Consider the following 57,671-nt stretch of genomic DNA (forward strand, 5'->3'; position numbering starts at 1 on the left):
GAAAGCGAAGAAGAGTTCAAAAAGGAACTCGAACAGTACATCTACTACTACAACAACCTAAGACCGCATCAAGCCCTAGGGGGGAAAACTCCCCTAGAATTCCTCGAGTCTTGTCCACGAATTACTTGACACGTACAGCAAGGACAACAGTCGGGAATGTTGTATTTTTTATGGCGAATCGCTATCAGGACTCGCACCAGGATTTTGGCATTCCCTGAATTGCAGTCCAAATCCCTGAACCCTCAAGACACCAATCGCATCAAATATTACAGAAACCAAGCTGGGGCAAACGGGAGAGTTGTCGGTTTGTCCCCTTACAAGTCCGTCTTGAGACTATACAGATTCTTGAAGGAGTTACGCCATGAACAGCCTATATATGTTTTCGATCGTCGCCCTTGCGATGGGCTTGCTACTGTCCGGGATGGTGGGGCCGTCTGTCGCACAACCTCCGGTTCTTCTTGCTCAATATGGGAGCAGCGGAGCCTTTGATCGGGATTCCTGTATACAAAACTGCCGGGACTGGATCGGTCTGTACCAATGGGGAGGCGGCAGAGGCTATGATCGGTCTTACTTGTACGCAAGATGTATACAGGACTGCGATTCACGGTTTTGGAACGAGTTTGACAGAAAAATGGATGACCTGAAACGAGAGTGAGTTGATTCGGGGGTTTCGGCAAGGATTCTCAGCGAGTATAGCACTTCTCGAAAGTCATGGCGGATTGAATCGTGGGTGTCCCGCCAACGCGGGACTGGCTTATCCAGCACTGCGGCTCGGTTCGGAAAAACTTTTGAGGATCACTATAAACAATGAAACCGGGCTCTGTCAGAGACGGGCGCGTGATCCTGCCGAGTGCCCGACGGCTCTTGACGAAATCCCCGATTATCGCGTTTTCAAACCTTGCTTGGCGATGTGGCTTCAGTTTTCCAGGACAACCATTGCCGCGGCTGATTGTGGAGTATGAGTTAGCGACAAATGGATTGCGGACACCCGCATCGTCTGGGCTTGCCTCAGTGCAGAGCCCGCGAGCCTGATGGTGGGGCGAGTGCGCTCTCCGCCGACGACCGCAATTTGTCCGGGGGTAATGCCTCGAGAAAAGCCGGTGCCTAGAGCTTTCACGACGGCTTCCTTTGCTGCGAAACGGGCCGAATAGGCCTGCGCAGGATGGGGAGCGGTCGTGCAGGTGACAATTTCTTCTTCGGTAAAGACCCTGTCAATGAACCTTTTCGCGGATCGGCCCTGGAGGACCCGTTCCATGCGCGAGACATCAACCAAGTCTATTCCTACCCCAAAAATCAACTAGCAACCCTCTCTCTGACTACGGCATCCGCAACCTTGCATGCCTGCACTGCCGGAGGAACGTCATGTACGCGAACTATGGAAGCCCCTCGGAGCACCGCCGCAGTGATCGCAGCAAGCGTCCCGACAACGCGGGCCTCAGGATTCGGCTCGTCCAGGATTTTGCCGATAAATGACTTGCGGGACGGCCCCACGAGAATCGGTTTTCCCAAAGGCCGAAATATATCCAATCTATTTATTAGGACGAGATTGTGGTCGAATGTCTTGCCGAATCCTATGCCCGGGTCCAAGACGATATTCTCGGGAGGAATTCCGCTGTCTTCCAAGGTCCTGATGCGCTCTTGGAAGAAATCGAAAATGTCGCCGGGAAATGAATCATAGTGTATGTCCTGCTGCATGGTTTTCGGCTTTCCCAGCATGTGCATTACGACGAGACCGGCCCGGACCTCCCGGGCCAGATCCACAAGGGACGGATCGTCGCGGAATCCCGTAACGTCATTGATAATTCGAGCACCGTGTTGCACAGCGGCTTTCGCGACGTTCCTGCGCCTCGTATCAATGGAAACCCACGCGTCGGCCCTCTGTCGGCAGATTCCACGAATCACCGGTATGGCCCTGCGGAGTTCCTCTTCCTCGTTAACCGGAGCAGATCCCGGTCGAGTAGATTCCCCTCCCACATCCACGATATCCGCTCCGGCCTCCAACATCTCCAGAGCCGCAGCTATTGCAATTTCCGCATCAAGATGCTTTCCGCCATCGGAAAAAGAATCGGGCGTGGTGTTGATTACCCCCATAACAAGGGTTCGGGGTTGCGAGACTAGTTCAGCGAAAGTCATGGGTTCGGTTGCCGTCATTGCCTTTGCTCAGTTGCCTTTTTGTTGCTGGGCGCGGCTTTCTCGAAAGCTCTTCAAAAGTGCTTGCGCGCACTTGTCGCAACAGGCCTTCATGTGGTCTGAATCGCCGTGACGATTCGCTTTTCTGAGGGCCTCTTCGCAGGTGGATCTGCAGTACTTTGGAATCTCTGCCTCACTCTTTATCTGCGCGATCCTCTTGCACGATTCCACGCATGTGGCGATCATCTCCTGGGACGGAACGGTTCCCATTTTGCTCTTAATGTCCTGGGCCGTCGCGTTGCATTTTGATCTGCACTGGTCATCGAGTTGATCAGCAGACGCCAGCCCTTGCCCCCCAACGGTCCAGAGCAAGAGTGCTCCTAAAAGGACTGAAAAGCCCATTAGCAACTGCCTGTTTCTAGATTCCATGAACCAACCTTCATTTTTGCCGATTGCCGGAATTTGGGTCCTATTTGCCGCAGCCATCTCCTGTCATTCCTGCGTACGCTAGGAATCCAGTCCCGCGTCTCGCGGGAACGACATCTGTGAGGAGCACGCGTTGCAGGAGATGCATTGCAGCGAACCACCTACACACCGGTCACCCGGCAGCAGAACCGAAATTAGTTTGGCAATCGTTGTGGTCTTCTGCGCTTGAAGCAATACTCCAACATCGCGCCCGTCGCCTCTTCTTCACTACGGAGGCGGCGAGCGGCAATATTGAGATATCTTTGAAGTTAATGCAAGGACATTTTGCGGTAGACGCTAACTCTTCAGTCTTGCGGGGGAGACAACTTGCGCGAAACATGTCATTGCGACCCCGCTGAAAAGCGGGGGAAGCAATCTCAATTGGTGGGACAGGCGTCTCGCCTGTCTATCTGAATGACCGGCAAGATGCCGGTCCTACCGAAAACAAGATTGCTTCGTCGCTTCACTCCTCGCAATGACAGAAAACCGACAATTCCCCACCGAAAGTGAAGGTTTGCGGTAGACGGCGGAACTCATATCTTTTTGGGATCCGGGGTCGCCGGAGGGGGTCCCATTATGACTTGGCCGTCGTCCAAGGGCCTCAAATCCACCGGCTCCGGCTCGGGTGGGGTGAGAGGCTGTTCAGCGAGCTCGGGCAGTTCTCGGCCCTCTATCAGAGCCTCGATTTCAGCGGCATCCAGAGTTTCCCGTTCCAGCAGGGCTTCGGCTATTCTTGCCACCGTCTCCTTATTCTCTTCAATTATCCGCTTGGCCTGGTTGTAGTTTTCCGTGACAATTCTGCGAACCTCTGAATCAATACTGATGGCCGTTTGCTCGGAGTAGTCTCTGTGGCGGGCAAACTCTTTCCCGAGGAAAATCTGTTCTTCTTTCTGCCCGAACATCAGCGGGCCCATCTCTTCACTCATACCCCACTCACAGACCATCTTTCGGGCCAATTCGGTTGCGCGCTCGATGTCATTGCCCGCACCGGTGGTCATATGATTCAGGAATACCTCTTCCGCGGCTCTCCCTCCCATCAGGACGGCAATCTGAGCCAGGAGATAATCTTTGGCGTAAGTGTGCCTGTCGTCCACCGGCAGCTGCTGCGTGACTCCAAGGGCCCGGCCACGCGGAATAATGGTAACCTTATGGATTGGATCGGTGCCGGGTACCTTGCGAGCCACAAAAGTATGTCCAGCTTCATGAAACGCAGTGTTTCGCCTCTCCTCGAGGCTTATGACCATGCTGCGACGCTCTCCTCCCATGAGGACCTTGTCCTTGGCAAACTCAAAATCCCGCATCGCTATCTGGGTGGCGTTCCTCCTGGCCGCGTTGAGCGCGGCTTCATTAACCAGATTCGCAAGATCTGCTCCCGAAAACCCCGGCGTGCCGCGACTTATGGTCTCCAGGTCCACGTCTTTCGTCACGGGAGTCTTGCGAGTGTGAACGCCCAGAATGGCTGTCCTGCCCCGAATATCCGGCTGAGGCACCACCACCTGCCGGTCAAAACGTCCGGGTCTCAACAGAGCCGGGTCCAGAACGTCGGGCCGGTTTGTGGCGCTTATGAGGATGACGCCTTCATTTGTTTCAAAGCCGTCCATCTCGACGAGGAGTTGATTGAGGGTCTGCTCCCTTTCGTCGTGGCCGCCTCCCAGCCCCGCGCCGCGATGGCGCCCGACGGCATCTATCTCGTCAATGAATATTATGCACGGAGCGTGCTTCTTTCCCTGTATGAAAAGGTCCCTGACCCGGGACGCGCCCACGCCGACAAACATCTCCACGAAATCCGACCCGGAAATGGAAAAGAACGGGACGCTTGCCTCACCTGCCACCGCTTTGGCAAGAAGCGTCTTTCCTGTGCCCGGAGCCCCCATCAGCAGGACACCCTTGGGGATCTTCCCTCCCAGTCTTGTGAACTTCTTCGGTTCCCTCAGAAAGTCTATGATTTCGCTGAGTTCTTCCTTGGCCTCTTCGACCCCTGCCACGTCCTGGAAGGTGATCTTGTTCTGGGCTTCACTTATCAGCCGGGCGCGGCTCTTGCCGAAGCTCATGGCTTTCCCGCCACCGGCTTGCATCTGCCGCATGAAGAAGACAAAGATTGCGATCAGAAAGATCATGGGCAGCCACGAAATCAGGGCAGTCAAGTACCAGGGGTTGTCATCGTCAGGGAGAACTTGAACATCGATGTTTTTCTTTAACAGGGTAGGCACCAACTCGTTGTCATGGGGGGGAGCCAGTGTCCTAAAGCTGCCACTACCATCTACGTAACGGCCTTTTAGGCGGTTACCTTGCATGTCAACCGATTTGATCGCCTTTTGGTCCACTTCCTGGCGGAACGTACTGTACGGTATGGTCTTATCAGCGGTCTTTTGTTGGTTGAACAGGTGAAAAAGGAAGATCATCACAAGGCAGATGACCAACCAAAGACCCAGGTTCTTATAGATGTTGTTCAAGAAAAGCTCCCATTGCTAAGGCTTTATAGTTAATACAAATATACCACGAAACGCCAGTACACGCAATTATGCGGTCTCTACTTCTTTATGATGTGGTATCACCTATTTGTTGTCAAGTTGCCAAAGCGCAGGGAGCAGTCCCGTGGAGCCGTTGCCAAATTCCGTGCGCCGGCATTCTCATGATGGATTATGCCCTTAGATCCATTTGAGGTTACGGGATGCCATGACCCCGTCAGGGCTGGGACTGAAACGACCAAGCAATCCCATTTTCGGTAGGACCGGCATCCTGTCGGTCCTACCGAAAATGAGATCGCTTTCCATCGGACTTCACTCCTCGCAATTGTAGATGCTGGATAATTCAGGCAATCGCTACAAGCTTGAAGGTTGCGCCACAAAATTTCGCATTTTAGCCTCAAAAGACTTCTCCGGTTCGGCCGAATGTCATATAAGGTCACACGGTGACCAAGGAGTCTCGACGTACTGGGCCTACGGGGAAAGACAATGAAAGCTCTCACGGCAAATTTCAGTCTGGGCAGAGAGGTCTGGGACAAATTCAGGTCAAAGGTACTCAGGCAAAGCGAGGGATCTCACGCGCTGAACCTGCAACTATCCGAGGTCCCCGAGCCGGAGCTTCCCGGGCCCCAGTGGGTCAAGATCAGGTCTATCATGTCAGGCATCTCCGGAATGGACGAAGGCATGATTATCGATCACGACCCGTCCGCTTTCGGGGCCTTCCTTTCGTTTCCCTTCATCCCCGGCAACGAAAACATGGGAATCGTCACTGAAATAGGCGGCCAGGTCGAAGGGATAGAACCGGGCGAAAGGGCCATCGTTAACCCGCTGCTGTCATGCAAGCCCAGGGAAGTGACACCCCTGTGTCCATCGTGCTCCAGAGGGCAACCTTCCAGTTGCCGAAGCTTTGCCAAGGGTGCCATCGGTCCGGGAATAATAATCGGAGGGTGTAAAGACACCGGAGGCGGCTGGGGTGACTCGTTTATTGCGCACAAGAGTCAGGTGAGAACAATCCCCCAGAACATCGAGAGCGATCAGGCTGTGCTTGTTCCGGAGTTTACAAGGGCTGTGAGGGCGGTTTTGCAGTATCCCCCGAGGTCCGGAGACCGCGTGATAATCGTGGGCGCTGGTTCGCCGGGCCTGATGACCTTACACGCCATACAAGCGCTCGGACATCACGTGGAGATTCTCGTGGTCGCGGATCACTCCTTTGAAGCTGAGTTGGTCGGCGATGTTTCTGAGGCCGGAGTTGCGCTGGCCCATAGTCCAAACTCGCTGTACGAAGAGGTGGCCTCATTCGTGAAAGCCACTGTGCAATATCCCGAAGTGGGGCGTCTGAGCCTCGAGGGCGGAGCTGATTTGGTTTATGAAACGACAGGTCGCGGGGAGCGCATAGACGACGCACTCCGTTTTGCCGGGGAAGGCATGCAGGTCGTGCTTATGAACATAAACCGTCCTTCAGGCTTCGACCTCACTCCCATATGGTTCAAGGGTGTGCGGATCAATGGAACAGCATTCTCCGGGCCTGAGTCTTATAAAGGGGAAACACGAGAAACCTTTGACATCGCCATGGATCTGGTTGCGGAACACAGACTCGCGCCCGAGAAGCTGGTGACCCACAGATTCACATTGGAAGAGCACCGGCAGGCATTTGACACTCTCGCGAATCGAGCGCAGAGCAAAGCCGTCAAGGTGATCTTCAAGCATGTGGTATGATGAATCATGGCTCAGAAAAAAATCCAACTGATAATTCGCGACGCGGGCCTTGGGTCCAGGAGACAAGCAGATGAGATGATTCTCGAAGGCAGGGTCAGGCTCAACGGCCAGGTCGTTGAAAATCCTGCCATGACAGCCGACCCGGAGAAAGATCACATCAAGGTAGACGGCAAACTCCTGCGCCCTCCTGACCTGGCAAAGATTTATTACCTGTTTAACAAGCCGCGAAACGTGGTTTCCACCATGAGTGACCCTGAAGGACGCCCTTGCATTGGCGAACTCCTCAAGCGGCTTAAGAAGAACCTGTTCACGGTGGGGCGTCTCGATTTTGACGCGGAAGGTCTCATGATCCTGACCAACGACGGAACTTTGGCTCAGAAGCTGACCCATCCCTCGCGAAAGGTCCCCCGAACCTATCTGGTGAAAGTCCGGGGAATGCCTGATGACAAGATCCTCTCCACCATTCGAAAGGGCATGAGTATCGGAGAGGGCGAACGGGTAGGCGACATTGAACTTACCGTGGTCAGGCGACAGAAGACAACCACATGGGTAAAAGTGGTCCTTTTCGAGGGCAAAAAGAACGAAATAAAGCGGATCTTCTTCCGAATCCGGCATCCCGTGCGCAAGCTGCGAAGAATAGCATTCGGTCCGTTTCGGTTGGGAAATTTGCCCGTCGGTGAATGGCGACCTTTTGATGCCGAGGAAGAGGCGAAACTCGCGACAATCCTGGGGTGAGCCGCCCTGACAACCGATATTCCACAACTAAGATTGTGACTTGCAGAATGCCACTTCACTGTAGAGAACGCAGTGAGAGGTTTCTTTGTGGGGCAGGCTTTCCAGCCTGCCTGTCCCAAGAAACCGCAGGATGGCAGGCTGGAAAGCCTGCCCCACAAAGAAAGAGTCTCCACCCGAAAGGCTGAATGATCAAAAGGCCACCTGAAAAACCGTTGACAGACTCTCCCGAGTTCCGTATCCTCATCCACGGAGAATAAGAAATGGTCAACACGATCCGCGGGTTTTTTTGCTTTTTTAGCTTTAGAAGGAGTACCTGCGTGACCTGAGTGTGACCATTCCACGATAAAGCAAAGAAAGCGGAGTTCACACTCCGCTTTTTTTGTTGGCTACAGCTTTGGATAAGGTCATTAACCAAGAAACGGAGGACAACATGGCGGGACCGCTCGACGGTATTCGTGTTATCGAAATCTCTATGTTCCAGCAGGGTCCGGTAGCGGGCATGCGTCTGGGTGATCTGGGCGCGGATGTAATCAAGATCGAACCCAAAACCGGAGACCCCGGCCGCGGGTTCATGAGGATCATCGGGGCTATGGTCGGCCTGAAGGGCCGCAATTACTACTTTGAACACTGCAACCGCAATAAGCGGAGCATTGTCCTGGACCTCAAGAAACCGCAGGCTATGGAGGTCCTGCTCAAGCTCATTGATACCGCGGACGTATTCCTCAACAACATGAGCATACAGGCTCCCGATCGAATGGGCATAGGCCCGGAGGCTCTCCTGGCCAGAAATCCCGGATTGATATATGCCCACGCTTCGGGTTGGGGGCGCAAAGGACCCGATGCGGACGAATACTCTTTCGATTACACGGGAATTGCCCGATCCGGGCTGATGATGTCATGCGGAGAAAAAGATGCGCCACCTACCCAAATCCTGCCCGGAATCGGTGACGAAGTCGGGGCACTGCTTTGCGCATGGGGCGTCACTGCCGCGCTCTATGCCCGGGAAAAGACCGGCAGAGGACAGGTCGTGGACACTTCCCTTATGGGCAGCGTCATTGCCACTCTCGGATTCATTATGGCAGCGCCGTCAATCATGGGCGCAGAGTTTCCGAGGGAAGTCCGGGCACAGGCAGGCAACCCCATATATAACCACTATCGTTGTCAGGACGGCCGATGGATAGCCATCGCCCATTTACAGCCCGAGCGGTATTGGCCCAAGGTATGCAAAGCCCTTGATTTGGAGCGCCTGGAACATGACCCTAGTTTCGCCACCATAGAGGCACGCAGCGAGAACGCGGCACAGCTTGTAGCAATCTTCGATGAGAGGTTTGCCACCAGACCGCGAGATGAATGGTTGAATATCTTGACTCAGGGAGGATGCATTTGCACCCCCGTACAGACGCCGACAGAGGTGTCGAACGATCCGCAGGCACTGGCCAACGACTACTTTACTTATCTGGACCACCCGGTACACGGTAAGACGAAAATGGTGGGTTTTCCCTGGGATTTCAGCGACACCCCGGCCACGTGCCGGCGTGAGCCCCCCGAACTCGGCCAACATACGATAGAGATCCTGACCGAGCTTGGATATACTGCAACCGAAGTGGAAGCACTGAGGCAAGATGAAGTTATATAGGGATCTCGTCAATTGTGAATTTGTTCATACTGATTGCCAAAAGGGATGTTCGAAAACGCTGTACGGTTAAGGGTGTCAGAAGGATCACGAGCGGCGGGTATTGCCCGATCGTAGGGCGGGCTGTGCCCGTCGCGGCAAGGCCTTCCCCACTTTCCGGCAGCGTCTCGCTAACAATCTTTGTAATGGTTCACCGGGCTTGAGACGGCTCTGCGCCCGGTGAGGATGGAGGGGGAGACCATCTCCCCCTCCAAACCTCCCCCATCGTGGATTCAAGGCGTCAGGGCTGTCCCGGTGAACGGTTACCAATCTTTCTTCATTCCCGGCCATTTGCTTGCCCAGTGCCGGGAAGAAAAGTTGACAAAAGACGCGCAGACCTTCTATCTTGTTTATTGTGAGGCAACCCATCTAGGGAGGGAGGCACCATGGTAGAAGGAAGAGTAGCCCGAGTCACGGAAGTCATAGCGGGTTCCCCCAACAGTTTCGAAGAAGCAGTCAAACTGGCTTTCGACCGCGCCAACAAAACATTGCGTAACATTACAGGCATGAAAATCGTAGAACACAGGGTAATGATCGAAGCCGGACAGATTCAGGAATATCGCGTCAGAGCGGAAGTGATATTCGTTCTGGAATAATTTCAAACCTGAGATTAATTGCTCTTATGTTGGCGTTGCCTCACTTTTCAGCTTCTCGCGGTCACAAATCTTCATAGCAACCTCACAGGGCCTCGGGTAATGTGACCCTTGCCTGAAGTCTTTCCTTTGCATCAGTTCGTTCAGACGAGTTCTCACGCCTCGGCGATCAAGCATCCAAAGCGGTGCCACAAGCTCTTCCTCATGGGGATCAGAGGTCATCCTGTGAATCACCATCTCCTGCGGGAGGGCCTCCATCACGGCCAGGGTCGCTTCTGCTGCGGATTCCTCGGTCATAGGAAGGTAGTTTCCTTCCCGATACATGGCTTCCAGGGCAGTTCCCCGGATTATATACAAAGGATGCAGCTTCACACCCTGCACTCCGGCATCTGCAACGGCTCCGGCTGTCTGCACCATGTCTTCGATGGATTCACCCGGAAGCCCCAGTATAAGATGCGCCACGATCGGGATGCCCCTTTGGCCGGTCCTGGCCACAGCGTCGAAAAAGGCCTCCGGCCCGTGCCCGCGATTGATCAGGTCCAGAGTTTTCTTGTGGGCCGACTGCAAACCGTACTCAATCCATATCAGACGCTCCCGGCTCATTTCCTCCAGGATATCCAGTACCCCGTCGGACACGCAGTCCGGCCGCGTGCCGATGGCCATGCCGACGACCTCGGGCTGGTGGCAAGCATCGCTGTAGAGCCGAAAAAGCTGGTCCGGTTCTCCGTAGGTATTGGTAAAAGACTGAAAATATGCAATGAACTTCCTGACACCATAACGCCGGGAAAGGAACTCTATGCCTCGGTCCATCTGTTCGGCAACGGAAAGGCCTTGCACGCTCGCGCCTGTGCCGGAGCCTCTCGGGTTGCAGTAAATGCACCCGCCGGAATTGAGACTGCCGTCGCGGTTAGGGCACCCCAAACCAGCGTCAATGGTTATCTTGCGGACCGGTTCGTGGAAACGTTCCTTGAGCCACCCTGACAGAGAACGATATCTTTGGACCATTTGAGCCATAGGTGTACTCTAACACTGTAAACTGCCGTCGGCAAACCCTGGCAAACATTAGGTTACGCGGAAAGGCATCGCTTGCGGCGACCTCGGTAGGGGCGGTTCGTGAACCGCCCGAAATCAGGGCGCTTCTCGAAGCGCCCCTACAAGAGAACCCCCTTAATTTTCAGGTTTTGGGACAGTTTCGGAGGGACTGCCCCACAAAAACAGCCCACACCTCGAAAGGCTGAATGCCCACAAGCAACGGAAATTTGTTGTAGGAACTGGGCTCAAAGTTTAAAAAAGACGAGAGGCCTTCAAGGTCAGGGTGACAATCGGACGGGGATCAAGGCCAATTGCCAAGTGAGGTCAATTTGAAAGGCGATGTAGTCTTTGTTTGTACGGAATGTGGCAAGCAACTTGCCAAATGGATGGGCCGTTGCCCAGGTTGCGGTGAATGGAATTGCGTAAACGAGAGAGAAGTTAGGCATACCAAAGGCCCGGGAGGGAAACTTGTGCTTTCCGCCGAGGAACCGCAGGGGGTCGTTCCCTTGACGGAAATTCACGGCGATCAGCGCCCCAGAATCAATACCGGAATCGGGGAACTGGACAGGGTCCTTGGCGGAGGGCTTATTAGATCCAGCGTGATCATGCTGGGCGGCGATCCTGGAATCGGCAAGAGCACCTTGCTAATGCAGGCTTTCGGCAAAATGGCCATTCGCGGAGAGACCGTCCTGTACGTTTCCGGAGAGGAATCCGCTGAACAGATCAAAATCAGGGCCGACCGGCTCGGGCTCCAAAGCCCCGGGTTCCTCGTTCTGGCAGAAAATCAACTGGAAACGATCATACAAAAGATTTCGCAATCGGACGCTTCGGTGGTGGTGCTAGATTCCGTTCAATCGTGTTTCAGCAGCTCTTTCGAAAGCCATGCCGGGAGCATATCTCAAGTCCGACACGTTGCGGCAACCGTCCTGGATTGCATCAAGAGAGGCTCCGCGGCGTGCTTTATCGTTGGCCATGTGACCAAAGACGGCAGCTTGGCCGGTCCAAAGGTATTGGAGCACATGGTGGACACAGTGCTGTATTTTGAAGGGGAACGAGGACACCCCTATCGGATTCTCAGGTCCGTGAAAAATCGCTTCGGGTCGGTAAGTGAAATCGGCGTATTCGAGATGGGCGACCTGGGCCTGGTGGAGGTGGACAATCCTTCGGAATTGTTCCTGTCGGAAAGACCGGAGGGCGTCTCGGGGTCTACAGTGACGGCCCTGGTGGAGGGGTCTCGGCCTATTCTGGCCGAAATCCAGGCATTGGTGGCAGGGCCCGTTCCCGGCCAGGGACGCAGGACATGCCTCGGGATTGACTCTCAGCGCTTGGCCCTTATGATAGCCGTCATGGAGAAAAAGCTCGGACTGACACTCACCGACCAGGACATCTTCCTCAACGCGGTGGGCGGAGTTCGAGCCACCGAGCCCGCTGCAGACCTGTCGCTGATTGCCGCGCTGCTGTCATCTCACCTGGACCGAACAGTTAGGCCTGGGACATTGGTGTTCGGCGAGGTAGGACTTGCCGGGGAAGTCCGCCGTGTGTCCAGGGCCGCAGCCAGGATCAACGAAGCATCAAGATTGGGCTTCAATCGGATAATCGCGCCCGCGGGCAACGCGGAACTTTCCGCAGCGAAGGGTATAACCGCGGTCGGGGTAACCCATGTCAAAGAGTTGGCTCAAGCGCTCTTCGAGTGAACGGTTATATACGGATTGCCAAAAGTAATGTCCGTTTGGCCACGATACGATCAGTCTGGTTTTCAGACCGCATCGACGGGGCCTACTCTGTCAGAGGGTTATAAAGCCCGTCGTTCCCGCGAAAGCGGGAACCCAGGAAATCCCGCGAGACGCGGGGACTGGATTCCTGCTTGCGCAGGAATGACGAAACGGAGTGCCTGCAAATCGGACAAAAATTATGGCAACTGCTATAGATCGAGGGCCGCTCAAACCATTGTTAGAAATTCCGGAAACCGTTGCAGAGGTCGATGATGAACCATTCATTCGTAGATGTGGGCGCAAAAATAAGAGCCTGTCGCAAGAGAAAGCAGCTTTCCCTGATCGACCTCTCCCGGATAACCGGCATAGCTGCATCGAACCTGAGTTCCATAGAGCTGAACAAGTCGTCGCCAACTTTGAACACATTAATGAAGATCGCTTCCGCCTTCGGCATGAAAGCCGGTGCGTTTCTCGATGAAGTTCTATACCAAAAGGCCGTTCACTGCCCTGCCGGAGAAGGAGAAAACATTCCGACGAGTTCGCCCGCGGTTTCTGTGCGCCCGGTTACGGCAGGGATTTTTCTGAGCCGGATGGAGGCCAGTATCATCACTATTGAAATGGCCGCCGACTCGTATGACCTGGAAGCTGCGGGGACCGACCGATTCGTCTACTGCCTCGAAGGTCGGGTCAGTGCCCGAGTGGATGACGAAACCTTTTCGCTCTCAAAAGGGGACAGCCTGTACATGCTTCCCGGGACCAGTGTGTCGTTTAAGTTACGCGGCGCCGGTAACCGTAAGTCGTCTTTTCTTCTTGTGAGCGCCGCAACCCCAAGTTAAAGGCATTGGGACGCTGAAACCAATACGCTTTCCTATTTCTTCGTAAATCCGTGGGCCGCGAGCTGTGCGAGGAACTTCTGGCGGGTCCCTTTCGGGATGTGGATTGTGTGTTCAATGGAGGTCTTACCGGACTTGGCAGGAAAAATACCCTTGTCCGGCGGGACTTGGGTATTTAGCCCCCATACCTCTCGCGGAGTTGTGTTCAGTAGCTTAGCCATTGCCACAAAGGAGAGGTCCTTGTGAAGCTTCACCTTGTTGACCGTCTCGAAGGCCAGACTGGGGCGCTGATGAATCTGAATTCGATAGAAGTCTCTGTACTTACTTATGAGCGCGAGAGCTATCAAACGTGGGACGTATTTTTCAGTCTCTATCGGTAAAGGCACATCCCAGTACGAGGATGCCCCGAACTGACACAGCCGTTGAACGACTCTGGAAGGCCCCGCGTTGTACGCCGCGGCTGTGAGAAGCCAATCCTTGAAGCCCTCCCGTTCGACCTTGTCGCTGAGGCTGACCTTCTTGACTCCGTTCATCCAGGCCAGATACTTGGCTGCCGAATGAGTGGAGTTCACCAAATCGGCCCGCTCATCCTTCCAATGGTTAATATTCATTTTCCAGTTGTACTGCTCGCAGCCGTGTGGGCCACACTGCGCGGTGGCCTTGATGAATTGCCAGTAGCCGTACGCGCCCGCTGAAGATAAAGCCCTGCTGTCATAGCTGGATTCAATTGCCGCGAGGTATAGGAACTCCGGCGGCACATCGTATTTTTTTAGAATCGGCAAGATTACAGGTCTCAAGGTGTCCGCCCGAGCCAGCCACAACAACACTCTCGAACGCCGATCCAGAAGCAGGTAGTTAATTTCCTTGACTATTCTCTCTTGAACGTCCCGGCGAGAGATAGGAACCGTCGTCCCGGTAAACACCAGTCCTGACTTTTCGACATGTGGAGGTAGTCCAAACCGAGACGAGTCAGGCGTGGCTTCCAGGTGCGGAGCGGAACAGATCTCCGCACTTACGCTGTTTGGGGCGTCAAGCCCTCCTATAGCCAGGATGACAAGTGCGGTTATTATAGTTGCGGATTTCAAACGCTTCTTCCTGAAGAGGGTTGTCAATGCAGGTGAAAGCTCCTATGCCCGCTCAAGGCCAAGCATTGCTCTAATGGTGAAGCCAACTCGGGAGTCCGCCACATGGCGGTCCCTGTGGCTCACCTCCAAGCCCCTATAACACGATGGCCATGACTCTCTCAAGCAGCATCAATTCCCGCTTGGCCAGGACGATGTTTTTGTACATAGGGTTCATGGATTTGAGAAGTAGGCTTTCGCCCACAAATTCCACTTTCTTCACGAAAGCTCGACCGTCGGAGCGATTCTTGAAAATTACCAGGTCCCCGTCTTTAACTTCTTCCCAGGATTCGGGCTTGATGAACAGAAGTGTCCCGTCACCGAAGAATTCCTGCAAGGAATCACCTCTGACTCTTACACAATAGAGTCGTTGAGCAAAGGACGGGTCCACTCCAGGAGGTATTTCGACCTGCTCGAAGCCCTCGCCTGCTGCGAACCCTCCGTCGGTAAACTCAAATCCCATTCCTGCGCTGACATGGCCTACCATTGGGATTGTTCGAGCATATGTGAATCCCGGCGTGTCAGACAGGATTTTGGCCAACGTCTCCATTGCTTCACGAATTGTGCTCGCTTCGGCAAAGACCCGGACATCGTCGACCTCCGAGTCCCAAGCCCATGAGAAAGGTTTGTCCTGAAGGAATCGGACCAGTTCTTCATCGATGAACTCTCGATTGGACCTCGCGCGGTTACAGAATTCTTTGAACCTCGTCGGAGAGTACGCACGTCCTTCGTCCGGCTCTTCTTGCAGGATCATGTAGATCTGCACCATGGCTTGTATGACTCGGTTTTCCGCAGGGTGCAGCTCCATGGAGCGCACTTCGTCCATGAGGCCTTTATCGCGAGCATTCAGGCGCTTCAGGAGCAACTCCCGTATCTTCGGGAATTTTGCGCTGGGACGAGGCGGAACTCTGTGGAGTTCGAAGCGCACAAGATCCAGGATTTCATCCTCCGAGGCTGCCAGGAACTCGGCCCAGGTTCTCAACTGCGCCCGATTTCGCGGCCTTCCCAGGTCAGGAGGGTTCTTTTTTCCCGTAAATATCTGAGAAACGTAGGCAGGAGAAACCCCAAGCTGTTCAGCCAGGGTTTTCTGGTTTCTTCCCAGCCGCCTGCTTCTCTCTTTGGCGAAAGATCCGAATGTTTTCATATCTCGTGGACACCAGGTATTATCGCTTTTGTTGGATGCGCGGCGAATCAGTGGATAAGTTTACCATAATATTTAACAAAAATTCTAGACTATTGAAATTAACTGTCAAGGGAAATTTTCCAGCCGCAGCTTGCCTCGAATGCCCCGGCGCTGGCTGGCTAGGTCTGGTTCTCAGGCTCTGCCCGGAAACACATGTCATTTCAACCAAGCCAGGGAGGCGGAGCCTTGGAGCCGGGAAAAAATGTGCCGGCACGGAGGCGGCACCTACCAATTTCTAAGAGGCGCTCTCCGTAATCGGACACTGTTTTTGACACCTGCTATAACGTAACAATCGGTTCAAAAAAAACACCCGCGGGGACGAACCCCACGGGCGTCTGTGTGAAAGAGATGAGGGAGACCTAAAACTGAAGAGCGAAATCGAGATAAGGGCCCTCAACTCCTACGTCTGCAAAGAGCCGCCCCCTATTTCCGTCGATTTTCCACTGTTTGTAGCCGATCTTGAATCCCGCGTCGACGTTCCTGCTCACGGGTGGGGCTACACCTGCTGCCAAGTCCCACGTGGATAGCCCGAGACCGCCAAAATTCATCCAGCTGAAGCGTCCCTCGAGGTACGGCTTGAACCATGAGAAATAGCCCGTGTTCTGTGGGTCGTACCTCAAATGGGCCCCTATTGCCGGCTGTAGAATGGTTTGAGAGAAATCAGCCGACTCTCCGCTGCCTTTAACCACTCGCTGGGTCCATCTTATGATGTGAAGGTCTGCATTCGGTCCGAAGGTAAGTTCCCTGCCGAAGGAGACATCATAGTCCCCTCCGATCAACAAAGTCGTGATGTTCAGGTCCGACTGAATCGCATCATCCCTTTTCAAGAGCAGGCCGGCGAAATTACCGTCCCCGGGCACGTGGCCAGGCCCGTCCCAGATCCAGGGCGCATACTCCAACCTGAGCCCGATCCGGTCCCACACCCGCAAATACGAGTAGAACTCCCACAACGTCCTTTCGGGTGGGAGTCGCAAGTGTCCGACAAGGTTCAGGTAAGTTCCCTCACCTCCCCTGCTGACAACCTTGCTCGACCCGGCTATCGTGCTGAAGAAGGGACGCATCCCAAGGGCAAAGGCGTATCCTCTCTTGGGACAAAGGACTTCGCGCCGTGCCTGCCCCGCCGCCACTTCCCAATCGGAGGGACCGAAACGTGACGCTCTGCCAACACCGCCTGAGGTCACATCGGGTTGATCGGTCCCTGAAACTCTGATCTTAACCGGATACCGGTATTGCTGCTCCCACGCATCCGCCACGCTCGTTGCCATCAACATGACGGCGAGGACGAGAAGAGCACAGGGAATTCTGGTCAGGCCCCTTGCCTGCATTAGCGTACCTCCAAACGGTGTTGAACCGGAGTGTCGAAGATCTCATTGGAACTGGTTACGGAAATTTCTAGCAATGGATTTGACCTTCCCCGGAGTGTCACCGGATTTTCCCCGCTGGGTAGAGGACCCGCGAGAGCGGGCCTTCGCATGATGTTTCTGATGCCTATCCCAAACGTGGAAGAATGTCAAGATTTTTCTGATTATTATATGATTTTATTCTAAGGTGTTATGAGCTAATATTAAAGTAAATCTTTATCTATGGCAATGAATCGGTGCCGGCTCAAAAAAATTATCGAACACTAAAAGCCGGCTACTTCCCTACGCAAAAACGTTCGAAGATCCGGTCGAGGATCCCTTCGTCCACACGCTCACCAGTGATCTCTTCCAGAAAATCGAGCGCTTTTCTGATTTCCAGCGACACGATTTCCGGCTTAACTGTTCCCGCTCTGTCAAACGCTTCGATCAAATCTTTCATTGGCATCAGGGCCGCGTGCACCAGCAGCAAACCTCGGTCGGTCAAGGACCCGGAAAGGCCTGCCGTGGCCCGAGAAGTCAGTCTGTGGCCCTGGTCCGCGATGGCCTTTTCAAGAGTGCTGAGGTTTTGTCCCGTCCTTGCACTGATCGCCACCCTGGGCCAGTGGTCGGGACCGGGGATCTTGTTCTCATCCAGCGCAAGCCCGAGGTCCTGCTTGTTCAGAATTAGGATGGTATTCTTTTCTCGGCAGGCATCGAGGACCATAGCATCGGCGTCATCCATCGGCTGGGCCCCATCGAGGACAGCCAGTACAAGGTCCGCGGTCTTGATCCTCTCGTGGGTGCGCCGAATCCCCTCTTCTTCTACCGGCTCGGGATCATGTCGAATCCCTGCGGTATCGCACAGTAGATAAGCCGTTTCATCCAGGAGGAGGAAGTCGTCCACCAGATCACGGGTAGTGCCCGGATAGGGCGTCACAATAACGCGGTCACTGCGCAAGAGCGCATTAAACAGAGTGGACTTGCCCACATTCGGCTTGCCCACGATTACCGTGTTTATCCCCTGCCTCCGAATTTTTCCCGCCTCCGAATTCTCCAGCAGACCCTGCATCTGATCTGCTACACCTCTGATTATCCCCTCCAGGTCCGGCGCAGGTTCTTGATCGTCGTCATCAAAGTCAATGTGCGCTTCCAGGGTGGCGAGGCCGTCTTTCAGCGCGTCGGAAATCTGGGCCATCTCTTTGGAGACCGAGCTTTCCAGCGTTGCACGGGCTTCTTCCGCGGCAGCCATACTGCGGGCCTCAATTAGGTCGATAACCGCTTCCGCTTGAATCAGATCGAGCCTGCCGGACAGGAACGCTCGCCGGGTGAATTCCCCGCGCGTAGCAGGACGAGCGCCCAGATTCGTTATCAGACGCTCCACGGCATCCAGAACAACAGGACTGCCGTGCAAGCTCAACTCCACCATATCCTCCCCGGTATAAGAGGCCGGACTGCGCATTACTAGAGCGATCCCGTCATCAAGGGTCCTCCCGTCATGAGGATGAACGACCCTTCCGTAAACCGCGGCCCGATCCGAGAACTCTCCGCTTTTTCCCCGGGGATGGAAGATTTTCCGCAGTATGCCCAGCGCGTCGGGACCACTGATGCGAATGACTCCGATGCCCGAATAGCCGCGGGGTGTGGAAAGAGCTACGATAGTGTCACTGGATATGCTCGGTCTCGTGGTCATGGCAGGACAATTCTTGCAGGTGCATGCGAAAATAAAACTGTGGGGAAGCTCTTTTTTGTTAACACTGGTGAGCGCGGCGCGACGATTAGTCTTCGGGCTCGCCTCGCCTCAGCCCAAACCCGGCTGACTAAAAGGAAGACGTAGCCGCCTGCTTTTGCCTCCGGATGCCGCTTGGAACTGTCATTGCGAGGAGTGGAACGAGGAAGCAGTCTCATCTTCGGTGGGACGGGCATCTTGCCCGTCATTCCAATGGACAGGCGGGACGCCTGTCCCACCATTGGAGATTGCTTCGGGCTGCGCCCTCGAAATGACAGGTTCATGGAATCCCGTCACCTCAAGCGGATCTAAGGTCATAGTCCATTTACAAAAAGTTGCTTCCCGCAATTTCCTGGTTTCAATTTCTTATCGTCTTCGGCGTTTGCTCACCGGCCCTCGCCGGGGGTATACGACGATCCTTCGGAGGGCCCCCTCACCGTAACTCTTTGTATACACCTCGCGATCTTCGGCCAGGAAGAGGTGAATTAAACGTCTTTCGTACGGCGGCATCGGGTTTAAGGCAACCGGTTTCAAGGTTTTCTTGGCCTTCTGGCTGGATTTCAAGGCCGTCTCACGAAGACTTTCCCTTTTTCGGAGTCTGTAGCTCTCGGTGTCCACAACTATTTCGATCTTTTCACCCGGCGCGTTTTCCTTGTTGACGATTTTGTTCACCAAAAACTGGAGCGCGTCCAGGGTCTGACCCTTTTTCCCGATCAGCAAGCCCGATCCGTCCCCTTTGATATCAAGGTACACGGCTCCTTCCACTATGGAGGCATCGACTTGAGCATCCACAGGGATCCGTTTGAGGATCTCCTGCAGGACTGTCGAAGCTTCCTGCATGTACGACGACTGTTCGGGGGTAGGCTCGGTAGGTTCGGGCCGTGTGAGCACAGGCACAAAGTCAGGAGTCGCCTGCAAGTCTTCGGTTGCCGATTCGAAGTACTCCTCCTCGGCTACCTCGCGGGCGGGAGGTGGTTCTATTTCCATGGCGTCTTCTTCCGCGGCCGCGGCAGGTTCAGCTTGCATCACTTCCTGAAATATGTTGCGTTTGCGAACCCTTATGCGGGCGTCTCTTTGGCCCACGATTCCCAGGAATCCCCGTGTACTCTCTTCCAACACGTCGATTTCCAGAAGGGCTTCGTCCACATCAAGCTCTTCGCACGCTTTAGCAACGGCCTCTTTGACGGACTTTCCGGTAAATTCGTAAAACGACATGACTCTATTCCTCTTACTTGGCCATTTTGTTGGTGATAACCTGCTGACCTATCGAAAGCACGTTACTTATCAACCAATAAAGAACCAGGCCCGAAGGAAAACTCAGAAACAGGTAAGTGAAAACCACCGGCATTATCAGCATCATCTTTTTCTGAGTGGGGTCTCCTCCGGAGGGAGTCATCCACTGTTGCAGCACCATGGTCCCACCCATGAGAACAGGTGTCACGTAATAGGGATCCGGCGCAGAAAGATCGTTGATGCACAGATAGATTGAGGGAAGGCATACAAACGGCGCATTCCTCAGCTCGATGGCATAGGACAAGGCCTGGTACAGCGCGATGAAAACCGGCATTTGTAGAAACATGGGCCAACATCCGCCGAGAGGGTTGACCTTTTGCTCTCGAAACAGGTCCATGGTTGCCTTATTAAGGCCGGCCTTGTCGTCCTTGTATTTCTCCTTCAGTTTCGCTAACTGAGGCTGTAGGTCCTGCATCCGTTTCATGGATTTCATGCTCTTGTGAGTTAGAGGGATGAACAGGATTTTTATCAGTATGGTCAACAGGATGATATCTATCCCGTAGTTATGGGTCCCTGGAATCCTGATCCCCGCGATCTCGAAACCGGAATTGCAGAACCTCAGAAATTTCATCAAGTATTCGGACGTGATGTCCAATATTTTATAATTGCTATAGAAAAGGGCCCTGGAAAGATCGTAGCCCGCGGCGGTCAGGGCTTCCCTCTCCTTGGGTCCCAGGTACAGAGACAGATCCGTTGTCACTGCCTGACCCTGCGGTATGTCTACCCCTCCGTACCTTACCTCGATCTCGGCCACATTTTCTTTGGTGGGTTTGTAAAGCGTGACCTTTCCTGCAGGGTTTTTGCCGAATATCAGCGCCTTGAAAAAGTAGACGTCCCCCAGCCCGGCCCATTCAATCTTACCCGAGGGTTCTTCATTGCCTTTGATATCTTTGAAGTAGTAGTCCTTGAGTTCACCGTTTAACAGTATCTCCACGCTGTTCCAACTGAACCTATTCGACGACTCATCCTCGAAAGCTTTGCGCCAAGGAAGGGTGATCAAGTAGTTGCGGTTCTCATTGGAATTGTTGGTAAGAGTAAACGAGAAGCCGACATCGTAATTGTCCGAATTAAAAACGAACGTCTTGGCTATCCCTATTCCGGCCGCGGTGGCGGCTTTGAAGGTGATCGATTTTTTCGCACCTTTTTCGGTGAGAGAAACCGCCGTCTCCGGGGAATCGTAGTTATACGACAAGGACGCGTCGTTGAAGGTCTCGTCCCGTCCGGTAAACATGATGGACGGCCCGGAAGAATCCAACTCTTCGGGAGCAAAGAGATTGACAAGCTCTTTACCGGTCAAAGATGTGGCGTAATCCTTGAGCTTGAAGGAAATGATACGCGCGCCTTTGGATGAGATTACTGCTTCGTATTTGGGCGTGTCGACCTTAACCAGCATGTCTTTGGCTGCGGGAGGAGCTGTTCCCTCGGGAGCCGGCCTAACCACTGACGGTGCCGGTTTGGTTTCGGACGGGGCCGCAGGAGTAGACAGAGGAGATGGAGCGGTAGGAGCAGTCGTCTCGGTAACCGGCGGCACTTTCTTGGCAGGAGGCGGTGGAGGGGAAAAGGCCTGAAAGAAGTATTGGAATACTACGATTATTACAACTGATAAGACTATTGCCAGAATAAGGTTGCGGTCCATGCTTTTCTCCCCCAGCAAGGGGTCTCTGTCTTAGGAGATCTAAAAGATCCCTTGAGCGTATTCATCCCCCTGGCGTGCGCCGTTGTTTACGGAACAGGGTCGAACCCTCCCGGTCCAAAGGGCCGGCACTTGATCAAGCGCCTCAGCGCCAACCAGAGGCCTTTGAAGACACCGTGGGTCAGCACGGCTTCACGGGCATATTCGGAACAGGTGGGATGAAAGCGGCATGCGGAAGGAAAGAGTGGTGAAAGGAAAACCTGGTACAGCCGTATCACCGCTCCGAAGACGTATCTGCTCGCGTACAGAATCTCTTTTCGAAAAATCGGTCCAACTCGTCCTGGAGTTGATGCATGCTCAAAGTAGCAGCTCCGTCCTGAGCGACAAATACTATATCCGTCTCGGGTGGCATTTTTTCCCGATTCAGCCTGAAGTATTCTCGGAGCCTCCTCTTGACCCGATTTCGAGCGCAAGCGTTCCCAGCTTTCCTGCCGACCGCTATTCCCAGCCGAGTTATGCCCACCGGGTTCTTGAGCATTCGGATATGAAAATGGGGCGTGTTAGAGCGGACACCTCTTCGCATGATTCTCCGATAGTCGGAGGAGTTGCGAATTCTAGCTTCTTTGTCAAGCTTAAAACGCCTCGGTTTAGACCGACAGGCGTTTGCGTCCTTTTGCCCTTCTCCGCTTGAGGACAATTCTTCCACTTTGAGTCCTCATCCGAATGCGGAAACCGTGAGTCCTCTTACGTGAGGTATTGCTCGGTTGAAACGTTCTTTTCACTTGGCTTCCCTAACCTTCTAGTCGAACCTCTAAACTGTTCATGTAACCAAATACCGCTGAGGAAGTCAAGAGTCTTTTGACAATGTGCGCGTGCATTCACTGACGCGGGGATGCCTCAGCCGCCACAGAAGAATTTATTCACCGCCGAGATCGCTGAGCGCACGGCCGTGCGCCCATGCGTCTTCTCTGCGCCCTCCGCGGTAAAACGATATTGTTCCACTTCCGCGCTTAACTGAATGATTGCCAATCGGCGCAATCATCGAGTTGTGTGAGAAAAATGTCGCTTCTCGGTCATTGCAAGGAGTGACATCCCCACGAAAAATAGCTTGAAGGTGCGAAAGAAATAGCCGCCTGGCAACCATTCGGTCAATTATTTCGCAGGCTCGCTCTTTCATACCACCGGCCGCGCGGCTCGGTCCATTTCACCGCCCGACCATAAGATCTTGAAAACCGGGGATAAATGCCGGGCAAAAAAAAAGCCCTTGGTTCAGGGCTAAAGGGTAATGGCTTTATTTCTTCTTGAGTTACCAGATAAAGGAGCAACTTACGTGCCAAATTATCAACATTTTGGACCGCGGAGGACCTTTTATTTTTCATGCCGATTCTCAAAAGTAATTTCCGATTGCCCGGAGTGGCCGATGGCCTGCTCAATGCGCCAAAATTAAGCGGTTTCCTCGGACGGGTGCCACTGCCGGCTTGTCCGGGGCGGATCGCTTCACCTGCTCTGCCACCGAGACGCCAAGCCGCAAGCCTCCGGGCCCTATTTCTTGAACGGAGGCACTTTCAAGAACCTGCACAACTCCTCAATAGGCCCGTAGTCGAGCGCATCCACGAATTTCTCCAGCTTGCGAGCCTGTTCCAGCGCGGGGTGACCCGGTGGAATGTTTAGCAGAGCTTGCTGCAACTTTCTCGAGGTGTCCTCCGGAGTGTCTTTCAAAGTCGCTACGGGCCAGTCGGGATACAATGGAGTGCTGCAGAGTTCCGGGAAGCCGGGGTGATTCATCCTATTGATGATAATAAAATCGCCGATGCTTATCTTGCCTTCTCGTTGCATAGTCTCAAGGATATTGTTTCTTACAGTGCCCACATCGGCTTTTCCGTCTTTCACTGCATAGACGACCTGGTCATGAGATTCTTTCTCTGTTTCCAAGAGGAGTTTGAAATCCCGTTCCGGAGATATCCCATTCCGTACAATCTCACCTTTTTGAAAGAGCCATCCCCCTGGTGAGGAGAGTTTCGGAACCATCACCGTTTTGCCCCGCATGTCTTCAATTTTCGCGATTCCGCTGTCCTTACGAGCAAATATCACGCCGCCCATAGTCTCACCGGAGCCTTTGTACTTAACGGTAACAAGAGCTTTGGCGCCCTTGAGAACTTTCGCTCTCACATAGAACCACGGATTCGTGAAAATAAACCCGGAGCGCTCCACATCGCAGAAGTCCATGAACTCGCTGAACTTGAGAGGCACTATGGTCACTTTGTCGTCGAGCTTTTCGCTCAAGTAGGCGGCGATGCCCCCCCATTCTTCCAAGGCCTTTTCAGGTCCACGTTGAGCGAGCATGCCGATCTTGATCTCGCTGACCGCTATAGATGGGCACACAGCCAGCGTAATGAACGCCAAAACTGCAATGAAGCGTGTTTTCATCTTGAAGTTCCTCCCCACAGTTCTCAGGGCTTTAATATTGGATTTCAAATCGTTGGATTTGAGCGCAGCAGAAATCCGAAGCCACCGGATTGCGTGCTAAAGTTCATTCTAGTGGATTGGCGCTCCTGTGGCAAGCACCACGTTTGTCTATAAAAAAATGAGTTATTACAAAGTTGAACATGTTATATATCAAGTATTATATCTTATAATATTGCAATTCTTCGTAATTAATGATAAACTCGACCAGTTGCATTCAACAGGAGGACCTCCTTCATGATCGTTCACTTCATCGTCATTTCCATTCAATGCGCAGCCCTGGCCGCATTCCTCATAATCTGGTACTCCTGGGCCAGGAAAAAAATTGAAATCCCCGTGACCGGCGATGACAATGATAAAATCCTTTTCCCTTTCCGCCATTTTTCCTGGATGCTCATGGGCTTGGTCTTCGTCACTTGTCTGCTGCAAATTCACTTCATACGGGTCTCCGCCAGTGTTCATGAGAAGCTGGCAGCGATGAGCAATTTTTACACGAATCATGAGCAGAGCATTCGTTCGCTTGACGAACTCAAGGACATGCTCGAAAAACTGCGCAGAGACATCGATGCCAACTCCAGAAGCTTGCGCGCACACGCAATTGCCAGGGACTCGAATTCCAAGCTTTCCGAAAAGGTTGCCGACCTTGCCGTAACGAATGTCGACCAGGTGAAGACCGAGGCCCTGGCCAGTCTCCGGGTATTGCGAGACGTTCAAACCAACAACGCCTTTGCCAAGGAAGCCAAAGCTTCCTCTCCAACTCCTCAGCCTGTTCATCCCTCTGCGCGTGGGAACGAGACCCCGCGACAAGCGGATGCCAAGGCGTACTCGATGCGGCTCAGCCGTCTGGGACGTGTGGCGGAGGACCGTTTGTCCGTCAAGAAGCGGCCGGCAGCGAACTCGCCGGTTGTGGAGCAGTTGGCCTGGGGGCAAGAGGTGAAGGTAACGGAAAAGCGTCAATCAAATGAAGAGATGTGGTTTAGAATAGTCACCCCTTCAGGTCGCTCCGGGTGGGTTGATTACCGGCAAGTTAAATTGGACGGGAATTCTTAGACGGCCGCCATTCGGACCGCTCAGATCATTTTAGCGTCTCGGAAACCCGGCTTGGGTCCTTCCCGCGCCTTCTTGGGCAGATTCCCCGCTTTCTCGGTATCTGTTTTTCATATACTATAACGTTTTCATATATTATAAGTTTCTCCAGACATGCTTAACCTCCTCATGGCAAGCTGAAGAAGTGGGGGACTCTCAGAGCGTCTTGGCGTGGAGAAGTCGCGTGAGCACGAGAGTTCCAATTTTCCTACGCCGCAAACCCGTGTCTGAAACCGGAGGCCAATCTCGGGTCAAAGACCACAATGAGGAAGAGGTGCAAAAGCCATGGCCAAAGCACGAATCCTTGTGGTGGAGGATGAAGGCATAATCGCCGAAGACCTTCAAATGAGCCTGCGTGACCATGGTTACAACGTTTTCGCTGTGGTCACTACCGGCGAGGAAGCGGTGCGGATCGCTGGGGAGAGCCGTCCCGATTTGGTGATTATGGATGTGGTGCTACACGGAGAGATGGACGGAATAGAGGCCGCCAACAGGATCCGATCGCGCTTGGGGGTGCCCGTAATATATCTGACTGCCTACGCTGACGACAAGATGATTGAACGGGCCAAGATAACGGAACCCTTCGGATATCTTATTAAGCCGTTTCGTGACAGGGAATTGTATTCAACCATTGAGTTGGCCCTTTTCAAACACCAACTGGACACAAGGCTAAGAGAGAGCCAGGAGTGGCTTTCGGTGACGCTCAACAGTATCGGTGACGCGTTGATAGCGACGGACAGACAGGGCTTAGTCAAATACGCGAACCCTGTGGCGCAAACGCTGACAGGGTGGCGGGAATATGAGGCGAAGGGGCGTCCCCTGAAGGAGGTCTTTAACAGCACCATCGATCCCGGCCTGCAAGTTCACTGTTCGGCCCGGAATGACGATCCGGCCGTTCAGCCGGAAGACTTCCCTCTGAATAATCAAACTGGAATATTGATAAGCAAGGACGGCTCCAAGATGGCCATCGACGCCGGAGCTGCACCCATCTGCGATGCCCGAGGGGCCATCGTGGGTGTCGTCATTGTTTTCAGGGACATAACAGAGCGCAAACGCGTGGAAGAACGCCTGCGCCTTCTCTCCGAGACCGTGGAGCAAAGTTCCGAAGGCTTGGCCGTCATCTCGCCCGAGGCGAGAGTAGTGTTTGTCAACAAGGCTTTCGCAGCCATGCATGGTCGAGTTCCGGAGGATTTGATAGGGAAAAACATCTCAGTATTCCACAACCCTGACCAGATACCGGATGTCCGGGAGGCCAACCGCAAACTGCTTACCGAGGGCTATTTCAGCGGCGAAATGTGGCACGCGCGTGAAGACGGAACAGTGTTCCCTGGACTGATGCACAACTCTGTTCTGAGAGACAATGGCGGCAAAATGATAGGCCTGATAGCAACGCTGCGGGACATCACGGATCTGAAGGAGACCCAAGAAGCCCTTCTTAAGAGTCATCAGGAGCTTGAAACCTATTCCTCTTCTTTGGAAGCCAAGGTCGAAGAAAGGACCAAGGACCTTGAGCGCTCACGAATAGAACTCAAGAAATACTCCGAAAGTCTGGAGAAAACCAACGAGGCACTTAGAATCATTATTGAAGGGATCGAAGAGCAGAAAAAGGAGGTTGAAAAAAGGATCGTCCATAATATCAACCTGACCGTCAGACCGATATTGGATCAATTGAAATCGCAGGACATTTCCGAGACGGTGGGATTTCTCCTACAGTCACTGGAATTCAACTTGACCAATATCTTCTCGTCTTTCGGGTTCAACATTATGCAGGGGGGGCATTTGTTGACTCCCCGCGAAATCAGGATTTGCGAGATGATCCGTTCCGGGCTCTCATCGAAACAGATCGCCAAGGTCATGGGCATTTCTCCCCAAACAGTCCTTGTGCATCGCAAGAACGTAAGGAAAAAGCTCGCGTTAGGCAAATCCAGGCGCAATCTGGCGTCATTCTTGAAAGCGAACCTCTAATACCAACTCCCAGTCTGAAAATTGCCACGACGAATAATGAAAATTCTCAACAGATTTGGTGCCACGGACATGCCTCGCACCCGTGGCCCCATGCAAAAGCCGCCCCTTCTTTTACGGATGGGTTATTCCATAGGAAGCTGTTTCATGCTGAGTCCAAATTATTCGTCCGAATGCAATTATTCTGCGTACGGCGCAGGCCCCCGTGCCTGCCCTGGGACCAACGAAACCCTAGGGCAAGGGCGGACGCGGGGGTCCGTGCCGTACGAGGCCGAGGCTTCTCTTTGAACCTGAGAAATGTCGTCGCACACGGTTTCGGGAGACAAATCGGACAGTAATTTTGCCAGTTCCTATGAAAACGCCTCGAAGACAACCGGCAAGATGCCGGCGCCACCGGCGTTTTCATAATTCGTTGTGGCGCTTCCCGCCATGGCAGTTGCTATAGAATTCATTCGGAACTTACCGGGCCGTGGTTGCCGGCAACCAAAAGATACCCGCGCATCAATATTCGGGATTGTGGGTCCAGTCACAGATGTAGATGTATCCGTTCCAGTCGCACGTTGAATTAGAGGTGCCGTAGTATCCCTCGCTATCGTAATAATACGGCAGGAAATCTCTGTGGTAAGGACTCAGCCCGAAGTACCTGCCGTTACCGTTGACGCCATCCCGGGAACGACCTACGTATGCGTCCGACCCTCCTCGCCGAACACCGGGGCTGTAACCCTGGGCCGTCAAAAAAACCGCCCGTTCCGCCGTGGCGGACAGCAGAGTGAACGTGCCGGCGGTAGGTTGCTCCGCATATGCGAGACCGGCCCCCAACAATCCAAGTGCTGCAACGGCAGTTATTGTCAACCCCAACAAAGCTATTCCGGCCTTCATGTGATTGTCCTCCCTGCTTACTCACCTCGGTGCTATTAATTTGGATGCGCATCGAGATGGTGAAGATTCAGCCGGGGAGGACAATTTCATGAAGGCGTGAGCCGCCTCATTTCTTTCCTGTTCCGAACAGGTCTTTCAGACGCATAAGGAGCACCTGGTCACCGGAGGTATTGTACTTCCCCTGCACGAACGTCCGTTGACCATCATCTTGAACGCAAGCACGCACTAATCCACCACTATTTTTGTTCCTCGGTTTGCTGCCCGCTTAAAATACCAATCCATAAGGTGATCGGGAGGGGCTTCGTGGGCACTTTCTGGCTTGCGGACCAGGGTTATGGACTCGGTCGCGCACGTGGGGACACATACCCCGCACCCTATGCATCGATCCTGCTGGACTTCATATCCCCCGTCTTCTTCGGAAATAGCCTTTACAGGGCACCGTTCATCCGCGCATACGCCGCAGGCCGCGCATGTTTCCTGATTTATGGCGGCGTGATAGTTGCTCCTAGCCATAGCATGCGGCGCGTTATAATCCGTCATTGCCTTGATCACTCCACAGCAGCAAGAGCAGCAGTTACAGACAAACATCTGGTCGTTCTGCACATTGTATGTCATATGGACGAGCCCTTCCTGGTCGCACTTCTCCACTACCACCAGGGCTTCCTCTCTAGATATGACCTTTCCCAGAGGAAACTTGTCGAACGCTCCCTCGTGATTGGAAAATGCCATGCATACCTCCATCGGGTGCTTGCACGGCTCGCCCATCAGTCCCCTCTCCTTCTTGCAAATACAGTCCATGAGTTGAAACGACTTAGCCTTCTCAAGAGTGCTCCGGAGGTCCTCGTAAGGCCTCACCTGGTGCTGGCCATCGATCTGGATATTAACCGGGACCACTCTCATTAATGCCGGAGCGTAATGTCCCAAGGTACCCATAAGGGAGGGTTCGTACTCCGCCATCAGCTCGGCTAGTTCCCGGTCCAATCTGGGTTGCTGAAACTCCCAAATCCCAAATACAAAGGGAAAGAAAAGGTAAAACTGTTGATCATTCACCCTGGCGGACCCGATCTGGCCTTTTTCTACCATGTTACGAAGAATGATCTCCATTTCGTCCACGGGTTTTCCCAGGCGCCCACCGATTTGAGTTGCTGTCTCCGGAATGGGCCTTATTTTAAGAGCCAAGTCCGCTTCTTCCGCGGTGAATATCTTTTGAAGGATTTTGAGTTCCACCCCACTTTCGGTGGAAGGAAAGCCATTCGGCAATTCGTCCAGTTTTTTAGCTAATCTCTTGTAAACATCCGGCATGACAGCGCTCCTTTCGCGTAGAAGGCACATGGAAGAGATTTCACAGGATCACCGGGACAGGATCCGTTTCGCATAGGCATTCAGGCTCGAGTGGGAAACGATTCGTCGGAGCCCCCACTTATTTCTTTGCTTTCCCGAAAAGGTCTTTCAACCGCATAAGGAGCATCAAATCGCCGGAGGTCTTGTACTTCTGTTGCATGAACATCTGCTGTCCGTCGGCTTTGCCGGTCATGATGTCCATCCAGACATCAAAGGGAGAGTCGATGGTCAAATCCGGTTTCTCTGCGGGTCCCGCTTTGGCCTCTATCTTCCCGTCCTCGATCTTAAAGTAACAGACCCCGTCAACCGAGCCGGAAAAGTTGAATTGGATGACGGCCCTGGTGTCGCCCGCGCCTTCAGGATTAAATCCGCTCGGCATAATGACCATGAAGGTCTCTAGAGAATCCGGACGCGGCGTCAAACCTTTCTGATTGAATTCCGCGGGAGTCAATCCTTCCTGGATACAGGTTTTCCAGAATGCATTCCCCATCTTTGCAAACGAGTCAAAGTCGGTCACGATTGGCTGGGCGATCCGTTCCATTGTCGCCTGAGAGATCTTCGTGGATGCAACCAGTTCCTTGCCGGCTTGCATCGTAGCTTCGAGGACTTGTCCTGCCGTCTCAGCCACTCCCGGCAAGGTCAGCATTTCGGCCGCGGGCCGGTAGATCTCGGCCACGAGCCCTTCACGGAATAGGAAGGTCACGTAAGAAGACAGTTGTGCAAAGACCGACGCTTCCGGAAAACCAGCCACGGACAGGACGACAGATCGAGGAGGCGTTTGGCGTAGCGGATGGGAGGTCTTGTCGTTGCTTCGCTGAAAAAATGGCTCCACAACGGGCAGGGTTCGTTCGATGAAAGCCTTCATGGTCGCGTTTACGGTGTAATGATACAAAGGTGTGGCGTAGATGACGAGGTCCGCGGCGAGCCACTTGGGGAACAGCTCATTGGCCATATCGTCTTTATGGATGCAAACTCCTGGGGTTTTGGTCCAACACGTGAAGCAACCAATGCAATTTTTGACCTTCTTGTGACGCAGCTGGACGGTTTCCACCTCCGCGCCCGCGTCGCTCATCCCTTTGACCAGGGCGTCCAGCATAATCCCTGTCTTACTGGTCCCGTCGCCTCTCGGGCTGGAGTTAAGAGCAATGACTTTCATAGGAGCCTCCTCTTGACGTTGTGTAAAATTCGACGATTCCTTATCTCTTGATGTGCCGGCAGGCGCTGGTTTAGCCGCGGGGAGTTCAACTCCGGCACGTATCGCGTTTGAAACGGCACCTGTGCCCGAAACGATTGCTGCGCCGCCCGAAGAGGACTGGGCAAGTTTTCGCATCCCGGCCAGGCCCGGCAAACCCATGCGTTTGAGGTAATAGTCCGGGAACCGGATGTTGAACGGCATACCAACGGCGAGAATCACGGTGATGGGAATCAAGGCGCGTGTCACCACGGACGGATAAAGGCTCAGGACGACGCAAACCGCAAAGATCCCTGCCCAGACAAGGGTCATGATCCGATTAATGTTAGCGAAGATTGGGGTGCCCCAAACCATCTGGGGCGCGGTTTTCTTGGCATAATGATATGTGAACGGCTCGAAACCGAGGATGAGAGGGAAGAAAGCCACGGAAAACATGCAGAGGTAGATCCCGGTTACTGCGTACTCGGTCAGGATAGCTCCGGCTGTTCCGGGCCACAAAGCGAGAGATGCGGTAATCACAAGGAAATACGCGGAAACGGCCCAGTCAAAGTAGGTCGGCTTGTCCCAGCGACTCGCCAGCACCAAGACGATGACGCAATAGATGAGCATGGCGCCGGCTGCTGCCAATAAGCTGCCCGGATCCCTCCCCACAGAGGCCCAGATCTTGAAGAACGCCAGAGGCGGAAAAGGGGCGCTGTAAAGAAGGATCTGTTGTGCCTTGGTTGGGTTTGGCAGTGCTCTTTCCTTTGCAAGAGATTCATTCTTCATGTTTCCACAATCCTCACACGAGCGCACCGTGGAATCGCACGCCCACAAAAGGGAAGCGATCGTAAGGAGGCCGTCCGCATATTTGTACGGCGATGACGATCGGCTGCGGGCGGCTCCGTCCCATCACGCCCAGTCCTCCATGAGCATTCCGAAAGCCCTCTTTCCTCCGATAAGCACGCCCGTGTACCCTCCTCCGGGATCGCCCCACGCGCTGGAGAGGTAGAGTCCTTTTATGGGCGTTCGATTGAGAATACGCGTCATGAAGGAATTATCCATACTCTGTTCCAAGCCGTATATCGCGCCGGCCGTGTTCAAGGTGTAACGGACGTTCGTCAGGGGCGTGGCTGATTCCTGCACCGCGATCATGGTTCTAAGGCCGGGAATCAGTTGCTCTTCAACGCGTCGAATCAGGGTCTCGGTAATTTCCTTCTTTCTCGCGTTGTATTCCGTCTTCTTGCCGGCGAAATAATCCTGCTCGAATCGCTTCCAGGGCTCGTACCCGGTAATGAAGGTTATGGACAGGGTAGTGGTTCCGGGCGGCGAGAGTTCTTTGGCGATGTTGTTATAAATGCATACCCCGATATTGCTCTTGTCGGCCCGAGCTTCGAGACAATACTGATGGGCTTTTTCAGGATCTTGTTCGGCCTGCAGGAAGACGTGGGAATCCTTGACCGTGTCGGTAATGTCTTTATTCAACCCAAGCCACACCTGAAAGGACGAAACGCTTGGTTTGAGCGCACGCAGCCTCTGCAGGTAGTCCGAAGGCACGGGCGCCCCGGGAAGCATATCCGAAAAGAGGCTGACGATGCTGCAGTTGGCAGCCACAGCCTTGGCCGTCAGAGACTCGCCTCCGGACGTCTTCACTCCCATTGCCCGGCCGTCCTTGGTGAGCACCTGCGCGACCCTTGTGCCCAATCGAACCTGGCCGCCCTTGGACTCGATCAGTTCAGTGATCGCGTTGCTGATGGCCTGGGAACCCCCGGCAGGATAAGAACCGCCGTACCGGAAATAGCCTCCGGTTGCGGTCATGTAAAGGAAGCCTGAAAGTTTGCTCGGAGGAAGGCCGTAGTATCCGCAGAGGACTGACATCACGGATTTCAACGACGGGTTGGTTGTATATTCATTCAGGTAATCGGCCAGGGTCTTCTTTCTCGCCGCCCACAATCGCGGGAAGCGTAACGGGAACAAGGCCTTCTTGAGCGTGGTCAACTCGCCTTCCTCAAAGAGCTTCTCAGTTTCCTCGCTCACTCCCGTCGCGTCAGCCATGAAACCCTGTATGCCCTTCTTTTCTTGTGGAAATTTCTCCAAGAGGACCTGCTCAAAAGCCTTCGGATCACCTCCGGGACAGGTGACGTCCACCCCTGTGCCAAGGACCCTAAAAAGTTCACTCGCTCTGTAGAAGCGAACCTTATCGAGGACCCCCAGGTCGGTCAGGATTGCCTTCCCTGCGCCTCCCAGCGCGGTCTGGTGTAGTGAGACATCGAATGTGAAACGGCCCCGATCGCGGGTGAAGGTGGTGGCGTATCCCCCTGGAACGTCATGGTGCTCCAGCACAAGGACCTTGAAACCCTGTTTTGCCATGTATCCGGCAAAGGTCAGCCCTCCCAGACCCGCGCCGATGACGATGGCGTCGTATTCGCCTTCCTTGGGACGTTGAGCAGAGGCAGGGGTTACCACAGGCACGTGAAGCGCCGCAGCGGTGGCCCACAATGCGGAGGCCCGGAGGAAAACCCTCCTGTTGATCATACTGAAGTTAAACAGAGACATCGCGAACCTCCTTCGTGGGATTCAGACAATCGTTGTAAATTCATTGCTCATTTTGAGACTCATCGTTCTCCAACGCCTGGACCACCTCGCTTAGGTTGCGGGCCAGGTCCCGGAAAAAGCGAAGGCCAAACTCAAAGCACAGGTACTGAAAACGGTCGGCTCGCTCTTTGACTTCAGGACCGACCGACTCCAACTGCCGGTGAAATTGTTCGATGGAATTCAGGTAGTTACCGGCAATGGTCTTGCGCTCTTCCGGAGAGAGGTGGGCGAAAAAGAACAGCTTCATGAGAAAAATGTTTTTGGGCTGTTCAAAGGCAAAGGGTGATCGCAAGGATTCCAGTAAGACTTCCTTTCCGTCCTCCGTTATGGAGTAGACCTTGCGGTTTGGCGCGCCGTCCTGGATCTCCATCCGTTTGGAGATCAACCCGCGGCTTTCCATCTTCTTCAGAGCGGGATAGATGGATCCATAGCTCAGGCCTGAGAAGAACGAGAAGGAGATAGAGAAGGCCTTTTTAAGGTCATACCCTGTCATGCTTTTTCGCATGAGGAATCCGAGAATTACAGACTGGACATCCATGGCGCCTCCATAGGAGTACATGATATATATCGTGCCGATATATGTCAACAGAATTTTTTGCGGCAATATCCCCTAACGGTAGGTAACAACAAGGGAGTTGATTTATGACCGCCAGACCGGGTAAATTGTGGGTAGATTATCGGCTTGGCGGACCACCGCGGTATTACCTCTCATCAAGTGAGGAATCTTTTATGAAAATTCCCGAGGAAATCCGGAAATGCGCCGCCTATATTGGTTATTGGGATGGCCAGAAACATGTGCTTCTTGGTACGTGTTTTTGGGTAGGTGTGCCAGTTTCCGATTTAATGGCACACATCGTTTATGTCGTTACAGCCAAGCATCTTATTGAAAAAATTAGGGAGAAAACCGCAGATGATAGTGCGTACTTGCGAGTCAACTTTGTGAAATCGGGAGCGCAGTGGATTAGAAATAATTTACATGATTGGCGGTTTCATCCTACAGAAGACAATGTTGATGCTGCTGTTTTATCTATGCAATTAACAAATGAGATGGATCATAGATTTTTTCCGCAAGAGTCTTTCATTACTGACGAAATTATAGAAACGTACAATGTAGGGATTGGCGATGAAGTTTTTCTTGCGGGTTTATTTGGTAAGCACACTGGAGAAAGCCGCAATATACCAATAATACGAGTCGGAAATATTGCAGCAATGCCAGAGGAGCCAGTCAAAACACTAAAGTGGACTTCTGAAATGGAAGCGTATCTAATAGAATCGCGATCTCTCGGAGGAATGAGCGGATCTCCGGTTTTTGTCCATTTGGGAATAACCAGGACATTACAAGATAGACCTCATTTTATAAATCAACCCTTCTATCTCTTGGGTTTGATACATGGACATTGGGATGAAAAAGGTGTCAACGTAGGCATTGCCATCGTTGTGCCGTCAAAAAAAATCCTCGAAGTGATAAACCAACCGGAGCTCCAGCAAATGCGAGAAGTTACCAAGGCGCTTGCAAGAATTCAGCTCGGCGCTACGCCAGACTCTTCTACAAAAGAGAGCGACGAAAAGCCCTTTACCAAACAAGATTTCGAGAATGCTCTTCAAAAGGTAAGCCGACCTAAATCTGATGAAGAAACGACTTGAACCTAGGGGGAGGGGTCACCCTTTGACTCATCTCTGAGCCACGTTAAATTGGACGAACAGCTCAACACGAGCCAAAGGCAGACCTTGCCCCCACTTTTTTCTCGATGGCATCCTGTATGACATGGCGGCCAAGGGCCGCCCTACCCTACTTTCCCTGGGCTGTGGACCCAATGAACGAGAAGTCTGCAATTTGGGCGAAGAAGTCCGCGATTTGTCGGAGCATTCCCAGTCGATTGTTGCGCAATTTTTCGTCTTCCACCATTACCATTACTTTGTCGAAGAGGGTGTCGATGGGTGACTTGAGTTCGGCAATTATCTCCAGGGCCTGTGCGTAATTACCTTCGAGAATGAGCGGTTCGGACCTTGCGGTTACATCCTGGAATGCCGTGAAAAGCGCTTTCTCTGCTTCTTCTTCGAGCAACTCGGGAGCGAATGCGGTGGGCTCGGTATCCTTGAGAATGTTCACCACCCGCTTGAATCCGATCATAATCGCGTCGAAGTCCGACCTCTGCTTCCATTCATTGAGCGCGTCCACCCTTCGTCGCGCGTCCACGATGTCATCGAACCGGGCCCTCACCGCGGCTTCGACCACATCAAGCGGAAAATCGCGCGAGGTGTGGAAATTGACGAATCGGGTCCGAATGAACTCGGTCACGTCCGCGACGACCTGGTCTTCGTCGCGGGTCCGCTTCTGGGCGAGCAGCGACACTGCCAATCGTACCAGCCAGCTCAAATCAAGCGCCTTATCCAGTTGAATCAGGATCTGGATGACGGCAAGAGCGTGGCGGCGCAGGGCATAGGGGTCCGCGGCGCCCGTTGGTATCAGTCCGACGCTGAAGCACCCTGCGATGGTGTCCATGCGATCGGCAACAGAAACCAGGGAGCCTAGAATTCCCTGGGGAAGATTGTCCCCTGCGTATGCCGGGAGATAGTGCTCTCTGATGGCGGTCGAGACTTCCTCCGTTTCACCATCCATCTTGGCGTAATAACTGCCGATTATGCCTTGCAGTTCGGGGAATTCATAGACGATACCGGTCTCGAGGTCGCATTTGCACAATAGCGCGGCCCTCTCGACATCGGCTGTTTTTTCAGGAGCGAGGCGCTCAGCCAGTTTTTTGGCCAGGTAGGTGAAGCGTTCCACTTTCTCGTGAGCTGTGCCCAATTTGGAATGAAAAACCACCCCCTCCAGGGCCTGAAGACGATCCATCAACGGGATCTTCCGGTCTTCCCGGAAATAAAAGCGGGCATCTTCCAAACGGGCCTTCAGGACCCTTTGATGCCCCTTCACGGACACAGCCGGGTCCTTCACGGGAGTGTTGTTTACCGCGATGAAACGGTTGGTAATTCTCCCTGCATCGTCTTGGACGGAGAAATACCGCTGGTGCTTTTTCATGCAAGTTATCAGGATGGACGCGGGGAGTTCGAGAAAGTCCGATGAGAATCGGCCCATTATAGGATGAGGGCTCTCAACAATGTGTGTCACTTCATCGAGCAGTTCCGTGTCTTCAAAGACCTGGAGTTTCTCGCCCGCGGCAAGTTCCTTTGTACGCCGCTCAATTAGCTCGCGACGCTGAACCGGATCGATGGTGACATCACGGGCCTGCAAGGACTCCTGTAGGTCTTTCAGCGATTTAACGGGAAACGGCTCTGCATGGGTAAACCGATGACCGCGGCTCCGATCTCCGCTGGCCACACTGCCGAACGTGAAAGGGATCACTTTGCCGTCGAAGAGGGCCACAATCCAATGAACCGGCCTGGCGAATCTGGCGTCCAGGTCCATCCAGCGCATGGTCTTCGGAAACGGAATCTTTTCCAGCAGTCCGGGAATGATGGCTGCCAGCGCCTCTCCCGTGGGCTGTCCGGTTTCGGTCTTACGAACCGCGACCTGATCTCCTTTGGCACCCGAAACAACGACCAATTCCGAAACATCAACCCCTTGGCTGCGAGCAAACCCGATCGCGGCTTTGGTGGGATTACCCTGAGCGTCATAAGCCGCGGTGACAGCAGGACCCGTCTTTTCAATTTCTCTCGTGGCCTGAACCGAATCAACATCAATGGCGTGCAATATCATTCGCCTGGGTGTGGCGTAAGTTCTTACCTGGCCGTGGCCTACGCGTGCATTTTCCAGCACCGCGGTGAAAAGATCTGAAAATGCTTGGAGCGCGGGAGGTATAAAGCCTGCCGGGATCTCTTCAGTCCCTATTTCGAGAAGAAACTCGCCTTTCATCGCTCGGACCTGCTTTCGGAGAATTTATTGAGGAGCGGAAATCCCATAGCTTCGCGCTGGGCCAGGTAAGCGGCAGCCGCTTTCCTCGCCAGATTACGCACTCTGTGTATGTATGCGGTCCGTTCCGCGACACTGATGGCCCCGCGAGCGTCCAACATATTGAAAATGTGGGAACATTTCAGGCAATAATCGTATCCCGGAAGGACGAGGGGTTCATCCGAATCCAGCAGAGCGTCACCTTCAGCCTCGTACATGTCAAAAAGTTTGAACATCATTGCTGCGTCGGACCTGTTGAAATTGTAGATAGAGCCTTCAACTTCCGAACGATGATGAATGTCTCCGTAGGTGATATCCCCGGTCCACTTCAGATCGTAAACACTCTCCACACCCTGCAAATACATGCAGATTCTTTCGATGCCGTATGTGAGTTCAACTGAAACCGGCTTCAGATCTATTCCACCGGCCTGCTGGAAGTAGGTGAACTGCGTGATCTCCATGCCGTCGAGCCAGACTTCCCAACCGACTCCCCAAGCGCCCAGAGTGGGCGATTCCCAGTCGTCCTCGACAAACCGTATGTCATGGGCCAGAGGGTCAATCCCGAATGCAGCCAGCGATTCGATGTAAATGTCCTGCACTTCCAGAGGAGAAGGCTTGAGAATGACCTGATACTGATAGTAATGCTGAAGCCTGTTGGGATTCTCGCCGTAGCGCCCGTCCGTGGGCCTTCTGGACGGCTCGACGTAAGCGACGTTCCACGGCTCCGGCCCCAGCACCCTCAAGAACGTAGCAGGGTTCATTGTCCCGGCGCCTTTTTCCATGTCATAGGGCTGCTGAATCACGCAACCTCTGTCGGCCCAGAATTTCTCAAGAGCGAGTATCAATCCTTGAAAGGTAAGCATGGCAGGCCTCTTTGCGGTATTCTCCATCATGAGTCGATGGAAACAGATATATAATCGGACTTTTGTAACACCGGGCGAGGCCCGGAGTCAAGGTTAAGCGCTGGAATAAGGAAAAGCCATGTTCCGGAGTCGTGGGGCAGGCCCGCGAGCCGCGGGATTCCAGCCTGCCTACTCCAAAATGGCCATCATGACAGGCTGGAAAGCCTGTCCCACAAAACTTCCCCCGGCCATTTGTGTTCGCGTTTGATTTTTCCGATCTCCACGACCTATAATGGGGTTTGTTTTTTTCGGAGATCGGTCAGGAGGGAGATTGGTTGATGTTCCAGTACGCGGCTATAGTCCTATTTTGTTTAAGCTTGATTATGGGGCAGGGAGCCGCGGCTGCCCTCGCCCAAGGGGACGACATACAGTCGCAGACCGATAGAGCAAAGGCAGCTCTGCAAGGCGGCCGGCTCGACGAAGCCATAGAAATATTTTCAAACCTCATCCGAAAAGAATCTCAAGCCGATTGCTATTTTCAAAGGGCCCTCGCATATGACAGGGCACACAAATATGGACCGGCGATCCAAGATCTTGATACAGCCGTCTCTATGGAGCCGAACCAAGCAAATTACTATCTGAAAAGAGGAATTCTTCTGCGTCGAACCGGAGAGCATGAGGCAGCTCTCACGGATTTCACGAAGGTCCTGGAGCTTGATCCGACCAATGTGAGTGCTTTGGGGAATAGGGGCAGGGTTTTGTTCGCCATCGGCGACACGGCCAAAGCCCTCGAAGACGTTCAGCGGGCCATCGGGTACAACTCTGAATCAGCTGCCTTGTACCTCCTGAGAGGAGACATTTACACTGCCGCGGGGAATTACCAGAATGCGGTGAGGGACTACGATAGAGCGATCCAGCTGAAAGCCGACGCTTTTGCGGCCTACAACAACCGAGGTATTGCCCTGGCCAATTTGGGAAAGACCAGGGAGGCAGTCGAGGATCTCAACAGAGCCATGGAAATTGCCTCTTCGTTCTCGTCAATGGGACAGGTACCGGGCATGTCCGGCAACTCCTGGTAAAATAGCCGAAGGTTGCCCAAAATCTTTGATTGATGACGACTTCTAAAGCGGCCCCGTTAACGCCTGCCAAGTTGTTCTCTCCCGTCATCCGTTTGGAACAAAAAGGTTGATTGCTCTTCGGACGAGGGTTCCGGACCCCAATGAGTGCGAGGAAAGAACGGGGATTTCATTGGTCCTCGCATAGCACCAATTTTCACATCAAGGATAACTAGAAATATGACCCCACGCGACTTAAAAACCAAAGAAGAATGGCAAGAAATCTTGAACCGATTCGCTACAGAAACCAAGATGACGGCCACCCTGACCGACAGTACGGGCAAGCAATTGATTGGCACGAACAGCAGGGGCCCTTTGTGCGCAGCCGTCAGAGAAAACGAGAAAGCGCTAACATTCATCTGCAGCCAGACCAACACGGCGATGCTGGCTGTCATAAGGAAGATCCTTCGGCCGGAGTTAGATCTCTGTGAAGCAGGTCTGATCCGTGTCGTTGTCCCCATTGTCAAGGATGGCTCATTGATAGGCCAAGTGACGGCGTGCGGACTGGCTTCCGATGAGGAGGAACCTAACTCTTTTCTCGTGAGTAAGGAGCTTGGTATTTCGGAGGAGAAGGCAATTGAACTTTCGCAATCGATCCCGTTAGGTTCTGAGGAGGAACTCCGGGAAATATGCTCACGTCTATTCAATGAACTAAATACCAAATGAATTTCTTCGAAGACCGGCAGCCCTAAATAAGGAATGACCATCGGACGATGCCGCTGTCATTCCGCTCGCGCCCGCAACTACTTGCGGAATCGATGGAAGGTCAGTAATGATAGGGGCGTCGCTCGCGTCCGCAAGCCGTCGGTCGCACCTCTCTCCTGAGACGAACACACTTTCGGAGCTTCGACCATGACAGATAAGATCTGGTACGTCGTGATGGTTCCCATGGTGTACCTGGCCTTTGCCTGGTCCATCATATGGATTGCGATCAAAATAGTCGGCATTCTGAGAGCCCCCAAACTGCCGGCCACTCTGAGGATTTTCCCCGAAGGCCTAGATTGCGAGGACACTTCGACCACCGGTTTGTCGGGCGCGATATGGGACGCGTTCACCATGCCTTCAGTCCGCAAGTACAAGCCTCTGTTGTGGGCTTTTCTCGTGATATTTCATGTAGCTGTCGTTGCCCTCATTCTGGCGCACCTCGATCTCCTCCCGCAGATCAACATTATGCCCGCGCAATCGGAGCACATGCTGGGAAACGGAGCGGTGGGCGTCATTATCACCGTATCGCTTCTATACCTGCTCTTCCGGAGGTTCCGCAGTCCTGTCCGGGAGGTATCCATCCCCGCGGACTACCTGCTGTTGGTCCTTCTCTTGGCCATCGCCGTAAGTGGTGACATCATCAGTTGGGGCAACTCGTGGACCGACAGCGGATTCGTGATGACCAAGAAAGACTTCGGCCTGTATTTGGAAAGCTTGTTCAAATTCGACTTTGCCGATCCGCGTCAATTCCTGAGCGGATCTCACTATTCGGTCATAGGTGCTCACGTGCTGCTGGTGAATCTTCTTCTGATTTATCTTCCCTTCAGCAAGATCATGCACGTCTTCTTTGCCGTGCCGCTCAACAAACTGAGGAGAGGATGACCATGGAAGACGCCCAGAAACAAAGCTTGCTGGCACTCATGGCAGAGAAACTCAATCAATCCGTACAGATGTACCTGGACAACTGCACTCGTTGCGGCACTTGCATTGACGCGTGCCACGCGTACGCGTCCACGGGTGATATCCGTTATTCAGCAGTGGGCAGGGCCCAGAATATCCGTAGGCTGTTTGAGAATTACCACAAAATTACGGGCAAGATCGCTCCGTGGCTCAATGAGGCTGTTGAACTTGACGAAAGATGGATGGACAGGGTCTACGAGACTGCGTTCACCTGTACCGGCTGCCGCCGGTGCATGACGTACTGCCCCTTCGGGATAGATACACAGCAGATCCAGTCCATTGCCAAGGCCCTGCTCATCGGCGCGGACATGGACCCCAAGCCGCTGACCATGAAGGCCAAAGCCGAAATCGCCAAGGGCGAGAACTTCGAGGCCACCAAGCAGAAATTTCAGAAAGAACTGGACAAAATACGCGGAGAGGTCTCCCAAAGATGGCCGGGTTCAGCCAAAGGCGACGTCGTTCCCATAGACGTTAAGGGAGCAAATGTGCTCTTCGTATCAATGGCCGAGAAGCCCTCCATAGTCCCTGCTGCGGGAATAATGAACGCGGCCGGCGAAAAATGGTCGTTGAGCTATTACGAGGCGGTGAACTTCGGCGCGTTTCTCGGAAGCCCCACCATGACCCAGCAGATTTACCAGCGGATAGTTTCCGAAGCAGAGGAGCTTGGCGTCAAGGAAATGGTCATCTGCGAGTGCGGGACAGCCTATCGCATCATGAAGCACGTGATCGGCAAACGAGACTTCAAGGTCATCACCATCCTACAGCTCATAGATCGGTACCTCAAAGAAGGAAGGATAAAGCTGGACAAGTCGGTGATAGAGGGGCGAATAACCTACCATGATCCATGTCAAATCGCCCGCAACGGCGGGATCTACGAGGAGCCCCGCAATTGTCTGAAGGCCCTCACTGACGACTTTGTTGATATGAGCCCGAACCGACAGGCCAACTGGTGTTGCGGCGGCGGAGGCGGACTTGTGATAGCGCAGGAGCCGGAATTCCGCATGATGACCTCCAGGGTCAAAGTGGATCAGATAAAGGCCACTGGAGCTGATATCGTGACGACCGCATGTGAGATGTGCTTCGCTCAGCTCAAAGATCTCAATGATGACTTCGAATTGGATTTGGAGGTAAAACTGGTTTCCGACCTGGTAGCAGACGCGCTTGTGGTAGACTAATATGATGTGACTAATCACTTGCCATAATCACAAAATGAAACACTTGACCTGGGGCCAGTGTCTCAGTATAAATGACTAAGAATGCTCTGACGGAGGAGCAACAGCCATGCCACAAATGAAGCGGATTGATGACGGCACATGGCCGGTCGAGCCAAAACCGACAGAAGAAAAGAAGATGCCGGAAGAGGAATCAGAAGACTATCTCGACTACTGTGCTGCGGCTGAAGCAATAGACGAGGCACTGGAAACAGGCGAAATTCGATCGTTCGAGGATTTCGCCAAAGAAGTCGGCATTTAAGTACCTCCGTGGATTATTCTCTCTACATCTTAGGCCATGCCGAGCGGGACATTAAGAAACTCAAAAAACAGCATCCACAACTGGCCTCCAATCTAGCCGATAGAATTAGAAAATTATCTCAAAATCCTCGGCCTGAGCGCTGCCAGGCGCTGGAGGGCCAGGCAGATCTTTACCGAATCCATTTTGGTGATGGTAAGTTTCGAATAATATACAGCATTCTAGATGACCCCCAGGCTATAATAATAGTCGCGATCAGACGGAGAAACGAGAGCACTTACAAGAAGATTGACAGAAAAAACCTTTCGGAAAAGATCAAATCCCTTAACCTCGAATTGAAAGAAACGATAAGTATCGTTGCCGATCTGGCACGCAAGATTGGCATCGAGTGGATAGCCAATCTGGATGATGACCAAGTGAGAATTCTCGCTGGGGGCATCCAAGCGATTACGGGCGGTCGCAGTTCTCTTCCAACAATCGCAGTGCAGATTCAGGAAGCGGTCAAGGTCAAAGAAGACATCAAAACCATTACAAGGGACATGAAGCGCCTTCTACAAGAAATGTAAGCTTTGTCAGATGAGCAATTCAGGAACCCTTCCGGACGCGGACATTTTCCGCGAAAATTTCATGCTTGAAAACGCATTCGGCGTATACATAGTGTGGCCCTTGATGCCATCCTTTTCCATTCAACCGACGGGTACCGCCCGCGCATCCTATCCCGGATGGGGACCGCAAGAATTCTCGTCCTATCCATTCCCCTAACAGAATCATGCATACTTCCGGTGAAATAAGAAAGCTGTTCAAAAAGCACGGTCTTGCGCCGAAAAAATGGATGGGCCAGAACCTTCTGGTCGATGACGGTTTTCTGAAGAAGATCGTGCAGGCCGCAAGGATTGACCCCGGAGAGACAATTGTCGAGGTCGGCGCGGGTCTGGGAGTCCTCACCGAGGAACTGGCGCGACGAGGTGCGAACGTCGTAGCGCTGGAACTCGACTCAGGGTTTTTCAGTGTCCTGCAAGAAAGATTCGCGGCCTCGCATCAGGTTGAACTCATCCACGCAGATGCGATGACATTCGATTTCCAGGCCCTTGCGTCCAGGGTCGGAAAACTTCGGGTGGTAGCTAACCTGCCTTACAATATTTCCAGCCGATTGATCTTCACCTTCCTTGAACATCGAGACCTGTTCCGGTCTTTGCACATCCTTCTTCAAAGAGAAGTCGCGGAGCGCTTTATCGCCCCACCCGGGACAAAAGACTATGGAGTTCTAACCGTGCTCTTGGGAGTAAGCTCGGCTGTGGATCTATTGTTCGACATCCCGGCTAAGGCCTTTTATCCTGTTCCTGAGGTAGTCTCCACCCTCGTCCGGGTTACCTTCCCTGACGAGCCGCCGGTGCTGGTCGCGGACGCGCGGTTGCTCGTCGGGCTGGTGAAAGCTTCTTTCGCGGGACGCCGCAAGACCTTGAGGAACACCCTGCGTAATTTTGCTTTGCCTGGGCTGACACCGGAATTGCTAAATGAGGCGGCAGAGGATGCGGGGATAGACCTCGGCAGGCGCGGGGAAACGCTCTCCCCGATTGAGTTTGCACGGTTTGCGGATGCCATTCACGCGAGGGTTCAAGAGCAGTTGCCCTGAGCTACAGTTCGGGCTGGGAAACACTCCGGGCAGTAGGATGTGGTGACCGAAGGGAACCGTCCCGCGAGACGGGGGATTCGCTGTGATGTGTCTCGATTGATGCGGTTCGCTGCACTCACCGCATCCTACAGCCCTAAGTTACGGCCCGTTCTTGGAAGTGCAGAGGATAATAGAGAATCCCCTCGGATTTCGGCTTGACAGGTCGCGGCAGTATCCGTCAGTATGGGGGCCGAATAAGCCTCAAAGGCTTTAGAAGTGAGGTTGTAAATGCATATAGCGTGGCAGGATTACATAGAAAGCACGCCGGATGTACTACATGGCAAACCGCGAATCAAGAGTACAAGAATTCCTGTAAGCCTTTTGCTCGGCTATCTTGCTGAAGGATACAGTCCCGAGCAGATTATCGGCGAGTTTCCGGATCTCAACAAAGAGCAGATTGCCGCCTGCCTGGACTATGCTCGTGATTTAGCGGAATTTGAAGTGGCAGTCTGATGGGTCTAAGATTCTTTGCCGACCATTGTGTGCCCAATTCCGTCTTAAGGGCATTACGCGATGGAGGCCATGAGGTTTTCATTCTGAAGGAGCATCTTCCACAAGATGCATCAGACTCGACCGTCATTGCCAGAGTTCAGGAATTGAATGCCATCTTGGTCTCGTTGAATGGGGACTTCGCGGATATAGTAACCTACCCGCCGTCCAATTATAAAGGTATCATTGCGATGCAAGTTAAGAATCATCCGGAGACCATTCCGGCATTAATGCAAAGACTTATGAATTACTTCTCCGACCATCCGGAAATGACCCATTACCAGGGCAGACTCTTGGTTGTGGAACCTCATAAGATCAGGATTCGGAAATGAAAAATTGGGCTGTGCCCGGCGGCGCGCCACAGGGCCGCAGGATCCGGTGACCGAAGGGAACCTTCCCGCGAGACGCGGGATTCGCGTTCATGTGGCTCGATTGATGCGGTTCGCTGGGCTCACCGCATCCTGCTCCCGAGAGAAAATATGCCGGCACGGAGGCCGGCACTACCGATTTCCAGGAGGCGCTTTTCGCAGTCGGACATTATTTTGACACTTGCTATGGCAGTTCTCGAAAGTAATGACGGATTGACCTATGGGTGCCACTGCTGGCTTGTCCAGCAGTGCGGTTCCATTCAGAAAGAACTTTCGAGAATCACTATATAAGAGATCATTTCTTATCCACCGGTGTCTGAGGCGGTGCAGTCACGGATGGTGCTTTGCCGTGAACTCGGCCGAGAAACTCCGGCAATTCCAATCCAACCATTTTAGCAAGTTCGTGCATCGGTGGAATCACCCCCATGAAACGACGCCCAAGGTCGGAAAGGCCTCCGTCACCACCGCCGCTGTCCCAGACTACGATCTTGTCAATCGGCAGGTTCTTGACCGCTTCGACCTGAAGGCCGGTGAGTTCGGTCAGCTTTTCGATCAACAGCAGCACCGCAGTCGCGGAAGGATCTGAAGCGCAGGATTCCACCAGGGCCTTGTAACCCGCGGCCTTGGCGTCCAACTGGGCCTGAGCGCCCTGGGCCTCGGCTTGCATCTTAACGAGGACCGATTCCGCGTCCCCTTTGGCCACGAGCACCCTCTTCTGGCGCTCGGCCTCAGCGGCCACAATCGCCCTCTCGCGGTCAGCTTGGGCAGGCACCACTACTTCGGCCTTTAGCCTGGCTTCTTCACGGCGAGCGCGAGCCTCCTCGGCAAGCCGCTGTGCGTCCTCCTGTGCGACGCGAATCGTGGCGTCAGCCTGCACCGCGGCTGTCTGGCCCTTGCCCCTGGCTTCTTCTTCCGCTACCTTCTGGCCGGCCTGGAACCCTGCCTTCTTGGCATTGGCCATAGTTTCGGTCTCTACAGCGTCCGCATCAAGCAATGACACCTTTTGGCGCCTGTCGCGACCGGCTTCGGCCTCGCCGACGGCACCGCCGGCTTCGGCTGCTGCCACAGCCTTTCTTCTATCGCGGTCGGCTTCGGCCTCGCCGACAGTAGCCAGAGCATTAGCTGCGGCCACCGCTTTACGCTGATCGCGCTCTCGCTCCGCGACACCTATCTTCCCCAGCTTCTCCTGTTCAGCCACGTCGATCAGGGCCTGGTTGACCGCTTCCGCGGCAGCCTTACGGCCAAGGGCCCTGATGTACCCGCTGTCATCCTCGATATCTTTGATATTTACATTGATTACCGTAAGGCCTATCTTTTCAAGTTCAACAGAAACCGCGTCGTTCACTTTGGCCATGAACGCCTGCCGATCGCGATTGATTTCTTCTATCCTCATTGTTGCAATTACGGCTCGCATTTGGCCGAGTATGATGTCCTGCGCCTGTTTTCGGACATCTTCGATACCTTGCCCCAGCAACCGCACCGCTGCATTCTGCATGATGCCTTCCTCAGTGCTGATGGCTGCGGTGACCGTGGTGGGAACGGAGACGCGGATGTTCTCCTGAGAAAGGGCGTTTGCCAGTTCGATGGGAACGACGAAAGGCTCCAGGTCCAGCCACTCGTACGACTGGAGCACCGGCCACACGAAGGCTGCGCCGCCATGGACGCACTTGGCCGCCCCTTGGCCGGTCTTCCCGTAAACGACGAGAATTTGGTTGGACGGGCATCTCTTATAACGGCCGATAAATACCCACAAAAGCGCACAAATGACCACCGCCAGGATGACCGTCAGACTCAACGCTGTCACCATCTCATCCCTCCTCCGGGTTCCGAATTCCCTCAACTTCTACCGTGTTGTCGTTCACAACACCGACCACTCTCACTTCGGCGCCGGATGTCAATGGGCCGCCGTCGCGGGAGCGAGCGTTCACAAAACTGATTGCGCCGCTAACCATAACTCGTATTTTGCCTGTTCCGCCCTCGGGAATGTCCATGTAAACCGTGCCTTCTTCTCCAATCGCGGTCCACACGGAGGCGTTGCCGCGTTCCTGTTGGCTCAGCAGCCAATAGAGCACGTAGGACACCGCAAACATGGCAACCAATCCCCAGGCAGCACTGTACAAGATGGCGAGGATTGCCGAGACCCCGGTGGCTAGATAGAGCGCACCGGCCCAACTGAACAGCGTCCCGAAAGCTATGATTGAGCGAATTGATACAAAGGTGAAAGTGGCTGCCTCACCGCCGTATTCGTGCCCGCTCTCGCCCCCGGAGTCACCGGCGTGGCCGAAGTCGCCGTGATCGACGCCTTCAGCGCCGATGTGAGCGTGGGCGTCGGTGTCCATGCCCATGATCATGATCACAATCTGCCAGAGGAAGAGCACGGTGAAGGCCAGGGCTGATATCACAAAGGCCTTGTTGAGTAAACTCAAACCCAGCCACCAGGATTCCATGGGCCTGCCCCTCTCCTATTTAGTCAAAACCAGAGTCAATGAACGTAAAAGGTAATTGCAGGAGCAGCAGTCACGCTGCGTTTCCTTCATCTCAGGGGCTTTGCACCCACTTCGGAGATTAGCTGTTGGCGGTCTGGTGCACCCGGCCTTAGACCATGATCCGTCGCGGTAAACGGCTTTCAAAGGTTTTTCGAGGGTAACTCCCCATCGTTGCTTCCGTCAAGCACAATCTTGGTGGAGTGATGGTGAGCATTCCGGCTTTCGCAGGGTGGTATTTTTTGTGGGGCACCCATTAAAAGGCCCTCTGTCAATATCGCTCGGAAGCCTGTGGTCCCAAGAAAGGCTTATCTTTCCGATATGTCCTGACCAGTCCGACCAAGACCGGATGCAGCAAATGCACTGCCTTCCCGAAATTCACGAGGAACCTCTTCCATTGAACGAATCGCTTCAGTTCAGCCGGGGCACTTAGCGGGTGTCGGAATATGTTCTTTAGATCGCGGTGAGTCGGAAGCGGGGGGGAATCCAAATCGTCGGAAATTACCCTAACAGATACAAAAGGAACGCCGAGTTCCTTAGCCTCCTCGCCGATCGCGTGGCTTTCCATGTCTACTGCTTGGGCCCCTGTGAAGCAGTGAAGCCTCTCTCTGTCTTCTCGGGCAAAGACCGGGGCATTGACCGTGGCGATACGCCCGATCCTGTGGCTTACACCGGCTGAAAGACAGGCCGCGGCAACTGTTTGAACCAGCGGACCGGAAGATGTCAGCAAGTTGCCCGGTTCGTGTCCGAAAAGTGTTTCGCGAGAAATGACCAGTTCGCTGAAGTTCACGTCTTTCACGAGACTTCCTGCGGTGCCTGCATTGATGATGACTGAGGGTTTCCTGTCCAGGTTCTTCACAGCCGCAGCAGCCTTTACCGGCCCGATCCCGCAGCGGACTGTCACGAAAACGTTCCCTTCGAAGAACACCTCCCTGTAAATAGCACCGCCGCTTTTCCACCTGCGAAGCACTTCCACACGGCGGAGAAAAGGATAGGCCTCCATGCCCATGGGGAACACAATGCAAAGGTCCGCATTTTCTCTGTTCACAGCCTTCATTTGATGTATATAGTAAAGGAATTATACGTAGGAAGCCATAGCAATGTGTCTAAGGGTTCACCGGGCTTGAGGCGGCTCTGCGCCCGGTGACCATGGAGGTGGAGACGCATCTCCCCCTGCATGCCTCCCCCATCGTAACACAAAGGTGTTACCATCCTTCCGGTGGACGGTTGCAAATGTCTCACGTTGAACTGGACCCGTTGGACAAGAAGATCCTGGTAGCCCTCCAGGGAGATCTTGATGATTCGCCCGAGCCATACGACCAATTGGCAAAAGACCTGAAGGTATCCGAGGATGAGGTGATCCGGCGCACAAAGAGCATGCTGGAACAGGGGATCATCCGCCGGATCGGAGCCATGATAAGGCATATTGAAGCCGGCATAGGGTTTAACGGCATGATAGTGTGGAAAGTTCAACCGGAGAGGATAGAACAGGTCGGAGAGCGTCTCGCATCCTTTGCCGAGGTTACCCACTGCTATGAGAGGCCCCCTTTCGGCAAAAACGGGGGGACGCTTTTCACAATGGTTCACGCAGCCTCACAAGAAGAGTGCCTGGACATTGTCCGCCGAATGTCCGAAACAACGGGCCTGGGGGACTACGAAATCCTGTTCAGCGAGCGCGAGCTAAAAAAGGTGAGTATGACCTATTTTGATGAAGGGGATCTGGAAGGTGGCGATTGATGAGTGTCAGCAAAGTGTCTGAAGAGCTGTTTAAGGACGCGGTTCAAGTCATTCCCGGAGGTGTGAACTCTCCTGTGCGGGCCTTCAAATCAGTCGGGTTACTTCCGCGTTTCATACGGTCCGGTAAGGGATGCCGGATTATGGACGAGGACGGGAACGAGTACATTGACTACGTCGGATCATGGGGTCCGCTGATTCTTGGCCATGCGCACCCGGAGGTCTTACAGGCGTTGGAAAGGACAATGAAGGACGGAACGTCTTTCGGCGCCCCTACCAGACGTGAGGTGGAGATGGCGCAAACCATCACCGAAATGGTGCCGTCAATTGACATGGTCCGGCTTGTCAGTTCCGGAACTGAGGCGGCCATGAGCGCAATTCGACTGGCGCGAGGGTTCGCGAAAAGAGACACGATAATCAAGTTCTCCGGGTGTTATCATGGCCACAGCGACGCCCTGCTCGCCCGCGCCGGCTCCGGCGCGGCAACGTTCGCCATTCCCGATTCGATGGGTGTGCCGTCGGGAGTGGTTGAACACACTGTCGTCCTCCCGTTTAACGATCTGGATGCGGTCAAGAACTGGATAGAGCAAAATCCGGGCACACTGGCGGCTGTGGTGGTGGAACCCGTGGCCGGGAATATGGGGGTTGTCCCTCCCAAACCGGGATTCCTAGCCGGCCTCAGGGCCGTTTGCAGCAGGGAAGGCGCCTTGTTGATCTTCGATGAAGTCATAACCGGGTTTCGTCTGTCAGCAGGCGGTGCGCAGCAACTTTACGAAGTATTGCCCGATTTGACCTGCCTGGGCAAAATCATCGGTGGCGGATTGCCCGTAGGCGCGTTCGGGGGCCCAAGGCACATCATGGAACATCTGGCCCCTGTCGGAGGGGTCTATCAAGCCGGCACGCTTTCAGGGAATCCCTTGGCGGTTGCAGCAGGCCTGACCACCCTCAAGATTCTTCTGAGAGACAACCCCTACGCTGACCTTGAAAGAAAAGCCGCGATACTGGAAAAAGGGATGGCGGAGATTCTCCGCGAGAAAGGCGTCCCCCACACTATCAACAGAGTCGGATCCATGCTGTCCGTGTTTTTCCATCCCGGCCCGGTGACTTCATACGAAGAGGCCCTGCAGGCAGACAGAGGGGCATTTGTCCAATTCTTCGGCGGAATGCTCGACAGAGGCATCTATCTGGCACCGTCTCCTTTCGAAGCCTGGTTTGTCAGCGCGGCCCACAGCGATGAGGACATTGAAAGGACTCTCACCGCCGCGCGAGAAAGCCTGTGAGCCTTCCTCGATCGAACAGGATATGCCGCGACAACTTGGCCGGATGCAGATTAAGGAAATTCTCGAGTCGGTCACCGGTAAAGGTGTTCCGAGGAGTGAAATTTGGGACGGAATGCCTGACTTATGGCTTCCGAGGATAGTGAAGTAGGAACGGGCGGTTAGCTGACAAAGGTTCCTTGATAATTGCAGCGTTGCGGCATCAGAGGTTCAGTAAAGCGTATAGACCCTCGTGTTACGCTGAAATAAAATGTAGCACTGCGGAATCGCTGTATATTCGGCTTGATTTTCACGCTTATGTAAAGTAGTGTAGCGGTCGCTCTACAAGGAATGTTTTTATTGCGTTTCGCTTTTAAACGATTTCCAACAGATCAAAATAATACAAACTGTCGTGTTCCCACAGGGAGCCGAAATGCTGTGAGGGGGGTCGGCATTTCGAAGCTTGCTTCCGTGTGATACTGAGTAGAAGGTAGATCCGAGAGTCTATGCAAGGAGGTTAATAATGGACAAGTCTTTTGATGTTCCCGAAAGGTTGGCAGTTAAAGGCGTTACCCGGCGGGACTTCATGAAGTTCTGCGGGTTCATGGCCACCGTTTTGGGGCTTCCTCTGTCCTTTGCTCCGAGGATAGCAGAAGCCGTGGCCGCCAAACGCCCCACCGTGGTGTGGTTGCAGTTTGCCGAGTGCACCGGGTGCGCGGAGTCTTTCATTCGCACCACATATCCGTGGGCGGCAGACATCGTTCTGGACGTTCTCAACGTGGCCTATTTCGAGACCATTATGGCCGCGGCCGGCGATCAGGCGGAGCAGGTTCTGGATGACGTGGTGAACAAGGAAAAGGGCAAGTACATAGCGATCATGGAAGGAGCGATTCCGACCAAGGACAACGGCGTGTACGGCCAAATCCATGGCAAAACGTTTCTGGAAATAGCTAAGAAAGTCGGCCAAAACGCCGCGGCGGTGATTTGCGTAGGCAATTGCGCATGTTCCGGAGGCGTACAGGCTGCCGCTCCTAATCCCACCGGCGCCAAGAGCATTGCGGAAGCCACCGGGTTGAAGACGGTCAACCTCAATGGATGTCCGCCCAATGCCGACAACATGGTTGCCACAGTTGTGCATTTCCTCTTGCTTGGCAAGCTCCCTGCGCTTGACGACAAAGGCAGGCCGTTGTTCGCTTACCAGTACCTCATTCACGACAATTGTGAGAGAAGAGGACACTTTGAGAACGAAGAGTTCGTCAAGGAGTTCGGTGACGAAGGCGCTGCCAAGGGCTGGTGCCTGTACAAGGTGGGTTGCAAGGGTCCCGAGACTCACAACAATTGCCCGATCATCAAGTGGAACCAGGGAACCAACTGGCCCATCGGCGCGGGTCACCCCTGCATAGGGTGCAGCGAACCGGGATTCTGGGACAACATGAGCCCCTTCTACGTTCAGAAAAGCTAGATCCGGGTTGTCACCAGTAACTCAACCTACGATTTAAGATGAACATCGAAAAGGAGCGATACTATGGCAAGAGTCGTCGTTGACCCCATCCCGAGAATCGAGGGTCACCTGCGCATAGAGGTAGAAATTCAGAATGGCAAGGTGAAAGACGCCTGGAGTAGCGGGACTCTCTTCAGGGGCCTTGAGATCATCCTCCAGGGCAGAGACCCGAGAGATGCTCACCTGCTTACGCAGCGTTCATGCGGCGTTTGCACCTTGGTTCACTCACTGGCCGGCGTCAGGGCTGTTGAAGACGCGCTTAAGATTCAAATCCCGCCCAACGCCAGAATAGTCCGTAACCTCACCCATGCGGCGCAGAACATGCACGACCATCCGGTGCATTTCTATCAGTTGTGTGCGCTTGACTGGGTCGACGTGGTGTCCGCTCTGAAGGCGGAACCCGGTAAGACCGCGGACCTGTCCAACGCGGTCAGTGGCCGCCCGCAGAGCAAGAAGTATTACGAGGGGCTTAAGGGCAAACTCAAGGCCTTTGTGGACTCCGGCCAACTGGGTCCCTTTGCCAACGCCTATTGGGGCCACCCGGATTACAAGCTCCCGCCTGAAGCCAACCTCATGGCGGTGGGACATTATCTGGACAACCTTCGCCAACAGGTCCATGCCGCGCAGATGACTGCCATCTGGGGAGCGAAGAACCCCCACCTCCAGGGCCACCTCCCGGGCGGCGTCACAGTCATCCAACAGCTCGATGCGGACCGCATCGCGCACTATCTGTACATGCTCAAAGAGCAGATAGCTTTCATCGAGGAAGTCTACATCCCCGACCTGCTTGCAGTGGCCGGCTTCTACAAGCACTGGGCGAAAATCGGTGGAAACAAGAACTTCCTCGCGTTCGGCGACTTCGCTGAAGGCGACAAAGAACCCGAGACCTTCTACTTCCCGAGAGGGGCCATCCTCAACGGCGAACTGAAGCTGGCGCCTGTGGATGTGTCGAAGATCACCGAAGACGTGTCACACGCATGGTATGAGGGTGACAAGCCTCTGCATCCTTCCGTAGGCGAAACCAAGCCGCTGATGGGTGACGCGCTCAAGGGCGCCAAGCCTGACACAAATGGCAAGTACACCTGGCTCAAGGCCCCCAGGTACGAGGACAAGGTCATGGAAGTCGGTCCTCTGGCTCAGTGCCTGGTTTCCTATGTCGGTGGAAACAAGGAAATCAAAGAAAACGTGGACGGGGCCCTCAAGAAGCTGCAAGTCGGTCCCGACGCGCTGTTCTCCACCCTCGGCCGGTTGGCGGCCCGCGGCATTAAGTGCCTGGTCAATGCCAAGAGAGCCGAAAAGTGGACCATGGATCTAATCGAGAACATCAAGAAGGGTGACACCAAGACCTTTACCTCGTACAAGCTTGACGAGAGCACAAGCGGTATGGGAGCCGGTCTGGCCGACGTGGCTCGTGGCAGCCTCGGGCATTGGATCAATATCGAGAAGGGCAAAATCAAGAACTACCAGCAAGTTGTTCCTTCCACCTGGAACCTTGGACCGGCTGATGCCAAAGGCCAGAAAGGTCCTGTGGAAAACGCCCTGATCGGTACGCCTGTGGCAGATCCCAAGAAACCGCTTGAGATTCTCCGCACGGTCCATTCGTTCGACCCGTGCATCGCGTGCGCGGTCCACGTGATTGATCCGCACACCAACGAAGTTTACAAGTTCCGCGTTTCCTGATTTTAGGGGAGTTGTGAAGCCCGCGGGCGGCCAAATGGCCGCCCGTTTTTTTTGGACCGTCTGGATACTCGCGCGGTTTCGAGTTGCAGCAAATGTCAAAGACAGTGTTTGATTACGAAAAGCGCCTCTTATACGGGTTCGCTTTCAAACGGTGAGGATGACTTATGGTAGTTGTCAAATTTTTGTCCGTTTCGGGGGAACTCCATTCCGTCATTCCTGCGGAGGCAGGAATCCAGTCCCGCGTCTCGCTGGATTCCCTGGGTTCCCGCCTTCGCGGGAACGACGGGGTGTGCAAAGCAGAAATGGCAGGAGGGCCGTCGGGGGCCAACGGACATCAATTTTGGCAATTACCATGGGTCCAAATCACCACTGACCTGGTGCCCAGGTCAGTGGCACCCAACAGCCAATCAGGTGCCGGCCCTCGTGCCGGCACCTTTTTAGGATACCAATCAATCACGCCTAGGGCGTGACCTGGCAGGGACCCCGGATCGCGGTCCGGGGCAGGCTCTGGGCCCTACCGAGTTCTCTGAGCGCCGGCAGTTCCAAAGGTCAGAATTTGTGCCAACTGGCATGATTTAGTTAATAAGTTTTGTAATAACAGATAATAATCAATGGAACATAAATTTTGTATGATGGTCTAACTTTAATGACGGATGATTATGATGGTTATTATTTAAGGATCTGGAGACTACCATGCCATCGGCCTTTCGTGAATTTTGCCATACCTACGAGGAATTCAAGGAAAAATTTCCCCGCCATCCACTCGTGGAAGAACTGCGCGGCCGTATTTGTTGCGGGAAATACCCCAGTAAAGAATGGCTGAAAGCCAACACAAAGAAAATGAGGGACTTGATGGCGCCCCTCTGGCTAAGAGCCGATCAAGGCTGAAGAGCTTTCACCGCAGAGGCCGCGGAGATCGCGGAATAGGGCCACGGCATGCGGCGCCCCTACATCTGCGTGCCTACTGCGGTGAAACACCATTCCGGAACTTCCCCGTTTACATGAAGAGCGGCCGGTCATAAGAGGATTTGCTGGACAGGACGCCCGTGCGGGCTATATGGTCTTATCCCACGGCGCGGCACGGAAGCGAGAATGGCTCGGGTATGATCTATGTCCGGAATTCTTAACAAAGGAGAAACGCAAAACGGGAAGGCTGTCCCAGCCGACCGCGGGGGAAGGGTTGCACGCGCGGTCCTGGGATATGGGATTGTGGTAGCGTTCATCGGCTTGAGCGCGTACTACGTGTACGCCAACCGCCAGGATTTTGCTTTCGTGGCTTCGATTTCCTTGCCGGAGGCAGTCGCCGCGGGATTCTTGATTCTGGCATGCTACGTGATAAACGCGTACCAAATGAACGCGTTCTTAAATCATTTTGGGCTTTCGCTGCACTATTTGGAGTTGATGGCGCTCACCGCGGGGATGCTTCTCGGGAACCTCATAATGCCGATGCGAGGGGGTTCCGGCGGACTCGCTTTGTATCTGAAGAAGGTCCACGGGTTGGATTTCCAGGCGTTTGCGGCAATCTACGCCGGCACCGCTGTGCTGGTGGCTCTAATAAACAGCGCCCTGGCCATTGTCGCGCTCATAGCCCTGGGTTGGATTCATGGATTTATTCATCCGGCCCTGACCGTCATTGTGGTGGCGCTTTTCGTTTTTTGCCTGTACCTGAGCTTGTTTCCTCCTCCTGTAAAGCGTGAGATGACCGGCCTGTTGGGACTGGTCCTCCAAGCGGCGCATTCTTGGCACCTCCTGACAAGAGATCGCCGGCTGCTTTTTTCGCTGGCTTGCTCTTTGCTTGTCATTGCCTTTGCTCTGGCGGCCGCTTTTTATCTTATCTATAGGGCTCTGGGGATGCCGTTGTCGGCCTCCGCTGTGCTTGTAACGTCGAGCCTCGGCAACGTGGCCAATCTGATACCAATTACCCCGGGGTCTTTAGGTATTTTCGACGCGGTGGTCATCCAGGTGCCTCAAATGTTCGGATTGGACCCCGCGCGATCTTTGGCCGCCACATTGGTGTTTCGCGTTCTATCTTTTTTCTGGGCGTTTGCTTTGGGAATACCGGGCCTGGCATACATCGTGAGACTTGGCCGCAGATGAAAGGCAAGGGGCTTCGGATTGTTGGCGGCTGGCGTGGCCAATGACAAGTGTATTGGCCTGGATAGCATCGGTTCTAGATAATCAGGATAGGCTTTGGTTCTTCCTTCACGATTTTGTCGCCCACCGACGTGCCGCAGCGGGCGCACAGATATTCGTACTTTTCGCCTTCGGGAAGTATTAGCAGCAACCGCTCTCTAACAGGCATGGACCTTTGGCACTTCGGGCAATACAATTCGGTGGCGCGGAAGTTCTCAAATTCTCGTTTCTTTGGTTTACCGGCTCCTCGAGGAATCCCCAATTGCTGCTTCCGGTAATTTGGCATGGCCCCTCCTCGGGTATCTGGTTCTGGCAACTTCCTGTTGTAGGCAGCCTTGATAATACTTTATCTAAGATGCCAACGACCAGCCAAAAGGTCAAACTATCATGACGACCAATGCTGACTGCGCCTTGTGATGATTGATTGAGAACATTGGGTCATGTAATGAGTGGACTGTTTTTGTTGGGCAGGCCTTCCAGCCTGCCGTCGGTGAGACTCTAGTTTAGGCAGGCTGGAAAGCCTGCCCCACAACTGCCTGCCATCACGACAATGACGCTCACTTCCTCCATAACTCGATGGGTAATGAATAATTAATGTTATTCTTGACATTATGCTTACTTTAGTGCTATTATTGTATTAAATTTATTGAGTTTATCTTACGGATGAAACAGGCTGCCGGGTTTCATCCCTGGAGATTGCAATGAAACGATTGATCTGTATCCTGCTCTTTTCAAGTATGGTTGCGCTGGTATGGGCCCCGTTGGGAAACTGTTTCGCTGTGTTCACCTTCGGATGTCAGCGCGATGCCGAATGCTTTAATCAATTTTATTCAGCGCCTTGCCTTTTTCCGCCAGTGCTCAATCCATGTGCCGTTCCATGCCGGCCTCCCGCGTTTCAGCCCCAGGCGGTGACTTGCGCCTTTGACACGGCATGCCCGTCGGTGAAGTTGCCTTGCCACGGAGTCGCATACGGCCGTAACCCATATCCGATTTTCAGGGTTCGCTGACAGGCCCTTGGCATGATAAAACGGCCTCCACAGGGGGCCGAAAACTACGGGGAGAACCTTTGCTGCAAAAAGGTTCTCCCCGTAATTTATTGGTTGCATGTTTTCGGTGCTTGCACGACAGTACGCTTCATGCCGATCCGCAATCTAACGAAAAACCTAGCGGTAATACCGATGCGCTATCAAAGAGGTGATATCCGGATCTGGTCCGTATCAATAAATCCCCCCACCCCCCCTTTCGGAAAGGGGGGTAATGCCCTGACTTCCCCCCTTTTTTAAAGGGGGGTCAGGAGGGATTTTGACGGTCGACCATAAATCTACTCCCACCTAGATCACTTCTTTGACCTCGAACTGGTATAGGGTAGCGCCAAACCGCTTGCGCAGATCAGTGCCGGACAAAATGGGCACCCAAATCCCTTTCTTTGAGCGCGAGTCGGTATTGGATGAGGAGACTGGTATTGAAACGCAAAACCGGGCGGCTCGAAAGCAGGCGCGACTTTCTCAAGAAAGTCGGGCTCGCGGGAACAGCTTTCGCAATGACATCTGCGTTGTCGCCTGGCCCTGTCGCCAGGGCTTCCAAGAGACGAGACCACATCCTGGTCGGCCTGCCCAACCCATCCACAGGACCTCTCGCTGACTTCGGAGAAGCCTCCCCTTGGGCCAATGAACGGGCCCTGGCAGCAATCAATGGCCGAGGCGGAATTTATGTCGAAGAGCATGGCAAGAAATTGCCCGTCCGAATGAAGATGGTCGACACCGAGAGTGATCCGACCAGAGCGGGTGAAGTCGCGGTGAAGCTGATCCTCCAGGATCAAATAGACCTCATGGTTGTCCTGCACACGCCGGATACGGTCAATCCGGTGGCCGCGATTTGCGAGCGTTATGGGATGCCGTGCATCTCGCTGGACGCACCGGTGGAGGCGTGGATGACAGGAGGTCCTTACAAGTGGTGTTACCATGCGTTCTGGACAGTTGATGCCCTGACGGACCTCTACATCGGCATGTGGGATTTGTGTGCAGATCGGACCAACAAAGTTGTGGGCGGCTTCTGGCCGAATGATGCGGATGGCAAGGAATGGTCGGACCTGTTCAAGAAAAAGCTTCCCCCACGCGGATACAGAGTGATCGATCCGGGGAGATTTCCTCATTTCACGAGAGATTACACCGGATTTGTCAACCTGTTCAAAAAGGAAAACGTAGAAATAG

53 protein-coding genes (1 of these 53 running past the window's edge) are annotated in these 57,671 nt (G+C 53.8%); 27 read left to right on the forward strand and 26 right to left on the reverse strand.

What is annotated here, in order from left to right:
• Together HY913_17650 and HY913_17655 are read left to right on the forward strand one after the other, a co-directional pair.
• Positions 1-129 (forward strand): transposase (locus HY913_17650; GenBank protein ID MBI4965103.1); only part of this gene is annotated, 129 nt, incomplete at its 5' end.
• Between the two features lie 232 nt (positions 130-361).
• The gene (locus HY913_17655; protein ID MBI4965104.1) at positions 362-655 is read left to right on the forward strand and encodes a hypothetical protein; all 294 of its coding nucleotides are present in this window, start codon (positions 362-364) and stop codon (positions 653-655) included.
• 261 nt (positions 656-916) lie between these two features.
• Here HY913_17655 and acpS read toward each other — a convergent pair whose 3' ends face one another.
• From acpS to HY913_17675, 4 genes are all read right to left on the reverse strand, one after another.
• A complete protein-coding gene (acpS, locus tag HY913_17660; protein ID MBI4965105.1) occupies positions 917-1,297 on the reverse strand; it encodes a holo-ACP synthase in 381 nt (126 codons plus the stop codon).
• A complete protein-coding gene (gene folP / locus HY913_17665; protein ID MBI4965106.1) occupies positions 1,294-2,133 on the reverse strand; it encodes a dihydropteroate synthase in 840 nt (279 codons plus the stop codon). The genes acpS and folP overlap by 4 nt, the downstream gene beginning before the upstream one ends.
• Before the next feature lie 27 nt (positions 2,134-2,160).
• Complete coding sequence (locus tag HY913_17670; GenBank protein ID MBI4965107.1) at positions 2,161-2,559, reverse strand: hypothetical protein; 399 nt, start codon at positions 2,557-2,559, stop codon at positions 2,161-2,163.
• Positions 2,560-3,128: 569 nt separating this feature from the next.
• Positions 3,129-5,048 carry an ATP-dependent metallopeptidase FtsH/Yme1/Tma family protein gene (locus HY913_17675; protein MBI4965108.1) on the reverse strand — a complete coding sequence of 640 codons (1,920 nt, stop codon included), beginning with the start codon at positions 5,046-5,048 and terminating at the stop codon, positions 3,129-3,131.
• Positions 5,049-5,549: 501 nt separating this feature from the next.
• Between HY913_17675 and HY913_17680 the strand changes: the two genes are divergently transcribed.
• From HY913_17680 to HY913_17695, 4 genes are all read left to right on the forward strand, one after another.
• Positions 5,550-6,776, forward strand: a complete 1,227-nt coding sequence (locus HY913_17680) for an alcohol dehydrogenase catalytic domain-containing protein (GenBank protein MBI4965109.1) — start codon at positions 5,550-5,552, stop codon at positions 6,774-6,776.
• Between the two features lie 6 nt (positions 6,777-6,782).
• Positions 6,783-7,511: an rRNA pseudouridine synthase gene (locus HY913_17685; GenBank protein ID MBI4965110.1), complete on the forward strand. Its 729-nt coding sequence runs from the start codon at positions 6,783-6,785 to the stop codon at positions 7,509-7,511.
• Positions 7,512-7,941: 430 nt separating this feature from the next.
• Entirely contained in the window at positions 7,942-9,147 is a 1,206-nt protein-coding gene (locus tag HY913_17690) for a CoA transferase (protein MBI4965111.1), read from the forward strand.
• 422 nt (positions 9,148-9,569) lie between these two features.
• The gene (locus HY913_17695) at positions 9,570-9,779 is read left to right on the forward strand and encodes a dodecin domain-containing protein (GenBank protein ID MBI4965112.1); all 210 of its coding nucleotides are present in this window, start codon (positions 9,570-9,572) and stop codon (positions 9,777-9,779) included.
• A 24-nt stretch (positions 9,780-9,803) separates the two neighbouring features.
• Here the strand turns inward: HY913_17695 and HY913_17700 are convergent, their stop codons facing one another.
• A complete protein-coding gene (locus HY913_17700; protein MBI4965113.1) occupies positions 9,804-10,781 on the reverse strand; it encodes a TIGR01212 family radical SAM protein in 978 nt (325 codons plus the stop codon).
• Positions 10,782-11,137: 356 nt separating this feature from the next.
• Here HY913_17700 and radA point away from each other — a divergent pair, with 356 nt between their 5' ends.
• Together radA and HY913_17710 are read left to right on the forward strand one after the other, a co-directional pair.
• Positions 11,138-12,502, forward strand: coding sequence for a DNA repair protein RadA (radA, locus tag HY913_17705; GenBank protein ID MBI4965114.1), 1,365 nt, complete (start codon positions 11,138-11,140; stop codon positions 12,500-12,502).
• A 290-nt stretch (positions 12,503-12,792) separates the two neighbouring features.
• On the forward strand, positions 12,793-13,356 hold the full coding sequence (locus tag HY913_17710) for a helix-turn-helix transcriptional regulator (GenBank protein MBI4965115.1): 564 nt from the start codon (positions 12,793-12,795) through the stop codon (positions 13,354-13,356).
• Positions 13,357-13,388: 32 nt separating this feature from the next.
• On the opposite strand, the gene HY913_17715 is transcribed toward HY913_17710, so the two are convergent.
• From HY913_17715 to HY913_17760, 10 genes are all read right to left on the reverse strand, one after another.
• A complete protein-coding gene (locus HY913_17715) occupies positions 13,389-14,438 on the reverse strand; it encodes a lytic transglycosylase domain-containing protein (protein ID MBI4965116.1) in 1,050 nt (349 codons plus the stop codon).
• Positions 14,439-14,571: 133 nt separating this feature from the next.
• Entirely contained in the window at positions 14,572-15,618 is a 1,047-nt protein-coding gene (locus tag HY913_17720; GenBank protein MBI4965117.1) for a helix-turn-helix transcriptional regulator, read from the reverse strand.
• A gap of 398 nt (positions 15,619-16,016) precedes the next feature.
• A complete protein-coding gene (locus HY913_17725; protein MBI4965118.1) occupies positions 16,017-16,982 on the reverse strand; it encodes a hypothetical protein in 966 nt (321 codons plus the stop codon).
• 310 nt (positions 16,983-17,292) lie between these two features.
• A complete protein-coding gene (gene mnmE / locus HY913_17730) occupies positions 17,293-18,687 on the reverse strand; it encodes a tRNA uridine-5-carboxymethylaminomethyl(34) synthesis GTPase MnmE (GenBank protein MBI4965119.1) in 1,395 nt (464 codons plus the stop codon).
• Positions 18,688-19,089: 402 nt separating this feature from the next.
• On the reverse strand, positions 19,090-19,938 hold the full coding sequence (locus tag HY913_17735) for a Jag N-terminal domain-containing protein (protein ID MBI4965120.1): 849 nt from the start codon (positions 19,936-19,938) through the stop codon (positions 19,090-19,092).
• A 13-nt stretch (positions 19,939-19,951) separates the two neighbouring features.
• Positions 19,952-21,652: a membrane protein insertase YidC gene (gene yidC / locus HY913_17740; GenBank protein MBI4965121.1), complete on the reverse strand. Its 1,701-nt coding sequence runs from the start codon at positions 21,650-21,652 to the stop codon at positions 19,952-19,954.
• An 86-nt stretch (positions 21,653-21,738) separates the two neighbouring features.
• The gene (gene yidD / locus HY913_17745) at positions 21,739-21,960 is read right to left on the reverse strand and encodes a membrane protein insertion efficiency factor YidD (GenBank protein ID MBI4965122.1); all 222 of its coding nucleotides are present in this window, start codon (positions 21,958-21,960) and stop codon (positions 21,739-21,741) included.
• A complete protein-coding gene (gene rnpA, locus HY913_17750) occupies positions 21,924-22,355 on the reverse strand; it encodes a ribonuclease P protein component (protein MBI4965123.1) in 432 nt (143 codons plus the stop codon). The genes yidD and rnpA overlap by 37 nt, the downstream gene beginning before the upstream one ends.
• Positions 22,297-22,431, reverse strand: a complete 135-nt coding sequence (gene rpmH, locus HY913_17755) for a 50S ribosomal protein L34 (protein MBI4965124.1) — start codon at positions 22,429-22,431, stop codon at positions 22,297-22,299. The genes rnpA and rpmH overlap by 59 nt, the downstream gene beginning before the upstream one ends.
• 760 nt (positions 22,432-23,191) lie before the next feature.
• The gene (locus HY913_17760; protein ID MBI4965125.1) at positions 23,192-24,076 is read right to left on the reverse strand and encodes a phosphate/phosphite/phosphonate ABC transporter substrate-binding protein; all 885 of its coding nucleotides are present in this window, start codon (positions 24,074-24,076) and stop codon (positions 23,192-23,194) included.
• 273 nt (positions 24,077-24,349) lie between these two features.
• On the opposite strand from HY913_17760, the gene HY913_17765 reads away from it, so the two are divergent.
• The gene (locus HY913_17765; protein ID MBI4965126.1) at positions 24,350-25,162 is read left to right on the forward strand and encodes an SH3 domain-containing protein; all 813 of its coding nucleotides are present in this window, start codon (positions 24,350-24,352) and stop codon (positions 25,160-25,162) included.
• Between the two features lie 321 nt (positions 25,163-25,483).
• Positions 25,484-27,163: a PAS domain S-box protein gene (locus tag HY913_17770; GenBank protein MBI4965127.1), complete on the forward strand. Its 1,680-nt coding sequence runs from the start codon at positions 25,484-25,486 to the stop codon at positions 27,161-27,163.
• Between the two features lie 498 nt (positions 27,164-27,661).
• Here HY913_17770 and HY913_17775 read toward each other — a convergent pair whose 3' ends face one another.
• From HY913_17775 to HY913_17795, 5 genes are all read right to left on the reverse strand, one after another.
• Positions 27,662-28,039 (reverse strand): hypothetical protein, encoded by a 378-nt coding sequence (locus HY913_17775; GenBank protein MBI4965128.1) that lies wholly within the window; start codon positions 28,037-28,039, stop codon positions 27,662-27,664.
• 225 nt (positions 28,040-28,264) lie between these two features.
• Positions 28,265-29,341, reverse strand: a complete 1,077-nt coding sequence (locus tag HY913_17780) for a 4Fe-4S ferredoxin (protein ID MBI4965129.1) — start codon at positions 29,339-29,341, stop codon at positions 28,265-28,267.
• Positions 29,342-29,459: 118 nt separating this feature from the next.
• Entirely contained in the window at positions 29,460-31,340 is a 1,881-nt protein-coding gene (locus tag HY913_17785; protein MBI4965130.1) for an NAD(P)H-dependent oxidoreductase, read from the reverse strand.
• A 123-nt stretch (positions 31,341-31,463) separates the two neighbouring features.
• Positions 31,464-33,107 carry an NAD(P)/FAD-dependent oxidoreductase gene (locus HY913_17790; protein ID MBI4965131.1) on the reverse strand — a complete coding sequence of 548 codons (1,644 nt, stop codon included), beginning with the start codon at positions 33,105-33,107 and terminating at the stop codon, positions 31,464-31,466.
• Positions 33,108-33,147: 40 nt separating this feature from the next.
• Positions 33,148-33,684 (reverse strand): helix-turn-helix transcriptional regulator, encoded by a 537-nt coding sequence (locus HY913_17795; GenBank protein MBI4965132.1) that lies wholly within the window; start codon positions 33,682-33,684, stop codon positions 33,148-33,150.
• Between the two features lie 104 nt (positions 33,685-33,788).
• Between HY913_17795 and HY913_17800 the strand changes: the two genes are divergently transcribed.
• Entirely contained in the window at positions 33,789-34,790 is a 1,002-nt protein-coding gene (locus HY913_17800) for a hypothetical protein (GenBank protein ID MBI4965133.1), read from the forward strand.
• Positions 34,791-34,935: 145 nt separating this feature from the next.
• Here HY913_17800 and HY913_17805 read toward each other — a convergent pair whose 3' ends face one another.
• Positions 34,936-37,017, reverse strand: a complete 2,082-nt coding sequence (locus HY913_17805) for a glycine--tRNA ligase subunit beta (protein ID MBI4965134.1) — start codon at positions 37,015-37,017, stop codon at positions 34,936-34,938.
• Complete coding sequence (gene glyQ, locus HY913_17810; protein ID MBI4965135.1) at positions 37,014-37,916, reverse strand: glycine--tRNA ligase subunit alpha; 903 nt, start codon at positions 37,914-37,916, stop codon at positions 37,014-37,016. The genes HY913_17805 and glyQ overlap by 4 nt, the downstream gene beginning before the upstream one ends.
• Positions 37,917-38,233: 317 nt before the next feature.
• Between glyQ and HY913_17815 the strand changes: the two genes are divergently transcribed.
• The 9 genes from HY913_17815 (at position 38,234) to HY913_17855 (ending at position 44,638) form a co-directional block, all read left to right on the forward strand.
• Positions 38,234-38,974 carry a tetratricopeptide repeat protein gene (locus HY913_17815; protein ID MBI4965136.1) on the forward strand — a complete coding sequence of 247 codons (741 nt, stop codon included), beginning with the start codon at positions 38,234-38,236 and terminating at the stop codon, positions 38,972-38,974.
• Between the two features lie 216 nt (positions 38,975-39,190).
• Positions 39,191-39,676, forward strand: coding sequence for a PocR ligand-binding domain-containing protein (locus HY913_17820; protein MBI4965137.1), 486 nt, complete (start codon positions 39,191-39,193; stop codon positions 39,674-39,676).
• 186 nt (positions 39,677-39,862) lie between these two features.
• Entirely contained in the window at positions 39,863-40,597 is a 735-nt protein-coding gene (locus HY913_17825) for a respiratory nitrate reductase subunit gamma (GenBank protein ID MBI4965138.1), read from the forward strand.
• Positions 40,598-40,599: 2 nt separating this feature from the next.
• Positions 40,600-41,850, forward strand: coding sequence for a (Fe-S)-binding protein (locus tag HY913_17830; protein MBI4965139.1), 1,251 nt, complete (start codon positions 40,600-40,602; stop codon positions 41,848-41,850).
• 106 nt (positions 41,851-41,956) lie between these two features.
• The gene (locus tag HY913_17835) at positions 41,957-42,148 is read left to right on the forward strand and encodes a hypothetical protein (protein ID MBI4965140.1); all 192 of its coding nucleotides are present in this window, start codon (positions 41,957-41,959) and stop codon (positions 42,146-42,148) included.
• Positions 42,149-42,156: 8 nt separating this feature from the next.
• Positions 42,157-42,711 carry a type II toxin-antitoxin system RelE/ParE family toxin gene (locus HY913_17840; GenBank protein ID MBI4965141.1) on the forward strand — a complete coding sequence of 185 codons (555 nt, stop codon included), beginning with the start codon at positions 42,157-42,159 and terminating at the stop codon, positions 42,709-42,711.
• A 266-nt stretch (positions 42,712-42,977) separates the two neighbouring features.
• Positions 42,978-43,778 carry a ribosomal RNA small subunit methyltransferase A gene (rsmA, locus tag HY913_17845; GenBank protein ID MBI4965142.1) on the forward strand — a complete coding sequence of 267 codons (801 nt, stop codon included), beginning with the start codon at positions 42,978-42,980 and terminating at the stop codon, positions 43,776-43,778.
• A gap of 267 nt (positions 43,779-44,045) precedes the next feature.
• Positions 44,046-44,270 carry a DUF433 domain-containing protein gene (locus HY913_17850; protein MBI4965143.1) on the forward strand — a complete coding sequence of 75 codons (225 nt, stop codon included), beginning with the start codon at positions 44,046-44,048 and terminating at the stop codon, positions 44,268-44,270.
• Complete coding sequence (locus HY913_17855; GenBank protein MBI4965144.1) at positions 44,270-44,638, forward strand: DUF5615 family PIN-like protein; 369 nt, start codon at positions 44,270-44,272, stop codon at positions 44,636-44,638. Before HY913_17850 ends, HY913_17855 begins: the two co-directional genes overlap by 1 nt.
• A gap of 331 nt (positions 44,639-44,969) precedes the next feature.
• On the opposite strand, the gene HY913_17860 is transcribed toward HY913_17855, so the two are convergent.
• The 3 genes from HY913_17860 to HY913_17870 all read right to left on the reverse strand — a co-directional run bounded on the left by HY913_17860 (position 44,970) and on the right by HY913_17870 (position 48,205).
• Entirely contained in the window at positions 44,970-46,481 is a 1,512-nt protein-coding gene (locus HY913_17860) for a flotillin family protein (GenBank protein MBI4965145.1), read from the reverse strand.
• A 1-nt stretch (position 46,482) separates the two neighbouring features.
• The gene (locus HY913_17865; protein ID MBI4965146.1) at positions 46,483-47,121 is read right to left on the reverse strand and encodes an NfeD family protein; all 639 of its coding nucleotides are present in this window, start codon (positions 47,119-47,121) and stop codon (positions 46,483-46,485) included.
• A 307-nt stretch (positions 47,122-47,428) separates the two neighbouring features.
• On the reverse strand, positions 47,429-48,205 hold the full coding sequence (locus HY913_17870) for a hypothetical protein (GenBank protein MBI4965147.1): 777 nt from the start codon (positions 48,203-48,205) through the stop codon (positions 47,429-47,431).
• Positions 48,206-48,390: 185 nt separating this feature from the next.
• Here HY913_17870 and HY913_17875 point away from each other — a divergent pair, with 185 nt between their 5' ends.
• The 6 genes from HY913_17875 to HY913_17900 all read left to right on the forward strand — a co-directional run bounded on the left by HY913_17875 (position 48,391) and on the right by HY913_17900 (position 55,425).
• Complete coding sequence (locus tag HY913_17875) at positions 48,391-48,894, forward strand: Lrp/AsnC family transcriptional regulator (protein MBI4965148.1); 504 nt, start codon at positions 48,391-48,393, stop codon at positions 48,892-48,894.
• Positions 48,894-50,171 (forward strand): glutamate-1-semialdehyde 2,1-aminomutase, encoded by a 1,278-nt coding sequence (hemL, locus tag HY913_17880; GenBank protein ID MBI4965149.1) that lies wholly within the window; start codon positions 48,894-48,896, stop codon positions 50,169-50,171. Before HY913_17875 ends, hemL begins: the two co-directional genes overlap by 1 nt.
• 499 nt (positions 50,172-50,670) lie before the next feature.
• Positions 50,671-51,609, forward strand: coding sequence for a hydrogenase small subunit (locus HY913_17885; GenBank protein ID MBI4965150.1), 939 nt, complete (start codon positions 50,671-50,673; stop codon positions 51,607-51,609).
• Positions 51,610-51,672: 63 nt separating this feature from the next.
• Positions 51,673-53,328, forward strand: a complete 1,656-nt coding sequence (locus HY913_17890; protein ID MBI4965151.1) for a nickel-dependent hydrogenase large subunit — start codon at positions 51,673-51,675, stop codon at positions 53,326-53,328.
• A gap of 693 nt (positions 53,329-54,021) precedes the next feature.
• A complete protein-coding gene (locus HY913_17895; protein MBI4965152.1) occupies positions 54,022-54,216 on the forward strand; it encodes a hypothetical protein in 195 nt (64 codons plus the stop codon).
• A gap of 222 nt (positions 54,217-54,438) precedes the next feature.
• Positions 54,439-55,425 (forward strand): flippase-like domain-containing protein, encoded by a 987-nt coding sequence (locus HY913_17900; GenBank protein MBI4965153.1) that lies wholly within the window; start codon positions 54,439-54,441, stop codon positions 55,423-55,425.
• Positions 55,426-55,498: 73 nt separating this feature from the next.
• Here the strand turns inward: HY913_17900 and HY913_17905 are convergent, their stop codons facing one another.
• Positions 55,499-55,723 carry a cytoplasmic protein gene (locus HY913_17905; GenBank protein MBI4965154.1) on the reverse strand — a complete coding sequence of 75 codons (225 nt, stop codon included), beginning with the start codon at positions 55,721-55,723 and terminating at the stop codon, positions 55,499-55,501.
• 1,200 nt (positions 55,724-56,923) lie between these two features.
• Between HY913_17905 and HY913_17910 the strand changes: the two genes are divergently transcribed.
• A protein-coding gene (locus HY913_17910) for an ABC transporter substrate-binding protein (protein ID MBI4965155.1) crosses the window boundary here: on the forward strand, positions 56,924-57,671 show its 5' portion. The gene runs 551 nt beyond the window's last position; the window shows 748 of its 1,299 coding nt (coding positions 1-748); the start codon lies at positions 56,924-56,926; the stop codon falls past the right edge of the window.

Source organism: Desulfomonile tiedjei, assembly GCA_016212925.1.
Taxonomy (GTDB): domain Bacteria; phylum Desulfobacterota; class Desulfomonilia; order Desulfomonilales; family Desulfomonilaceae; genus JACRDF01.

Coding starts and splice junctions, on each gene's coding strand:
- HY913_17655 (MBI4965104.1), top strand. CDS start 362: ATGAACAGCCTATATATGTTTTCGATCGTCGCCCTTGCGATGGGCTTG.
- folP (MBI4965106.1), bottom strand. CDS start 2,133: ATGACTTTCGCTGAACTAGTCTCGCAACCCCGAACCCTTGTTATGGGG.
- HY913_17670 (MBI4965107.1), bottom strand. CDS start 2,559: ATGGAATCTAGAAACAGGCAGTTGCTAATGGGCTTTTCAGTCCTTTTA.
- HY913_17680 (MBI4965109.1), top strand. CDS start 5,550: ATGAAAGCTCTCACGGCAAATTTCAGTCTGGGCAGAGAGGTCTGGGAC.
- HY913_17685 (MBI4965110.1), top strand. CDS start 6,783: ATGGCTCAGAAAAAAATCCAACTGATAATTCGCGACGCGGGCCTTGGG.
- HY913_17690 (MBI4965111.1), top strand. CDS start 7,942: ATGGCGGGACCGCTCGACGGTATTCGTGTTATCGAAATCTCTATGTTC.
- HY913_17695 (MBI4965112.1), top strand. CDS start 9,570: ATGGTAGAAGGAAGAGTAGCCCGAGTCACGGAAGTCATAGCGGGTTCC.
- HY913_17700 (MBI4965113.1), bottom strand. CDS start 10,781: ATGGTCCAAAGATATCGTTCTCTGTCAGGGTGGCTCAAGGAACGTTTC.
- HY913_17710 (MBI4965115.1), top strand. CDS start 12,793: ATGAACCATTCATTCGTAGATGTGGGCGCAAAAATAAGAGCCTGTCGC.
- HY913_17720 (MBI4965117.1), bottom strand. CDS start 15,618: ATGAAAACATTCGGATCTTTCGCCAAAGAGAGAAGCAGGCGGCTGGGA.
- HY913_17725 (MBI4965118.1), bottom strand. CDS start 16,982: ATGCAGGCAAGGGGCCTGACCAGAATTCCCTGTGCTCTTCTCGTCCTC.
- mnmE (MBI4965119.1), bottom strand. CDS start 18,687: ATGACCACGAGACCGAGCATATCCAGTGACACTATCGTAGCTCTTTCC.
- HY913_17735 (MBI4965120.1), bottom strand. CDS start 19,938: ATGTCGTTTTACGAATTTACCGGAAAGTCCGTCAAAGAGGCCGTTGCT.
- yidC (MBI4965121.1), bottom strand. CDS start 21,652: ATGGACCGCAACCTTATTCTGGCAATAGTCTTATCAGTTGTAATAATC.
- HY913_17760 (MBI4965125.1), bottom strand. CDS start 24,076: ATGAAAACACGCTTCATTGCAGTTTTGGCGTTCATTACGCTGGCTGTG.
- HY913_17765 (MBI4965126.1), top strand. CDS start 24,350: ATGATCGTTCACTTCATCGTCATTTCCATTCAATGCGCAGCCCTGGCC.
- HY913_17770 (MBI4965127.1), top strand. CDS start 25,484: ATGGCCAAAGCACGAATCCTTGTGGTGGAGGATGAAGGCATAATCGCC.
- HY913_17775 (MBI4965128.1), bottom strand. CDS start 28,039: ATGAAGGCCGGAATAGCTTTGTTGGGGTTGACAATAACTGCCGTTGCA.
- HY913_17780 (MBI4965129.1), bottom strand. CDS start 29,341: ATGCCGGATGTTTACAAGAGATTAGCTAAAAAACTGGACGAATTGCCG.
- HY913_17785 (MBI4965130.1), bottom strand. CDS start 31,340: ATGAAGAATGAATCTCTTGCAAAGGAAAGAGCACTGCCAAACCCAACC.
- HY913_17790 (MBI4965131.1), bottom strand. CDS start 33,107: ATGTCTCTGTTTAACTTCAGTATGATCAACAGGAGGGTTTTCCTCCGG.
- HY913_17795 (MBI4965132.1), bottom strand. CDS start 33,684: ATGGATGTCCAGTCTGTAATTCTCGGATTCCTCATGCGAAAAAGCATG.
- HY913_17800 (MBI4965133.1), top strand. CDS start 33,789: ATGACCGCCAGACCGGGTAAATTGTGGGTAGATTATCGGCTTGGCGGA.
- HY913_17805 (MBI4965134.1), bottom strand. CDS start 37,017: ATGAAAGGCGAGTTTCTTCTCGAAATAGGGACTGAAGAGATCCCGGCA.
- glyQ (MBI4965135.1), bottom strand. CDS start 37,916: ATGCTTACCTTTCAAGGATTGATACTCGCTCTTGAGAAATTCTGGGCC.
- HY913_17815 (MBI4965136.1), top strand. CDS start 38,234: ATGTTCCAGTACGCGGCTATAGTCCTATTTTGTTTAAGCTTGATTATG.
- HY913_17820 (MBI4965137.1), top strand. CDS start 39,191: ATGACCCCACGCGACTTAAAAACCAAAGAAGAATGGCAAGAAATCTTG.
- HY913_17825 (MBI4965138.1), top strand. CDS start 39,863: ATGACAGATAAGATCTGGTACGTCGTGATGGTTCCCATGGTGTACCTG.
- HY913_17830 (MBI4965139.1), top strand. CDS start 40,600: ATGGAAGACGCCCAGAAACAAAGCTTGCTGGCACTCATGGCAGAGAAA.
- HY913_17835 (MBI4965140.1), top strand. CDS start 41,957: ATGCCACAAATGAAGCGGATTGATGACGGCACATGGCCGGTCGAGCCA.
- rsmA (MBI4965142.1), top strand. CDS start 42,978: ATGGGCCAGAACCTTCTGGTCGATGACGGTTTTCTGAAGAAGATCGTG.
- HY913_17850 (MBI4965143.1), top strand. CDS start 44,046: ATGCATATAGCGTGGCAGGATTACATAGAAAGCACGCCGGATGTACTA.
- HY913_17855 (MBI4965144.1), top strand. CDS start 44,270: ATGGGTCTAAGATTCTTTGCCGACCATTGTGTGCCCAATTCCGTCTTA.
- HY913_17860 (MBI4965145.1), bottom strand. CDS start 46,481: ATGGTGACAGCGTTGAGTCTGACGGTCATCCTGGCGGTGGTCATTTGT.
- HY913_17865 (MBI4965146.1), bottom strand. CDS start 47,121: ATGGAATCCTGGTGGCTGGGTTTGAGTTTACTCAACAAGGCCTTTGTG.
- HY913_17875 (MBI4965148.1), top strand. CDS start 48,391: ATGTCTCACGTTGAACTGGACCCGTTGGACAAGAAGATCCTGGTAGCC.
- hemL (MBI4965149.1), top strand. CDS start 48,894: ATGAGTGTCAGCAAAGTGTCTGAAGAGCTGTTTAAGGACGCGGTTCAA.
- HY913_17885 (MBI4965150.1), top strand. CDS start 50,671: ATGGACAAGTCTTTTGATGTTCCCGAAAGGTTGGCAGTTAAAGGCGTT.
- HY913_17890 (MBI4965151.1), top strand. CDS start 51,673: ATGGCAAGAGTCGTCGTTGACCCCATCCCGAGAATCGAGGGTCACCTG.
- HY913_17895 (MBI4965152.1), top strand. CDS start 54,022: ATGCCATCGGCCTTTCGTGAATTTTGCCATACCTACGAGGAATTCAAG.
- HY913_17900 (MBI4965153.1), top strand. CDS start 54,439: ATGTCCGGAATTCTTAACAAAGGAGAAACGCAAAACGGGAAGGCTGTC.